The sequence below is a fragment of the Streptomyces sp. NPDC053069 genome (genome assembly GCF_044546895.1).
Taxonomy (GTDB): domain Bacteria; phylum Actinomycetota; class Actinomycetes; order Streptomycetales; family Streptomycetaceae; genus Streptomyces.
This window is the reverse complement of record NZ_JBITZN010000014.1, coordinates 1-55,991: the sequence shown is the minus strand read 5'-3', so window position 1 is coordinate 55,991 and position 55,991 is coordinate 1. Positions and strand designations below refer to the sequence as shown.

Sequence of the window (55,991 nt, the reverse complement as noted above, 5' to 3'; positions counted from 1 at the left end):
CCACACCTCGCCGCCCGTCTCCGAACAGCCCATGACGGCAGGGGTCCAGGAGTGCGCCTTGGCCTCGTCCATGAAGCGCTCGATGGCGCCGGGCCAGGCCTCGACGTCGCCGATGGGGTCGCCGCTGGCGAGCATCACACCGGAGACGACGCGGTAGGTGACGGCGGCCTTGCCGCTGGGGGAGAAGACGACCGCCTTGTCGCGGCGCAGCGCGAAGTGGCCGAGGGAGTCGCGGCCGCCGTGCTTCGCCAGCAGGTCCCGCAGGCGGGACTCGTCCTCCTCGGTGAGCCGCGCGGCCGGGTGCTCCGGGCGGAACGCCAGGTAGACGGTGGTGACGGCGGTGATCCAGCCGAGGGCGCCGAGGGAGAAGGCGACCGTCCAGGACGTGTTGCCCTGGTAGTCGACCGGGCCCTCGAAGCCGAACAGGCCGTAGATGACGTGCGTGAGCCGGTCGGCGAGGCTCGGGTCGCCGATCGTCCGGTGCGGGTGGGCGCTGACGATGACGAGCCCCAGCATGAGCGAACCGGTGCTCATCAGGACGAAGTTGGCGAGCGCGCGCCACCTGCTGCGCGGGTCGGGCAGCGCCGCGAACTCGTTCCGGTGCAGCAGCAGCGGTACGAGCAGCGCGACCGCGATCAGTACGCCGACGACCGAGTGGCGGTAGGCGAACTGGGCCGCCGCGCCCGCCGGCAGCAGCGCGACCGCGGCGCGCCATGCACGGCGTTTGCGCCGCTTGAGCCCGTGCGCGAGCAGCAGCAACAGCACACCGCTGCTCAGCGAGAGCGCCGCGGCGAAGGGGCCGAACGACCCCGGCAGCACCTCGGCGATGGCGTGCATACGGCTGTGCCGGAAGCGTGGGAACACGCCCGCGGCGATGTCCAGGACGCCCACGAGAGCAGCCGCCCTGCCGACCAGGGCAGGGACGGCCTCGGGGCGCGGGCCGCGCAGTATGCGCCGCGCCCGGCTTGATCGGCTCGGAACCCCGCCCGACATTTCCCCATCTATCCTGACAGACATCGCATCCCGTAGTTCTGCGAGAGACCTTGGACCCGGGCCCGATCGGGCATCCGGCGACATTGCGCCCTCTAGGACGGTGTCTTGGGGAGAGAGGTTCACTCCCCGCCGGAAAGTCGGGTCAAAGGCCAGGTAAGCCCCGGGCAAGCCCTCGCGATGAAGCATGGGCGGGTGCCGGGCGGAGAGCGCAGGCAGGAAACACCCCATGGGTCTCACGAGCAACAAAGTGCTGGGACTGGCGATCGTCCTCGCCGTCGTACTGTTCGTCGGCACGCTGTGGCTGTGGCCGCGGCTGGCCCGGCAGAGCTGGCGGGCCGTCAGCGGACGGGTCGGACTGCTGCTCGGCACACAGCTGGCGCTCTTCGCCTCCGTGGGCCTCTACGCCAACCAGGCCTTCGGTTTCTACGCCAGCTGGGCCGACCTGTTCGGCCAGGAGACGGATCAGGGTGTCGTCGTCGACCACGCGGCGGGCGGCAACGGCGGCCCGGTCCAGGTGCTCTCGTCGTACGGCGTCCCGGGCGTGCGCGGCAACGGTCCGCAGACGACCGGGCAGGTCCAGAAGGTCGACATCACCGGACGGCGGAGCCACATCGCCACGCCGGCGTTCGTCTATCTGCCGCCGGAGTACTTCCAGCCGCAGTACCGCACGCGTACGTTCCCGGCGGCGGTCGTCCTGACCGGCTACCCGGGTACGGCGCAGGCACTGGTGGACAAGCTGCGCTACCCGCGTACGGCGCTGCAGCTGGCGAAGGACGGCAAGATGCAGCCGATGATCCTGATCATGCTGCGGCCGACCGTGGCGCCGCCGCGGGACACCGAGTGCGTGGACGTGCCGGGCGGACCGCAGACAGAAACGTTTTTCGCGAAGGATCTGCCGGAGGCCGTCCTCACGCACTACCGGGTCGGCAAGCGGCCCGGCAGCTGGGGTGTCATCGGCGATTCCACGGGCGGCTACTGCGCGCTCAAGTTCGCCATGCACCACCCCGACGCGTACGCGGCCGCCGCAGGCCTGTCGCCCTACTACAAGGCGCCGGTCGACCCCACCACCGGCGACCTCTTCCACAACGACAAGAACCTGCAGAACCGCGCGGACCTGTCGTGGCTGATCAAGCACGAGCGGGCGCCGGACACCTCGCTGCTCGTCACCAGCAGCAAGGTCGGCGAGCACAACTACAAGGCCACGATGAAGTTCATAGCGGCCGTGCAGGCCACGAACGTGCCCCGGATATCGTCGATCATCCTCGACAGCGGCGGGCACAACTTCAACACCTGGCGGCGCGAGATCCCACCGACGCTGCAGTGGATGAGCGGGCGGCTCACCGACCGCTGAGCGGGAGCCCGTCTGACGCCCCGTGAAGCCGGTGTCGTGTCCGTGTTTTTACGGGGCGGGGGTCCGCGATTCGCCTACGCGCGGTAAGTTTCTGGCCATGCCACGTGGACGCCACCGCCATTCACCACCTCTGCACCGGCTGTTGCCTCCGTCGGCGATCGCCGGTGTCTCCGTCGTCTGCGCGCTGGGTCCCTGGGTGTTCTCCGAGGCCATGGTGTTGCGCGCACTCGCCGCGGCCGCCGCCGTGACGGCGGTCGTCGGGGCGGTCGTGATGCGCCGCTGGGACGCGCAGGCGGGCAAGCGGGTCGCCGAGCTGACACGCGCGCGTGCCGGCGACGAATGGCGGTACGAGGAGCGGGTCGCCGAACTGGAGACCGACCTGGAGGAGTCGCGCGAGCTGCGCACGAAGCTGGAGCAGCGGCTGCGCGCCAAGCGCGCCGAGCTGGCCGGCCTGCGCAACGAACACGCGGCCCTGCTGCGCCGGTACGCCACCGCCGAGACCGAACGCGCGAGCGCCCTGGAAGGACGCCGCCTGCTGGAGATCGAGGCCGCGGTGCCGTCGTCCGTGCCCGCGCTGCCGCCCGCGCGCCGCGCCGAGCCGGAGCCGGCCGCGCTGGAGGAGCCGGACGAGGCCGCCGAGGCGGCTGCGCTCGCCTCCGACGCCGAGGAGGACTCCGGGGACGAACCGGCGGCCCCCGCGGTGTTCTCCCCCGAGGGCGCCGCGTTGTACCGGCAGGCCCTGACGGCCCTGGCCCGGTTCGACGGCGACGCCTCGGCCGACGCCGCGACGGAAGCCGCGGAAGCGTCGACGCCCGCCGTCTCCGAGGCTGCGGCTGCCGGAGACACGGCTGAGCAGCCGGCCGCTCCCGAGGCCCGCGAAGCCGACGCCGACGAGGCCGACGCCGTTGCGGATGCCGTGGCCGACGCCGCCCCGGCGGGCCAGGCCGACGGGCGCAGGCTCGCCCCGGGCGCGGCCGGCTCCGTCGCCCCGGCAGAAGCCGCCGCCGCGGACGCCCGGGAAGGCGCCGTCGAAGGTACGGCGGAAGACGCGGTGGAAGCTGTGACGAAAGGTGCGGCGGAAGGCGGAGTGACCGACCGGGCCGGTGCCTCCCGGAGCGAGGCCGGTGCGCCGGCCGCCCAGGAGGACGAGGCGCAGGGGCAGCCTGTGGCGGCCGACGGGCACGCGCGCGCGGCCGCCGCACCCACGGCACCGGCCGAGCCCGCGGGGCCCGGGGCGCAGGCGCCCGCCGGGCACTTCACGGTGCCGACCGCGGTGGCCGTCGTACCGGCCACGCCCGCGCGGCGCCCGGCGGTCGAGGGCGGTTTCGACTTCTTCGGCACCCAGAAGGGCGCGCCGAAGGCCGGGCTGGACTCCGTGCACAACGAGGATCTCGCCGACGTCGTCGGCGAGGAGGCCCTCGCCGTGCACAAGGCCGAGTCCGAGGCCGTGTTCAAGCAGGCCGACGCACAGTCGCAGGGCGTCGGCCAGGTCATCGACCTGACCGCGCACGACGAGACCGAGCAGATCGACGTGCAGAGGCTGCGCAGCGCGGCTTCCTGAGCCCTCACCGGCGACGAACGGCAAGGCCCGGCTTCCCGCGCAGGGAGCCGGGCCTCATGTCATCCAGCGGTCCGGGCGGGCGTCCCGGCGGCCCGTACGGGACCTCTCCGCCTGGGCGTGCAGGAGCCGCGCGGCCTCCTGGGCATCCCGCAGACGGGTTGTCACGCTCTTGTCGGCACCGGTGTCCACGTGGACGTCGGCGAGCCGCCAGAGCCGCCCCCAGGGCCCCTGACTCAGCCGCACGCTCTGCACCTTGGCGTGCGGGACCAGCGAGAGCCGGCGGCCCAGCAGGCCGTGCCGGGCGGCGAACACGGTGTCGGTGACCGCGAGTCGGTGGCCGCGCCACCACACCGGCACGCACCAGCGGGCCCGGCGCGGGGGACCGGTGAGCGACTGAGGCACCGTCGCGCCGTGCAGCACGCGCGCGATGACCGCCTCGGCGGCCGGGCGAGGGGCCACCGGCACCAGCACCGAGTTGTCGGACCCGGCCACGTCCAGCTCCACCCGCACCCAGCCGAGCCGCCGCCACAGCAGCGGTTCCACGATCCGCACGGTCTGCACCCGGCCGGGCGGGACCGTCTCATGCGTACGGTCGAGCAGCCCGTGGTCGATGCGCAGCCCGTCCGGTGACTCGCTCACCTTCCAGTCGAACTCACCGGCGAACCGCCCCGCGCTGCTCGCGCCGGCCGCGCCGAGCAGCGGCAGGGCGGTCGCAAGGACCGTCCACAGGTTGTCGGTGGTGAGCCACAGCACGGTCGGTACGACGACCGCGGCGCACAACGAGCCCCAGGTCGCGCCCGTCAGTGCCAGGGAGAGCGCCAGCGCGCCCGGGGGCACGCGCAGCAACTCGTGCGCCGGTGCCTCGCCGACTCCGCGCGCCGTCTCGGGCGCGAAGCCCGCCGCGCGCGCGAGCAGCTCCGCGCGCAGGGCGCGTGCCTCCTGCTCCCCCAGGAAGGCCAGTTCGTCCTTGTCGTCGGCGCCCACGACGTCGATCCGCAGCTTGGCGACGCCCGCCACGCGCGCGAGGAGGGGACGGGAGACGTCCACGGCCTGGATGCGCTCCAGCCGGATGTGCGCGGTGCGCCGGAACAACAGGCCGGTGCGGATGCGCAGTTCGGTGTCGGTGACCGCGAAGTGCGTGAACCACCAGGACAGGAAGCCGTAGAGGCCGGCCACCGGCACCAGCACGGCGAGCCCCAGCAGCAGCACGGTGGTGGTCAGCCGTTCCAGCTGCTGCTGCGTCGTGTCCGGGTCGTGCACCGCCCATCCGGCGAGTACGGCGATCGGCGCCCACGCCCGCCGGAAGGGCGTGACGGGGTGCAGCCGGCGTTCGATCACGGTCGCGCGCTCTTCAGCGCCCTGGGCGCCCCCGGTGCTCCCCCCGCTCCCGGCGCCGGCTGGGCCGTCTGCGCCGCCTTCGTGGTCTGTGGCGGCCATGCCGTGGTCTGTGGCGGCTATACCGTCCGCGGTGTCGCCGCCCGGGCTCGTCACAGGCCCGCCGATCGTGCTTCGCCCAGCTCGGTGAGCCGGTCGCGCAGCCGTTCCGCCTCGGCCGGGGACAGGCCGGGGATGGTGGCGTCCGTCGCGGCGGCCGCCGTGTGCAGCTGCACGGTGGCCAGCCCGAAGCGCCGCTCGACGGGCCCGGAGGTGACCTCCACCAGCTGCATCCGCCCGTACGGCACCACCGTTTCCTCGCGCCACAGGACACCGCGGCTGATCAGCAGGTCGTCCCCGCGCTCGGCGTAACGCCACGAGCGCCAGTTGCGCTCCACCAGCCGCCAGCCCCACACGGCGAGGGCCGGCGGCAGCGCCGCGAAGGCGGCCCACGCGGGCCCCACGAGCAGGCCCAGCAGCAACCCGACGGCGACGGTGAGCACCGCCGTCCACACGACGATGAGCAGCCGCCGTACCCGCACCAGAGCGGGATGCAGTCCCCGCCACGCCGGCTCGGCCACCGGTATCCCGGTCTCCTCCGGGCTCCCCGTTTCCATGGGCTCAGCGTACGTAGGGGAAACTGGGGCCATGACTCCTACGACGGAGACCACGGTCGGGATCGGCGGCGCCGCGGAAAGCACCGACATGGTGCTCAACATCGGGCCTCAGCATCCGTCCACGCACGGCGTGCTGCGGCTCAGGCTCGTGCTGGACGGGGAGCGCATCGTGCGCGCGGAACCGGTGATCGGCTATATGCACCGGGGCGCCGAGAAACTCTTCGAGGCCCGCGACTACCGCCAGATCATCATGCTCGCCAACCGCCACGACTGGCTGTCGGCGTTCTCGAACGAGCTGGGCGTGGTCCTCGCCGTGGAGCGGATGCTCGGCATGGAGGTGCCCGAGCGGGCGGTGTGGACGCGCACGCTGCTCGCCGAGCTGAACCGGGTGCTGAACCACCTGATGTTCCTCGGGTCCTACCCGCTGGAGCTGGGCGGCATCACCCCGGTGTTCTATGCGTTCCGGGAGCGCGAGGTGCTGCAGAACGTCATGGAGGAGGTCTCCGGCGGGCGCATGCACTACATGTTCAACCGCGTCGGCGGCCTCAAGGAGGATCTGCCGGCCGGCTGGACGGCACGCGCGCGTGCCGCCGTGGCCGACGTGCGCTCGCGCATGGACGTCTTCGACGACCTGGTGCTCGGCAACGAGATCTTCCGGGGGCGCACGCGCGGAGTCGGCGCCATGACACCGGAGACCGTGCACGCCTACGGCGTGAGCGGGCCCATCGCGCGCGCCTCGGGCGTCGACTTCGACCTGCGCCGCGACGAGCCGTACCTGGCGTACGGCGACCTTCAGGACACGCTGAAGGTCGTCACCCGCAGCGAGGGCGACTGCCTGGCCCGTTTCGAGGTCCTGCTGGAGCAGACACACAACGCGCTGGACCTGGCCGACGCCTGCCTGGACCGGCTCGCCGCGCTGCCGCCCGGGCCGATCAACCAGCGGCTGCCGAAGGTGCTGAAGGCGCCCGAGGGGCATACGTACGCGTGGACCGAGAACCCCCTCGGCATCAACGGCTACTACCTGGTCAGCAAGGGCGAGAAGACGCCGTACCGGCTGAAGCTGCGCTCGGCCTCGTACAACAACATCCAGGCGCTGACCGAGCTGCTGCCGGGGACGCTGGTGGCCGACATGGTGGCGATCCTGGGCTCGATGTTCTTCGTGGTCGGCGACATCGACAAGTAGGCCGGCTGCGGCAGCGGGCCGGCTCAGACGAGCGGGTCCGGAATTCCAACCGGCTGGACCAGCCAGCCGAAGTCGCCGAGGCCGCCCGGCGCGGTGAGTTCGGCGGCCTCCCCGGCGCCCGCGAGGGCACGCACGTAGGCGGTGGGGTCCGTGGAGGCCAGCGCGAGCGGGGGGCGTGCGCCGGTGATGCCCAGGGCGTGCAGGGCGGCGCGCTGCGTGAGCAGGCGCGCGGACGGCAGCGCGCGCGCCGTGGTCTTGGGTGTGCGAGCCGTGCCCAGTGGCGCGTCGGGCGCGTCTGGCGCGTCCGAGGGGGCGTGGGTCGTGTCTTCCGTCGTGCGCGCCGCTCCCGCGGTCGTGCGCGCTGTGTCGCACGCCGTGCGCGCTGTCTGCCCGGGTGTCTCCGAGGGCGCGTGCGCCGTGGGAGCCGCCGCGCACGCGTCCAGGGCGACGTGCGCTGTGATGTCGCACGATCCGTCCGGCACGGGCGCCGTCTCGCGCCCTTCCCGGAAGCCGGTGAGCGTCCCGAACGGGGGACGCGTGTCGACGGTGTGCGCGTAGTCCACGGCCACCGCGAGCCCGCGCACCACCCGGTCCACCACCGACCGCCACGCCAGGTCCCGGGGCAGCCCGATCTCCGCGCGCAGCCCCTCCTCCGCGGGCAGGGCCCACCAGCGCGCGAGCCAGTCCGCGTCCGCGCCGGACACGGGCTCCCCGAGCCGCTCGCTGCCGTCGTCGGTGACGAGCACCAGCCGGGGGACTCCCGCGGGGTCGACCTCGGCGACGTCCACGGGCACGTTGTCCAGCCACTCGTTGGCGAACAGCAGCCCCGTGACGGCGGCCGGGGGTGTGTCCAGCCAGGTGATCCGTTCGTCCAGTCCGGCCGGGCGGCCGGCGAGCTCGACGGCGTACGCACGCACGCGTGCGGCCACGCCGGCCGGGAGAGCGGCGAGCACGCCGGTGACCAGTTCGCCGCGCCCCGCCCCCATGTCGACGAAGTCCAGCGCCGGGGGCCGTCCCAGCGCCTCGTCGACCCGGCACAGCAGCCGGGCCACGGCCTGCGCGAACAGCGGGGACGCGTGCACGGACGTACGGAAGTGGCCGGCCGGGCCCTCCGGGCGGCGATAGAAACCGCCGGGGCCGTACAGCGCCGCCTCGGTCGCCGTACGCCACCCGCGCGGGCCGCTGTCGTCCCGCCGGCCGCGGGCGCCGGGCCCGTCGCCGGGGGACCGTTCCGCTTCCCGTGCCGTCTCATCCGTCACCGCACCAGACTAGGCGCACAGATGATCACTTCCTCCACCTTGCGGAGTACACGTGCCGGGCACGGATCGGCCCTCCGGTTGACCCATGCACGCATCCGGTTTCCCTACTCTGGGTTACGTGCAGCGCCTCTACGACTTCCTCCGCCGCCACCCGACGTGGGTCGACACTTTCTGGGCCGTCGTCCTGTTCGGGCTGTCCGGTGTGAGCGTGGTCAATCTCCACGGGACGCCCGGGTACCACGGGACCCTCGCCGCCGGGATGGCCGTGTCCGCCGTCCTGTGCGTCGTCGTCGCGCTGCGCCGCCGTTTCCCGGAGCCGATGCTGCTGGTCGCGCTGGCGACGGGGCTGGCCCAGCTGGTGCTGGACGTCGAGACGACCGTCGCCGATTTCGCGATGCTGGTGATCACCTACACGGTCGCGGCGGTCGGTGCGCGCTGGGCCTCCCGGCTCGCCCTCGCGGTCAGCTTCTGCGCGGCGGCTCTCGCGCAGATCCGGTGGCCGGCCGAGCACTCGAGTTTCGCCGGGCAGATCGCCATCGCGGTCTTCCAGACGGTGCCCTTCGCGCTTGCCTGGGTGCTCGGTGACTCCATGCGCACCCGGCGCGCCTACTTCGCCCAGCTGGAGGAGCGCGCGGCCCGTCTGGAGAAGGAGCGCGAGGCGCAGTCGAAGGTCGCGGTGGCCGCCGAGCGCGCCCGTATCGCCCGCGAGCTGCACGATGTCGTCGCGCACAACGTGTCGGTGATGGTGGTGCAGGCGGACGGCGCCGCCTATGTCCTCGACGCCGCGCCCGACCAGGCCAAGAAGGCCTTGGAGACGATCTCCTCCACCGGCCGTCAGGCCCTCGCCGAGATGCGCCGCCTGCTGGGCGTACTGCGCACCGGGGAGCACCAGGAGAGCGGGGAGTACGTCCCCCAGCCGGACGTCGAGCAGATCGACGACCTCATCGAGCAGTGCCGCAGCTCGGGCCTCCCGGTCGACTTCAAGGTCGAGGGCACCCCGCGCCCCCTGCCCAGCGGTGTGGAGCTGACCGCGTACCGGATCGTGCAGGAGGCGCTCACCAACACGCGCAAGCACGGCGGGCCCAACGCGGGCGCGAGCGTGCGGCTGGTCTACTTCGACGACGGGCTCGGCCTCCTCGTCGAGGACGACGGCAAGGGCGCCCCGCACGAGCTGTACGAGGAGGGCGGCGCCGACGGCCGGGGGCACGGCCTGATCGGCATGCGCGAGCGGGTCGGCATGGTCGGCGGCACCCTGGACGCAGGCCCGCGTCCGGGCGGAGGATTCCGCATCAGCGCCCTGCTGCCGCTCAAACCGGCGCACTGACGCAGCCGCACGCCCCCGTTGACACCTGTGACACTCTCGCCTGAAGCGGCATCCACCGCCCCGAACGAAAGAGGCCCGATGACGATCCGCGTGATGCTCGTGGACGACCAGGTGCTGCTGCGCACCGGATTCCGGATGGTGCTCGCCGCCCAGCCGGACATGGAGGTCGTCGCGGAGGCGGGCGACGGCGTCGAGGCCCTCCAGGTGATCCGCTCCACCGCCGTCGATGTCGTCCTGATGGACGTGCGCATGCCGAAGCTGGACGGCGTGGAGGCCACCCGGCGGATCTGCGCCGAACCCAATCCGCCCAAGGTGCTGATCCTGACCACGTTCGACCTCGACGAGTACGCCTTCTCCGGGCTGAAGGCGGGCGCCTCCGGCTTCATGCTCAAGGACGTGCCGCCCGGTGATCTGCTGGCCGCGATCCGTGCCGTGCACAGCGGCGACGCGGTCGTGGCGCCCTCCACCACCCGGCGCCTGCTGGACCGCTTCGCGCCCATGCTGCCCTCCGCCGGCAAGGAGCCGCAGCACAAGGAGCTGGAGCGGCTCACCGACCGGGAGCGCGAGGTGATGGTGCTGGTCGCGCAGGGCCTGTCCAACGGTGAGATCGCGGCCCGGCTGGTGCTGAGCGAGGCGACCGTGAAGACCCATGTGGGCCGCATCCTGACCAAGCTCGGCCTGCGCGACCGGGTGCAGGTCGTGGTGCTGGCCTACGAGACGGGCCTGGTGCGCGCGGGCGGGCACGGCTGAGACCTTCCCTGCCCGTGCCTGGACGGTCCACGGCTGGGGCGGCGGGTGTCGGTGTCCGGTGGTCCGAGACGCGGGACGGCCCGGTGCCTGCTCGTTTGCCGCCGGGGCGGCGTGTGCCGCTGCGTTTCGGGTGATCAGAGACACGGGACCGTCCGGTGCCTGAGAGGTCGCGGCTGGGCGCCGGGTGCCGGAGCGTCCCCGGCGGTCGGGACCGGGCCCTGCCGGCTGTATCCAGGGCCACGCCGAGGCGGGAGCCGTACGGGCGCGGCCTCAGCGCAGGACGCCCTCGAGGAAGTCGCTGCCCAGCCGGGCCACCGCCGACAGGTCCAGCTGGTGCTGGACGTACCGGCCCCGGCGGCAGTCGGTGATCAGGCCCGCCTTCTTCAGCACCGAGAGGTGCCGGGATATCTCGGGGGCCGACATGCCGTGGGCGTCGGCCAGTTCGCCGGTGGTGTGCGGGGACCGCGCGAGATGCCGGCACAGCCGCAGCCGCACCGGGTGGGCCAGCGCCTCCAGCCGGCGGGTGAGCTGCTCGACGGACGGGGCCTGCGGTCGCGTGCCGCTCGCGGGATAGGTGATCGCGGGCTGCCAGCCGTACCGGTGCAGGACCATCACATGCGGCCAGCCCAGGCTCGTCGGGACGAGGACCAGGCCGCCGTCACCGGTGGCGGTGTGGCCCTCCAGGAGCTTGTCGACGGTGATGAGCGCGGCCTCCTGGTCCAGCGAGACGGCTCCCGAGAGGGACGCCAGGGCCTCGCCGAGGCCCTTGCGGCGCAGCAGTTCGCTCTTGTGCCGGGCGTCCGCGGCGAGCTGGGGCTGGACGCGGGCCCAGACGTCGGCGAAGAAGGCCTCGTCGCAGTCGAGCATCAGCTCCCGGAACCAGGCGCGGACGGCCGGCGGATCCTCCAGCAGCCGACGCGTGAACCGCTCCTGTACGGCACCGCGCGCGGCGGCCAGTTCCAGGGAGCGCCGGCGCAGCTCCGGGTCTTCGAGGGGGCCGGAAACCTGGGAGTCGTAGCGCAGCTGGCAGGTGAACTCGAGTGCCGCGGTGACGAACTGGTGGTCCGTCAGCTTGTCCAGCTGGTCCAGCTCCTCGGCGAGCGTGGCACCGGGGAGCGCGTGGCCGCCGGGGATGCCCGCGAACGGGGCGAAGACGTCCGAGAACGTCGTACGCCACAGGAACTCCGCCTCGCACAGCCGGTCGGCCAGGCAGGGGTCCAGCCGGGACGAGACGGCCGTCGCCCAGCCCTGGAGGCCGGGGTGGTGGCCGGGCTCGCTGAGGGCGTGCAGGGCCATTCCCAGTTCCGCCAGCGGAGAGGGCACGACGGAGACCCGCTCCGGTGGCAGTCCGGTGATGTCGATGGTCACGCTCATGCCCTCCATCGTGCACCCGGCCACTGACAGCGCCGCCGTGGATTGACGGCAGGCGTCAATCCACGGGACAGCCGCCCCGGCCGGGAGCAGGCTGGAGGCACCGGGGCAGCCGCGGAGCCCGATCGGACACCCGTCCGTCACCGATCAGTCCACGTCCCGAGAAGGCCATCCCATGAGCATCACCCAGCAGTACCTCCTGGACAGTTACCGTGCCCGCGTGCTCGGCGAACCGGAGCCGCCCGCGCCGGGCCGGCACGACGCCGCCCTGGTGCGCGAACTGCGCGACTACCGGCGCTTCCACGCGGTCGTCGCCGGGCGTCCGGCGCGGGGGCGGGTGCGGTGCGCCCTGCGCCGGTGGCTGCGCCTGCGCGCCGTGTGATCACCCCGTGGGCAGGCGCTCCACGAAGTCGGCGACGGCCGCCCGCACGTCGTCCGCCGTCCACTGGAGGCCCTGCGAGCGCACGGCGACCTCGGTGAAGGACAGCCCCGGCGCGCCGCGGTCCCAGGGGTTGGCGAAGAGGAACGTTCCCGTCTCCTCGGCCTGGCGCACCGCCGCCTCCATGAGGACGTCCGGTTCGTACGGCAGCCAGACCTGGAAGTCGTGCGTGTGCGGTTCCCCGGGGTGCACGCGCACCGACGGTACGCCTGCCGCGGCGAAGCCCTCCCGCAGCGCGGCGGCGACCACGCGCGCGTGCCGCACGTAGTCCGGCAGCCGGGGCAGCTCGCGCTCCAGGCCGGCGAGCGCCGACAGCGCGGTGGGGAACTGCTGGAAGACCATGCCGCCGTACCGGTGCCGCCAGGTCTTCGCCTCATCGACCAGCGTCTGCGGGCCGGCCAGCGCGGCGCCGCCGAAGCCGTCGAGGGACTTGTAGAACGACACGTAGACGCTGTCCGCGAGGCCCGCGATCTCTTCGAGGGGCCGGCCGAAGTGGACGGTGCACTCCCACAGGCGCGCGCCGTCGAAGTGCACCACCGCGTCGCACTCCCGCGCGGCCTCGACGACCTCGGTCAGCTCCTCCCAGGTGGGCAGCACGAAACCGGCGTCCCGGAGCGGCAGTTCCAGCATCAGCGCGCCGAAGGGCTCGTCGAAGTCGCGTATCTCGGCGGCGGTGGGCAGCCGGGGCTCACTGGTCACGCGCACCGGACGCAACCCGCTGACCTGGCTGAACGCGTGCCGTTCGTGCACCTCCGGGTGGGCCAGGGCGTGCAGGGCGACCGCGCGGTTGCCGGTGCGGCCCGCCCAGCAGCGCAGCGCCACCTGCTGGGCCATCGTGCCGGTCGGGAAGAACGCGGCGGCCTCGGTGCCGAGCAGGGCCGCGACCCGTTCCTCCAGGTCCGCCACGATCCCGTCGCCGTAGATGTCCGCGTGCCGGTCCAGGTCGTACACCTCGGGTGCCGCTTCCTGGAGAGCTGCCAGCCGCTCCCGGATCGTGCGCTGGAAGCCCGGGCGGGACAGCACACGTTCCGCCTTCGCGAAGGCTGCCCGGCGCCGTTCCCTCATCCGTTCCCGTGGGGACTGCTCCGCCTGCTGCCCGTCGTTCGTGTCCGCCGTGTCGGTCATGTGCGGATCATGCCGCGCCGGTGGACAGGTGGCTGCGTGGCGTACACGTGGCGTAACCCACAGCCTGTGGACGGCCGATCGGCACCGGACCGAGATAGCGTTAACATGACGAGAAATCGTCCGGTACCCAGAGCGGACTGGAACGGAAGGCCGCCGTCGCGTGAGTACAGTCCACCAGCCAGACCTCAAGGACCGCCCCGCGCGGCTCACCGTCGGTGTCGTCGGCGCCGGCCGCGTGGGCCCCGCGCTCGCCGCGTCCCTCCAGCTCGCCGGGCACCGCCCGGTGGCCGTCTCCGGCGTCTCCGACGCCTCCCGGCGGCGTGCCGAGACCATGCTGCCGGACGTGCCGCTGGTGCCGCCCGCCGAGGTTCTGCAGCGGGCCGACCTGGTGCTGCTCACCGTCCCCGACGACGTCCTGCCCGGCCTGGTCACCGGCCTCGCCGAGACCGGTGCGGTACGGCCCGGGCAGCTGCTCGTGCACACCTCGGGCCGGTACGGCGCGGGAGTCCTCGACCCGGCCCTGCGCGCGGGTGCGCTGCCGCTGGCGCTGCACCCGGCGATGACCTTCACCGGGACCCCCGTGGACGTCCAGCGCCTCGCCGGCTGCTCCTTCGGCGTCACCGCGCCCGAGGAGCTGCGGCTCGCCGCCGAGGCCCTCGTCATCGAGATGGGCGGCGAGCCCGAGTGGATCAGCGAGCAGAACCGCCCGCTCTACCACGCGGCCCTCGCGCTCGGCGCCAACCACCTGGTGACCCTGGTCGCCCAGTCGATGGAGCTGCTGCGTACCGCGGGCGTCGGGGCGCCCGACCGGATGCTCGGCCCGCTGCTCGGCGCCGCCCTGGACAACGCGCTGCGCTCCGGCGATCTGGCGCTCACCGGGCCCGTCGCGCGCGGGGACGCCGGCACGGTCGCCGCGCACATCACCGAGCTGCGCAAGCACGCCCCGCAGACCGTCGCGGGCTACGTCGCGATGGCCCGCGCGACCGCCGACCGGGCGCTCGCACACGGCCTGCTGAAGCCCGAACTCGCCGAGGACCTGCTCGGCGTGCTGGCCGACGGAGCCGGCGGCACGAACGGCACTCACGGCACCGAGGGGAACGACCGATGACCACCGCCCTGCTGAGCACCGCCGGCGAGCTGCACGCGCGTGTGCGCCGTGGCCGCCGCGCCGTCGTGATGACCATGGGCGCCCTGCACGAGGGCCACGCCACGCTGATCCGCACGGCGCGTGGGATCGCCGGCCCGGACGGCGAGGTCGTCGTCACCGTCTTCGTCAACCCGTTGCAGTTCGGCGCCGGTGAGGACCTGGACCGCTACCCGCGCACCCTGGACGCCGACCTGAAGCTCGCCGAGCAGGCCGGTGCGGACGTGGTGTTCGCGCCGTCCGTGGACGAGGTCTACCCCGGAGGCGCTCCGCAGGTCCGGATCACCGCGGGCCCCATGGGCGAACGCCTGGAGGGCGCCTCGCGGCCCGGCCACTTCGACGGCATGCTCACCGTCGTCGCCAAGCTGCTGCACCTCACCCGCCCCGACGTGGCCCTGTACGGCCAGAAGGACGCCCAGCAGCTGGCCCTGATCCGGCGCATGGTGCGGGACCTGAACTTCGGCGTGGAGATCGTCGGCGTGCCGACCGTGCGCGAGGAGGACGGGCTGGCCCTGTCCAGCCGCAACCGCTACCTCTCGCCGGAGGAGCGCCGTACCGCGCTCGCGCTGTCCCGGGCACTGTTCGCGGGCAGCGACCGGCACGCCGCGCAGGAGGCACTGCGCGCGCGTGCCCGCGAAGTGCCCTCCACGCGCGCGCGTGCCGAGGCGCTGAGCGCCCTCGGGGAGTCCCGTGCGGCCGCCGACGCGCATGCGGTCGCCACGGCGTCCCCCGGCGGCCCGGCGGCCGTCCGCGCGGCCGCACGGCAGGTGCTGGAGGAGGCCGCGCGCCTTTCTCCGCCGCTCGAACTGGACTACCTGGCCCTCGTCGACCCGTCCGACTTCACCGAGATCGGTGACGACTTCACCGGCGAGGCCGTCCTCGCCGTCGCCGCCCGGGTCGGCACGACCCGGCTGATCGACAACCTCCCTCTCACCTTCGGAGCCGCCTCGTGACCAGCACAGGCACCAGCACAGGCATACGACTGCACGCGCCCGCCCCCGGGTGGTCCATCCCGGCGGACGTGGTCGTCGTCGGCTCCGGAGTGGCCGGTCTGACCGCCGCCCTGCGCTGCGAGGCCGCGGGCCTGACGACCGTCGTCGTGACCAAGGCCCGCCTGGACGACGGCTCCACCCGCTGGGCGCAGGGCGGCATCGCCGCGGCGCTCGGTGAGGGCGACACGCCCGAACAGCACCTGGGGGACACCCTGGTGGCCGGCGCGGGCCTGTGCGACGAGGAGGCCGTACGGATCCTCGTCACCGAGGGCCCCGACGCGGTACGGCGGCTGATCTCCACCGGCGCCCACTTCGACACCGACGACGAGGGCGACATCCACCTCACCCGCGAGGGCGGCCACCACCGGCGCCGGATCGCCCACGCGGGCGGCGACGCGACCGGCGCGGAGGTCTCCCGGGCGCTCGTGGAGGCGGTACGCGCGCGTGGGCTGCGCACCATCGAGAACGCGCTCGTGCTGGACCTGCTCACCGACGCCGAGGGCCGTACGGCCGGTGTCACGCTGCACGTGATGGGCGAGGGCCAGCACGACGGCGTGGGCGCCGTGCACGCCCCCGCGGTGGTCCTCGCGACCGGCGGCATGGGCCAGGTGTTCTCCGCGACCACCAACCCGTCCGTGTCGACCGGTGACGGCGTGGCGCTGGCGCTGCGCGCGGGCGCCGAGGTCAGCGACCTGGAGTTCGTGCAGTTCCACCCGACCGTGCTGTTCCTCGGCCCGGACGCCGAGGGCCAGCAGCCGCTGGTGTCCGAGGCGGTGCGCGGCGAGGGCGCCCACCTGGTCGACGCCGACGGTGTGCGCTTCATGGTCGGGCAGCACGAGCTGGCCGAGCTGGCGCCCCGGGACATCGTCGCCAAGGGCATCCTGCGGCGGATGCTGGAGCAGGGCGCCGAGCACATGTACCTCGACGCCCGGCACTTCGGCGCCGAGATGTGGGAGCACCGCTTCCCGACCATCACGGCCGCCTGCCGTGCCAACGGCATCGACCCGGTCACCGACTTCATCCCGATCGCCCCGGCCGCCCACTACGCCTCCGGAGGCGTCCGCACCGACGCGCAGGGACGCACGACCGTGCCCGGCCTGTACGCGTGCGGCGAGGTCGCCTGCACCGGTGTGCACGGCGCGAACCGGCTCGCCTCCAACTCCCTCCTCGAAGGCCTCGTCTACGCGGAGCGGATCGCCGCCGACATCGCCGCGGTGCGGGCGGAGAACGGCCTCCACGCGCGCGTGCCCCAGCCCGTCCCGGACCCCGAGAGGCCGGAGCACCCGCTGCTCGCCCCCGAGGCCCGGTTCGCCATCCAGCGGATCATGACCGAGGGCGCGGGCGTGCTGCGCTCGGAGGAGTCCCTCGCGAAGGCCGCCGGGCAGCTCCAGCAGCTGCACAGCGAGGCCCGTGACGCCCTCGACGAGAACGGAAAGACCGCCGAGCCCGGCGTCGACACCTGGGAGGCCACCAACCTCCTGTGCGTCGCCCGCGTCCTGGTCGCCGCCGCGCGGATGCGTGAGGAGACCCGCGGCTGCCACTGGCGCGAGGACAGCCCCGAGCGCGACGACACCCACTGGCGGCGGCACATCGTCGTACGGCTGAACCCCGACCGGTCGCTGGCCGTGCACACCACCGACACCGCAGACTTCCCCCCTACCCGGTAACACCAGCGCCTCAGGAGCAGTGACAGACGTGAGCACCGACGACCTTCCCCTCGCCCCCACCGGCGGCTGCGGCGACGGCTGCGCCTGCGGCGCCGAGGGCGACGAGGAGTACCTGGAGAGCGGGCTCGACCCCGCGCTCGCCGAGCTGCTGGCCGCCGCCGGGCTCGACCCCGTAGAGGTCGAGGACATCGCCAACGTGGCCATCCAGGAGGACCTGGACGGCGGCGTGGACGTGACGACCGTCGCGACCATCCCCGAGGAGGCCGTCGCCACCGGCGACTTCACCGCGCGTGAGGCGGGCGTCGTGGCGGGCCTCAGGGTCGCCGAGGCGGTGCTCTCCGTGGTCTGCACGGACGAGTTCGAGGTCGAGCGGCACGCCGAGGACGGCGACCGGATCGAGGCCGGGCAGAAGCTGCTGTCGGTCACGACACGCACGCGTGACCTGCTGACCGCCGAGCGCAGCGCGCTGAACATCCTGTGCCGCCTGTCCGGCATCGCGACGGCCACGCGCGCGTGGGCGGACGCACTGGAGGGCACCGGCACGCGGGTGCGGGACACCCGCAAGACGACCCCCGGGCTGCGCTCGCTGGAGAAGTTCGCCGTCCGCTGCGGCGGCGGCGTCAACCACCGCATGTCGCTGTCCGACGCGGCCCTGGTCAAGGACAACCACGTGGTGGCCGCCGGTGGCGTCGCGCAGGCCTTCAAGGCCGTACGGGAGCAGTTCCCGGACGTTCCGATCGAGGTCGAGGTCGACACCCTGCACCAGCTGCGCGAGGTCGTCGAGGCGGGCGCGGACCTGATCCTGCTGGACAACTTCACGCCCGACGAGTGCGCGGAGGCCGTCGGGATCGTCCGCGGGCGGGCGCTGCTGGAGGCCTCCGGCCGGCTGACGCTCGACATCGCGCGCATGTACGCCGACACGGGCGTGGACTTCCTGGCCGTCGGCGCGCTCACCCACTCCTCGCCGATCCTGGACATCGGCCTGGACCTGCGCGAGGCGGAGTAACGGCCATGCTGCTCACGATCGACGTCGGCAACACGCACACCGTCCTCGGGCTGTTCGACGGCGAGGACATCGTCGAGCACTGGCGCATCTCCACGGATGCGCGCCGCACGGCGGACGAGCTGGCGGTGCTGCTGCAGGGCCTGATGGGCATGCACCCGCTGCTCGGCGAGGAGCTGGGCGACGGCATCGACGGCATCGCGATCTGCGCGACGGTCCCGTCGGTGCTGCACGAGCTGCGCGAGGTCACCCGGCGCTACTACGGCGACGTCCCCGCGGTCCTGGTCGAGCCGGGCGTGAAGACCGGCGTGCCGATCCTCACGGACAACCCCAAGGAGGTCGGCGCCGACCGGATCATCAACGCGGTCGCGGCCGTCGAGCTGTACGGCGGCCCGGCGATCGTCGTCGACTTCGGTACGGCGACCACGTTCGACGCGGTCTCCGCGCGCGGGGAGTACGTCGGCGGCGTCATCGCGCCCGGCATCGAGATCTCCGTGGAGGCGCTCGGCGTCAAGGGCGCGCAGCTGCGGAAGATCGAGGTGGCCCGGCCGCGCAGCGTGATCGGCAAGAACACCGTCGAGGCCATGCAGTCCGGCATCGTGTACGGCTTCGCCGGGCAGGTCGACGGGGTCGTCAGCCGGATGGCGCGGGAGCTGGCCGACGACCCGGACGACGTCACGGTGATCGCCACGGGCGGGCTCGCGCCGATGGTGCTGGGGGAGTCCTCGGTGATCGACGAGCACCAGCCGTGGCTGACGCTGATCGGGCTGCGCCTGGTGTACGAGCGGAACGTGTCGCGGCTGTGAGCCGACCGGCGCCCTCCTGGAGCGCCGGTGTGCTTCGCTGCACGCGCGCGTGGGGCGTGTCCGTGGCCCCGGTCGGGGGAAACCGGGAGCGACACGCCTCGAAAAGACATCCCGATCCGTCACTTTTGTCCGATTAGCGGTAGCGTCGCCGCATGCCCACGCCATACGGATCCCGCGGCGGCATGGCGTTCGGCGTGGAGGAGCTGCGTGTGCTCCGCCGCGCCCTCGCCCTCGCCCTTCACCCCGGCCAAGCGTCCGCCGAGGACGTCAAGGACTGTTTCCGGCTCGCAGAGTCGCTCGACGAGGCGATGCGCGAGGGGGCGAGACTGCGCGCTTTCCTGGTGGCCGACCTCGGCCGGTACCGGGCCGCGCTCCCGGGTACCGCCGCCGGCTACCTCACCCTTCTGGAGGAGGCGCTGGGGGCCGGGCACCGGCCGGCGCCGGAGGATCTCGCCGCGCTGCGGGCGCTGCGCGGCAACCCGGGGGCGGCCGCACTGCTGGACCGCTGCCGGGCGCTGGCCGAGCAGGACGTACGGGCCCGGTTCGCGCAGGGCGCGCGCAAGGTGCCCGCGCCCGCCGTGCCGCCTTCACGCGCCCGTCTGACGGCCCTTCCGGGCGGCGGCGCGGACTCCGGGGCCCGGCAGGCGGAGGAGTCGCAGAAACCGGCGCAGAAGCCCGCGCAGAGTCCCGCGACGAAGCCGGCGCCCAAGCCCGGCCCGGCGCCTGCGGAGCGGCCCGCCACGGAGCCGGCCGCGCCGAAGCGGCCCATCCCGACCCCGGGGGAGGTCTTCCCGCGCCGCAAGCCGACGCCTCCGGCGGATCCGGCGAATCCCGCCGAGAGCCGCCAGCTGGCCGCCGGCTGAGCGCCGCGCCGACTCGGGGGCGGTTCGCGCACCCCGTACCTTTCGCCCGTTGCCCCGTGGCTACTCTGGAGGCATGGACTACGTCTCCGCGCTCGTGCCTCCGGTCGTGATGGCCGTGTTCTTCATCGGTGTGGTCAGGGTGATCGTGAAGACCCAGGGCGGGGCCGCCAAGGCCAAGGAGGACGCCGCCGTCGACGCCGCCCTCGCGCGCGCGGAGGGTGCGCGTCAGGCCTCCGCCGGCGGCGACGCCTGAGCCGGCCTGGTCGGCCTGGCGATGCCTGAGGCGGCCTGCCGGGCGGGCGCCGCCCTGATGCGACTTCGAGCCGTACGCCCTTTTTGTTCCTATTCGCGGGCTTAGTGCACGTCCGGCACGCCATTGCAGGGATCTCCCACTATTGTTCTGAGTTGTGCCTCGCCCATTGGGAGAACTCGAAGACGCGGTCATGACGCGGGTGTGGAAGTGGAACCGCCCGGTGACCGTTCGAGAAGTCCTGGAAGACCTCCAGCAGGAACGCTCCATCGCGTACACCACCGTGATGACCGTTTTGGACAATCTCCATCAGAAGGGCTGGGTCCGCCGCGAGGCGGAAGGGCGCGCCTATCGCTATGAGGCCGTCTCGACGCGGGCCGCGTACGCCGCCGCCCTCATGAACGACGCCTGGTCGCAGAGCGACAACCCGGCCGCCGCTCTCGTCGCGTTCTTCGGGATGATGAGCGAGGAACAGCGCCAGGCCCTCAGGGACGCCGTACGCATCGTCCAGGGCCCGGAAACCGTTCAAGCCCCCGCACCGCGGCAACAGGAAGCCGCGCAAGAGGAAGCCGCGCAACAGGAAGCGCCCGGAGCCCGGCAAGAGGAGAACCCCGGCTCGGCCGGGGCCGCGGACGAGCGATAGCGTCCGCTCATGTCAGCAGAGCGTCCTGAAGTCTCCGCAAAAGCCATCACCGTCCGGCGCGCCCGGACCAGCGATGTCCCGGCCGTGCGCCGCCTCCTCGACGCCTACGCCCGTGACCGGATCCTGCTCGACAAAGCCACGGTCACGCTTTACGAGGACATCCAGGAGTTCTGGGTCGCGGAACGCGACGACAACGCCGAGGTGGTCGGCTGCGGCGCGCTGCACGTCATGTGGGAGGACCTCGCGGAAGTCCGCACTCTGGCGGTGAAGCCCGGTCTCAAGGGCGCCGGCGTCGGCCACCAGTTGCTGGAGAAGTTGCTGCAGACCGCGCGCTGGCTCGGCGTTCGCCGGGTTTTCTGCCTGACCTTCGAAGTGGACTTCTTCGGGAAGCACGGCTTCGTGGAGATCGGGGAGACACCGGTCGACACCGATGTGTACGCGGAGCTCTTGCGTTCCTATGACGAGGGCGTCGCGGAGTTCCTGGGTCTCGAACGAGTGAAACCGAACACCTTGGGCAACAGCCGGATGCTTCTGCATCTGTGATCGTCATTGCCCGGGTGCCCTATGTCCGAAACGCGCATGTTTCCGGACGGAGGCCGCCCGTCGGTCCTCTCCCAGGGGTTTGTGTTTTTCCGGCAAAAGCGGTTTGCTTTCCGACGTACTGCAGTACTGCATATAACAGGGGCGGCGAAACGGCGGACGCCGCAGACCCCTGACCCCTCAACGTTATCGATGAAAGGAAATCCGGTGGCACAGAAGGTTCAGGTCCTTCTTGTCGACGACCTCGACGGCGGCGAGGCGGACGAGACCGTGACGTTCGCGCTGGACGGCAAGACGTACGAGATCGATCTCACGACCGCCAATGCGGACAAGCTGCGCGGCCTTCTCGACCCCTATGTGAAGGGCGGCCGGCGTACCGGTGGCCGTGCGTCGGGCGGACGTGGAAAGGCGCGTGCTGCTTCCGGTGGCAACCAGGACACCGCGGCGATCCGCGCCTGGGCGAAGGAGAACGGTTACGAGGTCAACGACCGCGGCCGTGTTCCCGCGACCATTCGCGAGGCCTACGAGAAGGCCAACGGCTGATCCCGCCGGCAGGCGGTCGGCAGTCCGGCGCGCAGTCGCCGCAGCCGCACCCGGTGACAGTGCGCTGCCACCGTGTCCACCAGCCGTACGAGATCGGGGGCGCTCGCCTCGCGCCCCAGAGCCGGCATCGCCGGCAGCGAGGCCTCGACCTCGCCCCCAGGCCCAGGGGGCCGCAGCCATACGGCGGCCCCCTGCACGGATCCGACCCCCGTCGGAGCCGGTGCCTCCATCGCGTCCCCGGCGCCCAGGACCCGTAGGTCCAGGGTGACGGCGCCCCATTCCAGCCATTCCAGCAGCCCCGGCAGCTCCTCGGCGCTGCCCGCGGCCAGCAGCAGCTCCATCCGGTCGCCCCGAAGGGCCACCGGAGAGCCCGGCGCGAGATGCCGGAGCGCGCCCGCGCCCGCCTCGGCCGGTACGTCCAGGACGTCGAACCGCACCCCCGTGAGCAGTCGCAGCGGCCGTCCGGGCACTGTCGCCCACCCCAGATCGTTCTCGTACCAGTGACGGGCCCGGGCATCCGGGCAGGCCGGAAGATCGCCGGGGTCCGGGACGCCCGGATCCGAGGGGCGACGGGGAAGGGGGACCGTTGAGAGCACGGAGACCGAGCCGACCATGCCCCCCGCAACCGCCGAAGCGACCGGCAAGTTACGCTAGGTGCCCTGTCGATCGCGCAAAGTGCCGAAAAGGGGGGCGCGCGGAGGTGCGGGGAGGCGCAAGGTTGTTCGCCCATAGCGGAGTGAACCGGTGCGCGCGGCATGGAGTCTCAGTCCCAGCGGGTAAGACATGCCTAGTGGGAGGGGGCGACACGCAGGACGGGCCGTCTCACGTTCGCCATCGGCGTACTGGCGACTGGGATATCTGCCTGGCCTGCGGGAACATCGTCTCGCACCATCGGGTTGGAGCAGATGTCGGCGTTCGGGGTCAGGAGGCCATCGACGGTGTCGGCAGTTGGAATGAGCGGTCCCCGCTTGCGGGACTAAGCTGCGGAAGGACAGGGAGGGGAAGTTCCCCCCACTGCCTGACCGCTCTGAGGAGCGATTAACGATGTTCGAGAGGTTCACCGACCGCGCGCGGCGGGTTGTCGTCCTGGCTCAGGAAGAAGCCCGGATGCTCAACCACAACTACATCGGCACCGAGCACATCCTCCTGGGTCTCATCCACGAGGGCGAAGGTGTCGCCGCTAAGGCCCTGGAGAGCCTCGGCATTTCGCTTGAGGCGGTCCGCCAGCAGGTGGAGGAGATCATCGGCCAGGGCCAGCAGGCCCCGTCCGGTCACATCCCCTTCACCCCCCGTGCCAAGAAGGTCCTGGAGCTGTCGCTCCGCGAGGCCCTTCAGCTGGGCCACAACTACATCGGCACGGAGCACATCCTGCTCGGCCTGATCCGTGAGGGCGAGGGCGTCGCCGCCCAGGTCCTGGTCAAGCTGGGCGCAGACCTCAACCGGGTGCGGCAGCAGGTCATCCAGCTGCTCTCCGGCTACCAGGGCAAGGAGACCGCCGCCGCCGGTGGCCCCGCCGAGGGCACGCCCTCGACCTCCCTCGTCCTGGACCAGTTCGGCCGGAACCTCACCCAGGCCGCTCGTGAGTCCAAGCTCGACCCGGTCATCGGGCGCGAGAAGGAGATCGAGCGGGTCATGCAGGTGCTGTCCCGCCGTACGAAGAACAACCCGGTGCTGATCGGTGAGCCCGGCGTCGGCAAGACCGCCGTCGTCGAGGGCCTCGCCCAGGCGATCGTCAAGGGCGAGGTGCCCGAGACGCTCAAGGACAAGCACCTGTACACGCTGGACCTCGGCGCCCTGGTCGCCGGCTCCCGCTACCGCGGTGACTTCGAGGAGCGCCTGAAGAAGGTGCTCAAGGAGATCCGCACCCGCGGCGACATCATCCTGTTCATCGACGAGCTGCACACGCTGGTCGGTGCGGGTGCCGCCGAGGGCGCCATCGACGCGGCGAGCATCCTCAAGCCGATGCTGGCCCGCGGTGAGCTGCAGACCATCGGTGCGACCACCCTGGACGAGTACCGCAAGCACCTGGAGAAGGACGCGGCCCTGGAGCGCCGCTTCCAGCCCATCCAGGTCGCCGAGCCGTCCCTGCCGCACACGATCGAGATCCTCAAGGGCCTGCGCGACCGGTACGAGGCGCACCACCGCGTCTCCATCACGGACGAGGCCCTGGTGCAGGCGGCCACCCTGGCCGACCGCTACATCTCGGACCGCTTCCTCCCCGACAAGGCGATCGACCTGATCGACGAGGCGGGCTCCCGGATGCGCATCCGCCGGATGACCGCTCCGCCGGACCTGCGCGAGTTCGACGAGAAGATCGCCGCCGTCCGCCGGGACAAGGAGTCCGCGATCGACTCGCAGGACTTCGAGAAGGCCGCCTCCCTCCGCGACAAGGAGAAGCAGCTCCTGGCCGCCAAGGCCAAGCGGGAGAAGGAGTGGAAGGCCGGCGACATGGACGTCGTCGCCGAGGTCGACGGCGAGCTGATCGCCGAGGTCCTCGCCACGGCCACCGGTATCCCGGTCTTCAAGCTGACCGAGGAGGAGTCCAGCCGCCTGCTCCGCATGGAGGAGGAGCTGCACAAGCGGGTCATCGGCCAGAACGACGCCGTCAAGGCGCTCTCGAAGGCGATCCGTCGTACGCGTGCGGGCCTCAAGGACCCGAAGCGTCCGGGTGGTTCGTTCATCTTCGCCGGCCCGTCCGGTGTCGGTAAGACCGAACTCTCCAAGGCGCTCGCCGAGTTCCTCTTCGGTGACGAGGACGCGCTGATCTCCCTCGACATGTCGGAGTTCAGCGAGAAGCACACGGTGTCGCGTCTCTTCGGTTCCCCGCCCGGATACGTGGGTTACGAAGAGGGCGGCCAGCTGACCGAGAAGGTCCGCCGCAAGCCGTTCTCCGTCGTCCTCTTCGACGAGGTCGAGAAGGCCCACCCGGACATCTTCAACTCGCTGCTGCAGATCCTGGAGGACGGTCGCCTGACCGACTCCCAGGGCCGGGTCGTGGACTTCAAGAACACGGTCATCATCATGACGACCAACCTCGGCACCCGGGACATCTCCAAGGGCTTCAACCTCGGCTTCGCCGCCGCGGGTGACACGAAGACCAACTACGAGCGCATGAAGAACAAGGTGTCGGACGAGCTGAAGCAGCACTTCCGTCCCGAGTTCCTCAACCGCGTCGACGACGTGGTCGTCTTCCCGCAGCTGACGCAGGAGGACATCCTGCGGATCGTCGACCTGATGATCAGCAAGGTGGACGAGCGCCTGAAGGACCGGGACATGGGCATCGAGCTCTCCCAGTCCGCCAAGGAGCTGCTCTCCAAGAAGGGTTACGACCCGGTGCTGGGCGCGCGTCCGCTGCGCCGCACGATCCAGCGCGAGGTCGAGGACACGCTTTCGGAGAAGATCCTCTTCGGCGAGCTGCGCCCCGGTCACATCGTGGTCGTGGACACCGAGGGCGAGGGCGACACCCAGGCCTTCACCTTCCGGGGTGAGGAGAAGTCGGCACTGCCCGACGTCCCGCCGATCGAGCAGGCGGCCGGCGGTGCCGGGCCGAACCTGAGCAAGGACGCGTAAGCCTCCGGCGGATCGGCCGAGCCAAAAGGGGCCGGTGCTTTCGGGCACCGGCCCCTTGTCCATGCCCGGCAAATGCCGGTTACGACAACTGGCCGTTGTAGTCGGGCAGTTTGAAGGTTTTCTCGGCGTGGCCGCCGGAGAGGTCGGTGGCGCTGTTGCCGATGTTCGCGATGATCGAGTAGCCCTTGTTCTCGATGTCGACGCGCTGGGCTGTCTTGTAGGCGGCGACGTCCTTGAAGAGGTCGAACAGCCCCCGGACGTAGAGGCCGGAGACGTCGTAGCCGTCGTGTTCGAGGTTGTACTCCGTGGGCAGGTAGATGATGCCCGGGCGGGCCGTGACGAAGAACAGCGAGACGCCGTGCTCCTGGGCGTACTTGGCGACGTTCAGCACGGGCTTGTTGGCCGGCTGCGGGTAGCTGAAACCGAAGTCGGTCTCCAGCGTGGTGTTGTCGATGTCGAAGACGATCGCCTGCTTCTCGCCCGGCTCCGCGGCGGCGATGCGCTCCTTCAGATACGGCAGGGCCTGGTCCATCACCGTCTGGCAGTCCTTCTGCCAGGTGGCGTAGTCGACCTTCGCGGCGGTGGCGGAGGAGCCGGCCGTGGTCGCGGCCTGGGCCGGGGCGGCCATCGCGGCCAGGGCGGCCACGGATACGGCGGTGGCGGAGATGCGGCGCGCCATGGGGCGTCTGGTCATCGGTGGGGGTCCTCTCACGTCCGTACGTCCGTACGCGTGCCTGAAATGTCAGGGGCATGATCTTCGGCGAGGGTGGCGCGAAGGGAACCGTAGGGTTACCGGACGGTAGGTGCCTAGGGGTGTGCATCACATTTCTGTGATCGTCGGTTCGGGTGGCCGGTGATAAGCGGCACAGGCGAAATGTCCCTTACTAGCCTGCATAGTGGGATCCGTCGCCTGAAGGAGAAGGGCTTTCACCCTGGAACGACGCGGTGGTCTCAGGGTCGCCTACTACCAGCTGCCGTAGACGGGGCGTTTGGGGCTGGCCGGGGTGCTCGGTTACCAAGAGATGGCCGCCCCGCCGGACGCCTGTTCGCGGGGTGGCGTTCTGTCACCGAGTCGACGAGGTTTCGATGTTCCAGCGCGTCACGTCCCGTTCTTCCCGTACGTCCTCGCTCCGCACCCGCGTGGCCGTCCTGGCCGCCGGTATCGGCGCCACGGCCGTGCTGGGGACCGGGGTCGCGAGCGCCGCCGCCCCGTCGGCCGCCTCCTGGGTCGACCCGGTGAAGTCGTACACGCTCTCCGCCGGCTTCATGCAGGCCGGCAGCCACTGGGTCGCCAAGCACAGCGGGCAGGACTTCGCCGTGCCGACCGGCACCGACGTCGTCGCCGCGCACGGCGGCACCGTCGTCAAGGCCGGCCCGAACGGCGCCGGTGACGGCCCCGCGTACGGCAACGCCGTCGTGATCAAGCACGGCAACGGCAGCTACTCGCAGTACGCGCACCTGTCCCGGATCGACGTCAAGGCCGGCCAGATCGTCAAGACCGGCCAGCACATCGCCCTGTCCGGCTCCACCGGCAACTCCACCGGCCCGCACCTGCACTTCGAGATCCGTACGACCCCGAACTACGGCTCCGCCGTCGACCCGGTCGCGTTCCTGCGCGGCATGGGCGTCACCGTCTGAGTCAGTCCTTCTTGCGGGCGTGTTCGTGCGCCTGCGTGATCAGGTCCAGGGCGACCTCGAGAACGGCCTCGCGCTTCTTCTCGGGGTCGCCTTCCAGGTCCTGCATCACGAACATCCCCGCGTGCAGCGTGAACATCGCGCTGACGGAGCGCACCTGGTCCACGAGGTCGGCCCCGGGGTCCATCAGGATGTCCCGCAGGCCTCGCATGCGGTCCTTGAAGGTGTCACCGATGCGCAGTTCCCGCACGGTCGCCTGGTTCTCCTGCATGAAGCGGAACAGCGGCTCGGCGCCGGACAGGGCCTCGCTGTAGCGCCGCACGAGGTCCTGCTTGGTCTCCAGGGTGTTCGGGCGGCTGCGGCCCCACTCGATCAGGTCCTCGATCGGCTTCGTCAGATCCTCGAAGAGGCTGACGATGATCTCTTCCTTGGTCTTGAAGTGGTAATAGAGGGCCGCCTTCGTGACGTCGAGGCGCTCGGCGATCTCGCGCAGAGAGGTCTTCTCATAGCCCTGCTCCGCGAAGAGTTCGAGTGCCACGTCCTGGATGCGCTGGCGGGTGTTTCCGCGGCGCTGCTGCTTGGGGGTGCCGTCCATGGTGACGCCCATCCTCGTACTCCTCGCGCTTCCGCGGAAACTTACTTGACGCCCGGCTAGTTACGGGTCTACCTTCCCAGTGTAGTGAGCTAGCCGGGCGGCAAGTAAGTAGCCGCCGTACGGGGAGTGGGAAGAGATGGCGGACACAGTCGAAAGCGGCACGGAGGGCAAACGGCCCAGGAGCGTGCGGGTGGTCCTGCTCGCGCTCATGATCGCGATGATGCTCGCGATGCTCGACAACATGATCGTGGGTACGGCGATGCCGACGATCGTCGGCGATCTGGGCGGCCTGGAGCACCTGTCCTGGGTGGTCACCGGCTACACCCTGGCCACCGCGGCCTCCACCCCGATCTGGGGCAAGGTCGGGGACATGTACGGGCGCAAGGGCGCCTTCCTCGGCTCGATCGTGCTCTTCCTGATCGGCTCGGCGCTCAGCGGCATGGCCCAGAACATGGGCGAGCTGATCGGTTTCCGCGCCGTGCAGGGCCTCGGCGCCGGCGGTCTGATGGTCGGCGTCATGGCGATCATCGGCGACCTGATCCCGCCGCGCGAGCGCGGCAAGTACACCGGCATGATGGCCGGCGTCATGGCGCTGGCGATGATCGGCGGCCCGCTGGTCGGCGGCACCATCACCGACAACTGGGGCTGGCGCTGGTCCTTCTACATCAACCTGCCGCTGGGCGCTGTGGCCCTGGCGCTGGTCAGCGCCGTGCTGCACCTGCCCAAGAAGCGGACGCAGGCGCGCATCGACTACCTCGGCGTCGCGCTGCTGACCGTCGGCATCACCTCGATCGTGCTGGTCACCACCTGGGGCGGCTCCGAGTACGCCTGGACGTCCGCGCGGATCATGGAACTGATCGGTATCGGCGTCGCCGCGCTGATCGGGTTCGTGTTCTGGCAGACCAAGGCCGCCGAGCCGGTCGTACCGCTGCACATGTTCAAGAGCCGCAACTTCAGCCTGATGTCCCTCATCGGCTTCATCACCGGCTTCGTGATGTTCGGCGCCACGCTCTATCTGCCGCTGTACCAGCAGGCCGTGCAGGGCGCCTCCGCGACCAACTCCGGTCTGCTGCTCCTGCCGATGCTCGGCGCGATGCTGGTGACCTCGATGGTCGCGGGCCGGGTGACCACCAACAGCGGCCGCTACAAGGTCTTCCCGGTCGTCGGCGGCGCGCTGATGATCGTCGGGCTGTACCTGCTGTCCCTGATGGACACCGGTACGACCCGGCTGACTTCCGGCGTCTACATGGCCGTGCTGGGGCTGGGCATGGGCTGCCTGATGCAGGTCACCATGCTGGTCGCGCAGAACAGCGTGGAGATGAAGGACATGGGCGTGGCCTCGTCGTCCTCGACGCTGTTCCGTACGCTCGGCTCCTCCTTCGGTGTGGCCATCATGGGCGCGTTGTTCAACGACCGGGTCCAGCACGTCATGGCGGAGCGGGCCGGCACGGCGGGCAAGCACATGACCGAGAAGAGCGCCGCGCTGGACGCGAAGCACATCAACATGCTGCCGGCGCCGATCCGGGACGCGTACCAGCACGCGGTGTCCGCCGGCACGCACTCGGCGTTCCTGCTGGGCGCGGCGATCGCGGTGATCGTGCTGATCGCGGCGCTGTTCGTGAAGGAGGTCCCGCTGAGGAGCGGGAAGCCTTCGGGGCAGAGCGGCGACGAGGCGGCTCCGCTGCAGGTCGTCGAAGCGGTCTGAGGCGCGCCTGAGCTGAAGACCCCGGGGTGGTGTCCGCCCCCGGGGTCTTCTGCGTTGGTGCCGGTGTGTTCGTGCCGGCCGTTGCCGTTGCCGTTGCCGGAGCCGTTGTCAGTGCCCCGTGTCACCATCGGCTGCATGGACAAGCTGCGCCGTATGCGTCTGGCCAAGGACGTCATGGACCGGGACTGGGCCGACCCCGGTCTCGATCTCGACGCGGTCGCCGCGCACGCCGGGTACTCGCGGTTCCACTTCCTGCGCGCCTTCAAGGACGCCTACGGCGAGACGCCGGGCCAGTATCTGACCCACCGGCGCATCGAGCGGGCCGAGGAGATGCTGCGCTGCGCCGACCTCACCGTGACCGAGATCTGCACGCTCGTCGGCTTCAGCAGCCTCGGCACGTTCTCCGCCCGCTTCAAGGCCCGCACCGGACGCACACCGAGCGAGTACCGCGCCCGGCACGTGGGCCGCGGTGCCTCCCTGATACCCGGCTGCTACGCCATGCTCTGGGCTGGCGGATTCCGTTCCGCAAGATCGGAGAAGCACCCCGGACCGGGCTCTGCCTACGGTGGCGAAGGGGAATCCGTCCCACCGCACCACGCCGCCGACAGGAGAGCAGAGCCATGATCAAGGGGCTTGCCACCACCACCGTCTGGGTCCTCGACCAGGACCGGGCCAAGGACTTCTACACCCAGAAGCTGGGCCTTGAGGTTCGTACGGACATGACCATGGGAGAGGGCGGCATGCGCTGGCTCACCGTCGGCGCCCCCGACCAGCCCGACGTGGAGCTGACGCTCATGGTGCCGGGGCCGCCCGCGATGGACCCCGAGTCCGCGGAGATGATGAGGAAGCTCATCGCGAAGGGGGCGCTCGGCGCGGGGGTGCTGGCGACCGATGACATCCACGGCGACTACAAGAAGCTCAAGGACCGCGGGGTCGAGTTTCTTCAGGAGCCTCAGGAGCGGCCGTACGGCACGGAGGCGCTGTTCAGGGACGACTCCGGGAACTGGTTCTCGTTCACGCAGCGGCGGGAGGGCGGACTGGATCTGGAGCAGGACTGGAGCTGCTGAGCGCCCATGGTTCGGGGCGCTGGTCAGCGCCCCGTCGCCAGCGTCGCCCCGCCCGTCGCCTCCAGGACCACACCGGTCATGAAGCCGTTGGCCGCGAGCATGTGGATCGCGCGGGCGATGTCCTCCGGCCGGCCGATGCGGCCGACGGGTGTGATGGCGGCGAAGCCGTCGAAGAGGGCTCGGCGCTGCTCGGCCGGCACGCCGTTCCACCAGGGAGTGTCGACGACGCCCCGGGAGACCGCGTTGACGCGCAGCGGTGCCAGTTCCACGGCGAGGGGCGGGACCATCGCCTCCAGGGCGCCGTTGATCGCGGCCAGGCCGGCGGTGCCGGGCAGGGCGGCGCGGGCGGAGGCAGCGGTCACCAGGGTCACCGAGCTGTCGCGGCGCAGGGCGGGCAGGGCAGCCTGGAGCACATGGACGTGCGGCCAGAACTTGCCGGCGAAGCCGTCCGCCAGCTCGGCCAGGTCCAGCTCGGCGAAGGGGCCGCCGCCCTTGCTGCCGCTGAGCGCGACGACCAGGTGGTCGACGGGCCCCGAGCCCGCGAAGAAGGCGTCCACCGCGGCGCGGTCCGAGCCGTCCAGCCGGTACGTCGTGACCTTGCCGCCGATCCGGTCCGCCGCGGCGTCGAGGCGGTCCTGCGCGCGGCCGGTGATGACCACCTCCGCACCGTCCGCCGCGAAGAACGCGGCCGCCGCCTCGCCGATGCCGGAGCTGCCGCCCATGACGACGACGCGCTGTCCGGCCAAGGGGTGCACAGGGCTGTTCGGAGTGCTCATGAGGGGCTCTCTCCCAAGGATCACCGGGTTCCGGCCCTTTGCCGAGAACGTCGGTCTCGTTAAATAGTTACCGAGACCCATAGTCTCGTCAAGCGGTTTCGGGAGAGGATGGGCCCGTGCACGACAGCAAGGAACCCCGCCCGCACACCGGCCGGCGCCGTAACGAGGCGGCACGCCGGGCGATCCTCGACGCCGCGCTGGAGCTGCTGGCCGATGCCGACGGCGCACCGGTGAGCGTGGAGACCATCGCGCGCGCGGCCGGCGTCGGAAAACAGACCCTCTATCGCTGGTGGCCCTCGAAGGGCGCCGTCCTGCTGGAGGCGCTCACCGACCGCGCCGCCCAGGAGGTGCCCGCGCCGGACACGGGAAGCCTCCGGGCGGATCTGCGCGAGCTGGCGGTCGCCACGTTCGAGGCGTCGCAGCGGCCGCCGTCGGCGCCGGCCCTGCGCACACTGGTCCGGGAGGCGGCGCGGGACGTGCATCTGGCCGAGCTGATGCGGGTGTTCACCCAGTCGCGGCGGGCCGCGGTGCGGGCGGTGCTCGAACGGGGGCGGGAGCGGGGCGAGTTGCCTGCCGACAGGGACCTCGACCTGCTGGTCGACCAGTTCTACGGGTTCTTCTGGTACCGGTTCCTGCTGGGGCACGCCCCGCTCGACCGGGCCGCGGCGGAACTCCTCACCGACTCACTGCTTCGCTGAGTGCGCCGACGGATCCGCTCTCCGCTCTCCGCTGTCGCGCGGCTGCGGCACCGTCGTGGTCGCGCGCGCAGTTCGCGCCTTGCGGGGCGCTGCCCCGGCCCGGTCCGAGCAGGCTCAGCCCGCTCCCCCCGACAACGGCAGCATCGGATAGCTGCCCGTGCTCGTCGGGGCGTGTTCCGGCAGCCACAGCACCGCCACCGCGCCCTCCGCCGGGATGTCGGCGGCGGCCCCGACGGGGCGTACGTTGCGGAACGTCAGGCGGGCGCCGAGCACCCGGGCCTGGCCCGCCGCGATCGTCAGGCCCAGCCCGTGGCCCGTACCGGCACGGTCCTTGCTGCCGGTGCGGAAGCGGCTCGGGCCCTCGGCGAGCAGCTCCTCGGGGAAGCCGGGACCGTGGTCGCGGACCCGGATGACCCGGCCCTCGACGGTCACCTCGATCGGCGGCCTGCCGTGCCGGGCAGCGTTGGCGAGCAGGTTGAACAGCACCCGCTCCAGCCGCCGCGGATCGGTGGTGACCTGTGACTCGTGCACCACCCGTACGGCGATGTCCGGGTCCTTGGCCGCCACCCGCCGGGCGACGAACTCGCCGAGCATGATGTCCTGCAGCTCGGCCCGCTCCGAGGCGCCGTCGAGCCGGGCCACCTCCAGCACGTCCTCGACGAGCGTGCGCATCGCCTTCGCCCGGTCCAGGACCAGCTCCGTCGGCCGGCCCGGCGGCAGCAGTTCGGCGGCCGTCAGCAGGCCGGTCACCGGGGTGCGCAGTTCGTGCGCGATGTCGGCGGTGACCCGCCGCTCGGCCTCCAGCCGCTGTCGCAGCGCGTCCGCCATGGCGTCCACCGCCCGCGCGAGATCGTCGGTCTCGTCCCGTACGACCCCGCCGATGGCCTCCCGTACCCGGACGTCGGTCTCGCCCTTGGCGACCTGGTTCGCGGCGGCCGCCGCCTTGCGCAGCCGCCCGGACAGCTGCCCGCCGATCAGCACGCCGAGCGCGCTGCCCCCGAACACGACCGCGACGGACCCGATGACCAGCGCCTGGTCCAGGTCCTTCATCACGTCGGTGGAACGGTCGGGCATATGGCTGTGCAGGGACAGCACATGCCCGTCCTTGGCGGGCACGGCCGCCCAGATGTCCGGCACCCCGCCCCGGTCGATGACGTCGCTGGCCTTGCGGCCCTCCGTGACCTTCTCGCGCAGCGCGGCCGGCAGCTCGCGGTCGTCGATCTTGACGTTCGGGAAGTTCGTCCGCCGGTTCTGGTCGTAGTTGATCTGCGCGAACTGGAGGCGCTGGTTGGCCAGGTCACGTGCGTTGTCGAGCATCGAGACCCGGGCCGCGTTGTGCACGACCAGGCTCAGCGCGATCGCCACCAGCCCGGCCACCAGCGCGATCGCCGCGCTGAGCTTCCATCTGAGTCCGGTGTGCAGGCCCGCGCGCTCCACGCGCCGGACCGGGTGCCGAAGGATCCCCCGCATCGCCGCCCCGCTCAGGCCTTCAGCTTGTAGCCGAAGCCGCGGACGGTCTCGATCCGGTCCTGGCCGATCTTCTGGCGCAGCCGCTGCACATGCACGTCGACGACCCGGGTGTCGCCGCCCCAGCCGTAGTCCCAGACCCGCTCCAGCAGCTTGTCGCGGGAGAGCACGGTGCCCGGTGCGGAGGAGAACTCCAGCAGCAGCCGCATCTCGGTCGGGGTGAGCGCGACCGGCTGCCCGGCCCGCAGTACCTCCATGCCCTCGGTGTCGATCTCCAGGTCCCCGAAGGTGAGCACCCCGCCGGTCACCGCGTCGGCGCCGGACTCGGCCTGGCCGCTGCCGCTCGCGTGCCCGAAGCGGCGCAGCACGGCCCGGATCCGCGCGACCAGCACCGCGCCGTCGAACGGCTTGGTCACATAGTCGTCGGCGCCCGCCTCCAGGCCGAGGACGACATCGATGGAGTCGGCGCGGGCCGACAGCATGATCACCGGCACGGTCGACTCGTCCCGGATACGACGGCACAGGCTGACGCCGTCCAGACCGGGGACCATGACGTCCAGCAGGGCGATGTCGGGACGGTTCGCCCGGAACGCCTCCAGGCCCGACAGTCCGTCGGGCATGGCGGTGACCGCGAAGCCGTCCCGCTCCAGAGCGAGCTGGGTGGCCTCGCGGATGACGTCGTCGTCCTCGACGAACAGGACGTGGGTCTGGTCTGCCATCCCGGTGCTCTCAGTCCTCGTGGTGTGGGGGTCAGTTGTCCTGCGCGGGCGCCGCGTCCCCGCCGGTTCTGCTGTAGCGGTTCTCGTGCCGGGCCCGCTCGGCGAACCGGCCCGCTTTCCAGTGGTACGTGATCACGGTTTCCCTGGACGGGTTGGCCGCCGGGTCGTCCGTGTCGTACACCTGCTTGGTCACGGTCAGCTCGTGGCCGTCGATCTCCGAGAAGACCGGCGAGTCCTCCGCCTTGAACACATTCTCGTACGTCCCCCTGACGTCCCGGTACACGTACGTGCCGATGCCCACCTCGTCACCGCAGACCCACACGTTGACCAGGACGTCGTTGACGGACCCGCCGGTCAGATCGCCGTAGGTGGCCTCGACAGGGTAGTCGTCGCCGCTGCACGGCTTCAGCTCCCGCTTCACCGCCGTGGAGACCGCCGGGTCCTTCTTGAGCAGGGAGACCGCGTCCACTCGCCGGTAGCGGCTGGTCGGGCTCGGGCTGGACTTGGGGGCGTCGACGGCTCCCACGGCCGCCGACGCGTGTGCCGGGCCCTCGTCCCGGGTACCGGTGCCCCCCGTGCCGCTCGCGGCGACGAAAAGGGCGATGGCGGCGAGCGCGGCTCCCGCCGCGATCACCGCCTGCGTGATTCCTCGGGTCCCGACGGACCCGGCCCCGGTCAGGCCGCGCAACGCTCCCGCTCCTCACGCTCCAGCGCGCGTGCGTCCAGATCGCGGGCCTCCAGCTCCTCGCGGAGCCGGGCGAGCGCCCGGTGCAGCGTGCTCTTGACCGTACCGGCCGACATGCCGAGGGCCGCGGCGGTCTCCTCCGTGGACATCTGCTCCCAGTGTCGCAGCACCACGACACTGCGCTGCTTCGGTGCGAGCACTTTCATGATGTCCATCAGCAGGGCACGGTCGGCGTGCTGCTCGGTGGAGTCGTCCACGGACGCGTCCGGCAGCTGCTCGGTCGGGACCTCCTCCAGCTTGCGCGCCCGCCACCACTCCGTACGGGTGTTGATCATGACGCGGCGCAGATAGGCATCGGCGAGCCGCTTGTCCGCGATGCCCTCCCAGCGGCCGTACGTCCGCACCAGCGCCGTCTGCAGCAGGTCCTGGGCGTCGACGGGGTCCGGCACCAGTCGGCGAGCGCTGCGCAGCAGCGCGTCCTGCCGGGTGCGGACGTACTCCTCGAACTCGAGCACCTCGCCCTGCGCCATGATCAACCGCCTCCGTTCCCCGTTCACTCCGGCTTGTCGCCCGAAGTCCTGCGTCCTTGTGCCCGGTGGTCTCCCGGGCACGGAAAAGAAGCTACGGAGTGGTTGTCACGGCGATGTCCGAACCAGCCTGCGGCTAGCAATCGGCTATCCGTCGGTTGTGTAACGGCCGTGAGAATGGGGTAGGGAGGCTGGATGTTATGTCCGTTTATGCTGGCCTTTGTCGGGCTGATGGGCCCGTAACAGAGCTGCGGAGTCTGTGACTTGGCTGTCCGTCAGCTCAGCGGCAGCCGATACAGACCGCCCGGCAGCGGCTCCACCAGACCGTCCGCGACGAGCCCGTCGAGCGCGCGGGCGCGCTGCACCGGCTCGTGCCACACCCGGTCCAGCACCGCCTGCGGCACCGGCGCGTGCGCCTCCCGCAGTACCGCCAGCAGCTTGCCGCGCACCTGCCGGTCCGTACCGGCGTACGTCTGCCCGCGGCGCGGCGGGCCCGCGTGCTCCGGCTTGCCGGCCAGCCGCCAGGCGCACTGCGCGGCGATCGGGCACCGCCCGCATCCCTCGTTCTTCGCCGTGCACACCAGCGCGCCCAGCTCCATCGAGGCCGCCGCCCAGCGCGCGGCGGTCTTCTCGTCCTGCGGCAGCAGCTCACGGGCGAGCCTGCGCTCGGCGGCCGTCGTCGCGTTCGGGGGGTACTGCACTCCCGTCACCGCGCGCGCGAGGACCCGGCGCACATTCGTGTCCAGCACCGGATGCCGCTGTCCGTACGCGAAGGAGGCCACCGCGGCGGCCGTGTACTCGCCGATGCCGGGCAGCGCCAGCAGCTGCGCATGGTCCGTCGGTACGTCCCCGCCGTGCCGTTCCGTTATGGCGACCGCCGCGCCGTGCAGCCGCAGGGCCCGGCGCGGATAGCCGAGCCGGCCCCAGGCGCGCACCGCCTCGCCCGGCGCCTCCTTCGCCAGGTCGGCGGGGCGCGGCCAGCGGGCCAGCCACTCCTCGTAGACGGGCAGTACGCGGCTTACCGGGGTCTGCTGGAGCATGAACTCGCTGACCATCACACCCCACGGGCCCGCCTCCGGGCGGCGCCAGGGGAGGTCGCGGGCATGGGCGTCGAACCAGGCGATCACAGGGGTGTGGAGCTTCTCAGTCATGGCTTTCCGATCCTCCCACGGTTCGGCCCGCCTGACGGGTGACGGCGCGGTCACACAGCGTTGTGATGCGTGAAGGGGTGCGCGGCCGAGGGCAGTTGCCGGGATGATGATCGGGAAAAGTTGGCGCCCGTGCGGCGGGTGGCGCAAGCAAGCACGGGGATCTCTCGTACAGTTTGCGCCGTGGGATCTCTGCGCAATCCGGTCGGGCCGCTTCCCTCCTCCATCTACTGGCGAAGGAGGGTCGTACTGCTGTCGGTGTTCGCGGTGTTGGCGCTGCTGATCGCATGGATCGTCACCGCCGGCGGCGGGAGCGGCAAGAAGAGCGCCGGCGGATCCAACGACAAGAATCCCGCACCCACGATCACCCCGGGACCGTCCTCGTCCGGGCCTGCGATCAGCCAACGCCCGGGCGGGCGCGACGAATCGGGCGGCGGCTCCAGCGGGAGCGGTTCAGGTTCCGGCGGCAGCGGCTCGGACGGCGGTTCCACCGGCTCCTCCGGGTCCGGCGACGGCTCGGCCGGTGGCTCCGGCTCGGCGTCCGGCGGCGGCAACGTCGTTGCGGGCGACGCGCTCCCGGCGTCCTCCTCGCTGCCCAACTGCACGTCCGGTGCGGTGGCGTTGAGCCTGCGGAGCCTGCACAACTCCTACTCGCCCGACCAGACACCGACCTTCGAACTCACCGCGAAGAACGGCTCGTCCGCCGACTGCAAGATCGATCTCGGGCCGAAGAGCACGGTGTTGACGATCACACCGGCGGCTGGGAACGACGCGTTCTGGTCGTCGGCCGACTGCCCCAAGGACGCGGGGAGCCTGGTGTTCCGGGTACCGGCGGGGCGGAGCATCACGTACACCGTGAAGTGGGACCGCAAGCCGAGTGCTCCGCAGTGCGGGAAGGTCTCCGGGGGATCGGCCGGTGCGGGGACGTACTTGCTGGAGGCGAAGGCACCGGGGTTCGGGAAGGTGCGGGCGTCCTTCGTGCTGTCGGCCGACTGAGGGGCAGGGCGGCGCGGTTGGCCGCCAGACGGACACACGCCCCCGAGTCATGGGGCGCCCGGCCCAAACTCAGACGTACCGCTCCAAGATGGACGACTCCGCCAAACGCGACAAACCTTCCCGCACGCTCCGCGCCCGGGCCTCGCCCACCCCGTCCACCGTCTGCAGATCATCCACGCTGGCGGCGAGAAGCTTCTGCAGGCCTCCGAAGTGCTCCACCAGCCGGTCGATGATCGCGCCCGGCAGGCGCGGAACCTTGGCCAGCAGTCGGAAGCCCCGCGGGGACACCGCCGAGTCGAGTGTCTCGGGAGACCCGGTGTAGCCCAGCGCACGTGCCACCGTGCCCAGTTCGAGCAGCTCCGCGTGGGTCAGCGCGTCCAGCTCGGACAGCGCCTCCTCGACCGTACGGGACCGCTTCGCCGTCGGCTCGGGGACGTAGTCCCGGACGACCAGCTCACGGTCGGGCTCGACGCCGGCGATCAGCTCCTCCAGCTGGAGCGCGAGCAGACGGCCGTCCGTGCCCAGTTCGACCACGTACTCGGCGATTTCGGTGGCGATGCGCCGCACCATCTCCAGGCGTTGCGCGACGGCGGACACGTCCCGCACCGTCACCAGGTCCTCGATCTCCAGCGCCGACAGCGTGCCCGCCACCTCGTCCAGCCGCAGCTTGTACCGCTCCAGCGTGGCCAGCGCCTGGTTCGCGCGGGACAGGATCGCCGCCGAGTCCTCCAGGACGCGCCGCTGACCGTCGACGTAGAGGGCGATCAGGCGCATCGACTGGGAGACGGAGACCACGGGGAAGCCGACCTGCTTGCTCACCCGGTCCGCCGTGCGATGCCGGGTGCCCGTCTCCTCCGTGGGGATGGTCGGGTCCGGCACCAGCTGCACACCGGCCCGAAGGATCTTCGACAGGTCCGAGGACAGCACGATGCCGCCGTCCAGCTTGCACAGCTCCCGCAGCCGGGTCGCGGTGAACTCCACGTCCAGGACGAAGCCGCCCGTGCACATCGCCTCGACCGTCTTGTCGGAGCCGAGGACGATCAGCCCGCCGGTGTTGCCGCGCAGCACGCGCTCAAGGCCGTCGCGCAGGGCCGTACCGGGAGCCACGGCGCTCAGCGAGGCGCGCATCAGGCCATCGGAACCGGCACTCCCACCGGACTTTCCGGGAGCTGCTGCCCGGTCGTTGGCTGCCACTGCACTCCTCCGGTCGCAGTTCTGACGCGCTCCCTTACCCGCACGCGGTTCGTACGGACGGGCGAGACCTGGGCAAAGTCTACCGGCGCTCCTCCGCCTCCCGGGGGGCCTCTCGGCGACGGGAGCGCGGCAGCACCCGCAGTGCGTCCCCCATGTCGGCGACTTCCATGACCTTCATGCCGGGCGGGACCTTGCCCGGATCGGTCGGTACGAGCGCGTGTGTGAAGCCCAGCCGGTGCGCCTCGGCGAGCCTGCGCTGCACGCCCGTGACCCGTCTCACCTCGCCCGCGAGGCCGACCTCCCCGATGGCCACCAGGTTCTTCGGCAGCGGGGTGTCGCTGGCGGCGGAGGCGAGCGCGAGCGCGATCGCGAGGTCGGCGGCCGGTTCCGACAGCTTCACACCGCCCACCGTCGCGGAGTAGATGTCCCGCTTGCCGAGCGCGCTGATCCGGCCGCGCTGCTCCAGGACGGCCAGCATCATCGACACACGCGAGGTCTCCAGGCCGGAGGTCGTCCGGCGCGGGGAGGGGATCTGGGAGTCGACCGTCAGGGCCTGCACCTCGGCCACCAGCGGGCGGCGGCCCTCCAGGGTGACGGTCAGGCACGTGCCGGGGACCGGCTCGTCCCGGCGGGTCAGGAACAGGCCGCTGGGGTCGGCGAGGCCCGTGATGCCCTCGTCGTGCAGCTCGAAGCAGCCGACCTCGTCGGTGGCGCCGTAGCGGTTCTTCACGCCGCGGACCAGGCGCAGACGCGCGTGCCGGTCCCCCTCGAAGTGCAGGACGACATCCACCAGGTGCTCCAGGAGACGGGGACCGGCGATCGCGCCGTCCTTCGTGACGTGGCCCACAAGGAGGGTGGACATGCCCCGTTCCTTCGACGCGCGGATGAGCGCACCCGCCACCTCCCTCACCTGAGCCATGCCGCCGGGCGCGCCCTCGATCTGCGGGGAGGCGACCGTCTGCACCGAGTCGAGGATCAGCAGGGACGGCTTCACCGCGTCCAAGTGGCCGAGCACGGCGGACAGATCGGTCTCGGCGGCCAGATACAGCTCGTCGTGGAGGGCGCCGATGCGGTCGGCGCGCAGCCGCACCTGGCTCGCCGACTCCTCACCGGTGACATACAGGGTGCGGTGCTCCGCGCTCGCGGACTTGGCGGCCACGTCCAGCAGCAGTGTGGACTTGCCGACGCCGGGTTCGCCCGCGAGCAGCACGACCGCGCCGGGCACCAGGCCGCCGCCGAGCACCCGGTCCAGCTCGGGCACGCCGGTCGGGCGGGCCGTGGCCTGCCGGCCGTCGACCTGGCCGATGGGCAGCGCGGAGGTGGTGACCCGGCCCGGTGCCGTCGTACGCACCGCGGGCGCGCCGTACTCCTCGACCGTGCCCCAGGCCTGGCATTCGGGGCAGCGGCCGAGCCACTTGGCCGTCTGCCAGCCGCACTCGGTGCAGCGGTAGGACGGGCGGTCCTTGGTGGTCTTGGTACGGGCAGCCATGCGGAAACCGTAGCCCGCGGCACTGACAACGGCGCCCCTGGCTGCATGTGGGTGAACCGGTACCGGCCATCACCCGTCGGGATCGCGCCACGGAACAAAGGGTTCCTGTCCCCTTATGAGGGATCGTTTCACCCGTGCGGGTTAAAAGTGCTCAAGCTTCGAGAAGGGGCACTCCACCGCCGCCTACGGTCGCACGGGTGACGAGCAGCAGTCCGGAGACCATCACCCGCAGCACCGGAGCGCACCGCGTGCAGCGCGAGGCGCGTGATCACACCGCCGCGCGCACCCTCGCCCAGCGACCGGCGGCGCGCTACGAACCGTACCTGGACGGACTGTTCACCTACTGTCTGTCGGTGCTGTGCGACCACGACGCGGCCACCGCCGCCCTGGGCGACGCCCTCGCCCTGGCCGAGCGGCGCGGCCACCGCGTCCCGCAGGCCGCCGCCGACCGCAGGGCCTGGCTGTACGCGCTGGCCCGCTGGGCGTGCCTGCGCAAGCTGGCCGAGGCCAAGCAGAAACGTCAGGCCACCCACGCGGCCGGCCGCTCCGGGGCAGGGAAGCCGGCCGGGCCCCAGGTGCCAGACCCGCCGGTCGCACCGGAGGTCCAGGAGCAGCGGCGCCGCGAACTGGCCCTGCTGGCCTGGCCGGAGGCGGCCGGTACGACCCCCGAGCAGCGCGAGGCCCTGGAACTGGCCGTCCGCCACCACCTGGCCGCGCACGAGGTCGCCGCCGTCCTCGGCAGGGAAGTGGCCGCCGCGCGCGAACTGCTCGCCACGGCCGCCTGCGAGGTCGAGCGCACCCGCGCGGCCCTCGCCGTCGTCGAGACCGGCGGCTGTCCGAGCGTGGCCCACCTCACCGGGGACAGCGGCCTGGTCCTGAGCACGGCGCTGCGCCGCGAGCTGGTCCGCCACGTCGACGACTGCCCGCGCTGCCGCCGCACCGCCGAGCGCGCCGTCCCCGGCCGCTGGCCCGGCGCCACGGTCACCCCGGCCGAGCTGCCCGTGCTGGAGGCCCCGCGCGCGGTCCTCCACATGGCTCTCGCCCACAGCCCACGCGCGCGGGGCGCGGCCGTACCCCGCTTCGACCGGCGCGGCTTCCCGATGGACCCCAAGGACCGTGCGGCCCGTCGCGACCGGCTACGCGCGCGTGCGGTGACGACGACGGTCGTCGCCACGGTGGTGGCCGCTCCCGTCCTGGCCCTGTGGGCCGCCTACCGGGGCGCCCCGACGGCGGAGGGGGAGGGCCCCTCGGCCACCGCGCGCGAGGCGCAGGGCCCCGACGCCCTCGGCAGTGACACGGCCGGCGGCTACGAGAACGCCGGGAACGCCAGCGTGAAGCCCGGCTCCCGGCTCGGCGAGGACGGCGCGGCGGACGTCTCCGTGGAGGTCGTCAGCGTCAACGGCACGGGCGGCGCGAGCTCCGGACAGCTCGACGTCAGCGCCGACGGCGACGGAGACACCACGCTGATCACCCTCAGCGCGTCGGGTTCCGGGCCGGTCGCCTGGTCGGCGTCCACCTCGGCGGACTGGCTCTACCTCAGCCGGTCCTCGGGAACCCTCCAGCCCGGCGAGACGTTGACGATCAAGGTGTACGTCGACCATCTGCGCGAGCCCTCCGGCCACTGGCACGCACAGCTGGCGATCTCCCCGGCCGGCGCCGTGGTCTCCATCGACGGCTACGGCACGGCACCGACCCGCCGCCCCACACCCCGGCCGCCGTCCTCCGTCCCCACCACCCCCACCCCGACCCCGCCCAGCACACCCCCCGCCAGTCCCCCGCCCACCCAGTCCCCACCCGCACCGAACCCGACCCCCACTCCCACAGACCCACCGCCACCCTCCGACTCCCCGCCCCCGACCCCGTCCCAGCAGGGTGGCGAGCCGTCGAGTCCGTCCGGGGGGTAGAGGTGGGATGGGCCCGCGGGCGAGCGGGCCGGCGATCAGGGCCGGGCGCCGAGGGTCGGCGACTCAGTCGCGGAGGGTCCGGGCCCGGGGTGAACGCCGCAGGTCAGCGTTGGTGTCCGTCAGTGAGGGGGACGGGTTCGTCCTGTGCGCGGCGGTTGGCTCCTTGATGTTCTTCCGGTCGGTCGGGACGGGGGGAGGGAAGGAGGCGGGGCTACGGGGTCGGGTCGGCCGGGTGCGGGGCGACCAGGGGGAGTTGCGACGCCAGTCGCTGCTCGCAGAGCTCGACCAGGCGGTCGTAGCCGGCCTTGCCCATCAGTTCCGTCAGTTCGGCCCGGTAGGAGACGTACACCGGCTCGCCCGCGCCGTGCGCCGAGGTCGCCGAGGTGCACCACCAGTGCAGATCGTGGCCGCCCGGACCCCAGCCCCGGCGGTCGTACTCGCCGATGGAGACCTGGAGGACCCGGGTGTCGTCGGGGCGGTCGATCCAGTCGTACGTCCGCCGGATCGGCAGCTGCCAGCACACGTCCGGCTTGGTCTCCAGCGGCTCCCGGCCCTCCCGCAGCGCCAGGATGTGCAGGGAGCAGCCCGCGCCGCCCGCGAACCCCGGGCGGTTCTGGAAGATGCACGAGCCCTGGAACGGGCGGGTCTGGCGGGAACCCTCGTCGTCCTCGGAGACCCAGCCGTTCCGGGTCCCCTCGGCGTGGTGCTGCCAGATCTCCGGCGTGAGCCGTGCCACATGCTCGGCGACCCGCTTCTCGTCGTCCTCGTCCGAGAAGTGCGCGCCCAGCGAGCAGCACCCGTCGTCCGCGCGGCCCGCCTGGATGCCCTGGCAGCCGCTGCCGAAGATGCAGTTCCAGCGAGAGGTCAGCCATGTCAGATCACAGCGGAAGACCTGCTCGTCGTCCGCAGGATCAGGAAACTCCACCCAGGCGCGCGCGAAGTCGAGCCCCTTCTCGTCGCTCACCTTGGGGGCCTTCGGAGGCGGGGACTTCTGGGACACGGACGCCTTCGCCTGCGAAGGTTCCTTCACTCCCTTGGAGGATTTGTGGTTCTTCGCCTTTTTCGTCTTTGGCACGCGTCCAGAGTAAGTGGCCGAGGCCCGCACCGGGGACCGTGGACGGACAATCTGGCAGTAGCGTTCCGTACATGAGACTCGGTGTCCTGGACGTGGGTTCGAACACGGTGCATCTGCTGGTGGTGGACGCCCACCCCGGCGCGCGCCCGCTGCCCGCGCATTCGCACAAGGCCGAACTTCGGCTCGCCCAGCTCCTCGACGACAGCGGTGCCATCGGCGACGACGGCATCCACAAGCTGATAGACGTCGTGCAGGACGCGCTGCAGGCCGCCGAGGACAAGGGTGTCGAGGACCTTGTGCCGTTCGCGACCTCCGCCGTCCGGGAGGCGAGCAACGCCGACGACGTCCTCGCGCGTGTGGCCGACGAGACCGGCGTACGACTCCAGGTCCTCAGCGGCGAGGAGGAGGCGCGCCTGACCTTCCTCGCGGTCCGCCGCTGGTTCGGCTGGTCCGCCGGAAAACTCCTGGTCCTGGACATCGGCGGCGGCTCCCTGGAGATCGCCTACGGCATGGACGAGGAGCCGGACACCGCCGTCTCCCTGCCGCTCGGCGCCGGCCGGCTCACCGCGGGCTGGCTGCCCGGCGACCCGCCCGCCCCCGACGCCGTACGCGCCCTGCGCCGCCACGTCCGTACGGAGATCGCCCGCACGGTCGGCGAATTCAGCCGCTTCGGTGCCCCCGACCACGTCGTCGCCACGTCGAAGACCTTCAAGCAGCTCGCCCGCATCGCCGGCGCCGCCCGCAGCGCCGAGGGCCTCTACGTCCAGCGCGAACTCAAGCGCGAGTCCCTGGAGGCCTGGGTCCCGCGGCTGGCGGGCATGACGGAGGAGCAGCGCGGGGAGCTCCCGGGCGTCTCGGAGGGCAGGGCAGGCCAGCTGCTGGCGGGCGCCCTGGTCGCCGAGGGCGCGATGGACCTGTTCGGTGTGGAGAGCCTGGAGATCTGTCCGTGGGCCCTGCGCGAGGGCGTGATCCTGCGGCGCCTCGATCACATGGGGTCCGATTAGTGCCCCGAGGGCACATGCGTGAGCAACGACGCTGCCGCATCCGCCCGAATGGCAAAGCTCACAACGGCGAACAGGCACCCCGCACCCGCACGGCCGAACCCCGTAAGGTGACGGACGTGGCTGAACCAAGGGACGTCTCCGTCGCCCTGTCGACGGCCTCCGTATACCCGGAGTCCACGGCGACCGCCTTCGAGATCGCCGCGCGCCTCGGGTACGACGGCGTCGAGGTCATGGTGTGGACCGACCCCGTCAGCCAGGACATCGAGGCGCTGCGCCGCCTGTCGGACTACCACGGCATCCCGATCCTGGCCGTCCACGCCCCCTGCCTGCTGATCACCCAGCGGGTCTGGTCGACGGACCCCTGGGTCAAGCTGCAGCGGGCCCGGGCGGCCGCCGAGAAGCTGGGTGCCTCGACCGTCGTCGTCCACCCGCCCTTCCGCTGGCAGCGCCAGTACGCGCGCGACTTCGTCGACGGGATCTGGCGGATGGCGAACGAGACGGACGTGCGCTTCGCCGTCGAGAACATGTACCCGTGGCGCTACCGCGACCGCGAGATGCTCGCCTACGCCCCCGACTGGGACGTCACCAACCACGACTACCGGCACTTCACGATCGACCTCAGCCACACGGCGACGGCCCGCACGAACGCCCTGGACATGATCGACCGCATGGGCGACCGCCTGGGGCACGTGCACCTCGCCGACGGCCGGGGCTCGGCCAAGGACGAGCACCTGGTGCCCGGCCGCGGTACCCAGCCCTGCGCCGAACTGCTGGAGCGACTGACGCTGTCCGGTTTCGACGGCCATGTCGTCATCGAGGTCAACACCCGGCGGGCGATGTCCAGCGCCGAGCGCGAGGTCGACCTCGCCGAGGCCCTGGCCTTCACCCGCAAGCACCTGGCGTCGGCGGCAAGGATGCCCCGCCGATGAACGGGACTCCGGCCATGAGCGGGACGCCTGCCACCGGTGAGCCGGTGGTCCGCAGAAGGGGCCGCCCTCCGCGCGCCGAGTCCGCCGACACCCGTGACCGCATCCTCGCCGCGGCCCGCGAGGAGTTCTCCGAGCGCGGTTACGAGAAGACGTCCGTACGCGGGATCGCCAAGGCCGCCGGGGTCGACTCGGCGCTCGTCCACCACTACTTCGGCACCAAGGAGCAGGTGTTCGAGGCGGCCATCGAGGTCGCCTTCGCACCCGCGCTGAACGCGCCGGACGCGGTGGCCGACGGTCCCCTGGAGGGGGTGGGGGAGCGGCTGACCCGTTTCGTCTTCGGCGTCTGGGACAACCCGACGACCCGTACGCCGCTCCTCGCGATCCTCCGGTCCGCCGTGAACAACGAGACCGCCGCCGCCGTCTTCCGCCGCCTCGTCGCCGCCCAGCTGCTGCGCCGTATCTCCGCCCAGGTGGACCTGCCGGACCCGGAGCTGCGGGCCGAGCTGGCGGCCGCGCAGCTGGTGGGCACGGCGATGATGCGCTACGTGATCAAGCTGGAGCCGCTGGCGTCCGCGGACCTGGAGCAGATCATCGCCCGGGTCGCCCCCGTCGTTCAGGGGCATCTGACGCAACCCTGAGCGTGCATCCCGAGGGTCCGGCACCGCTGCCCGTACCCGGCGATCCGTGGGACACGTGTCCCGCATTCCGGACAACCGTGTCCAGCGTTTGGAGCACCGGCGTACGCTCGGAGACAGTCAGAACTCTCTGGCAGTAGGTCTTCGAAGGAGCGAGCGACGATGCCCGAGCTGAGGTCCCGCACAGTCACCCACGGCCGCAACATGGCGGGCGCCCGCGCCCTGATGCGCGCCTCCGGTGTACCCGGTGCGGACATCGGCCGGAAGCCGATCATCGCGGTCGCGAACTCCTTCACCGAATTCGTGCCGGGCCACACCCATCTGCAGCCGGTCGGCCGGATCGTCAGCGAGGCGATCAAGGAGGCGGGCGGCATCCCGCGCGAGTTCAACACGATCGCCGTGGACGACGGCATCGCGATGGGCCACGGCGGCATGCTGTACTCCCTGCCCTCCCGCGACCTGATCGCGGACTCGGTGGAGTACATGGTCGAGGCGCACTGCGCCGACGCCCTGGTCTGCATCTCCAACTGCGACAAGATCACCCCCGGCATGCTGCTGGCGGCCCTGCGCCTCAACATCCCCACGGTGTTCGTCTCCGGCGGCCCCATGGAGGCCGGCCGCGCCACCCTGGTCGACGGTACGGTCCGCACGCTCGACCTGGTCGACGCGATCTCCGACGCCGTCAACGACAAGATCTCCGACGAGGACATCCTCCGTATCGAGGAGAACGCCTGTCCGACCTGCGGCAGCTGTTCCGGCATGTTCACGGCCAACTCCATGAACTGCCTGACCGAGGCGATCGGCCTGTCCCTGCCCGGCAACGGCTCCGTCCTCGCCACTCACACCGCGCGCAAGCAGCTCTACGTCGACGCGGCCCGCACGGTCATGGACCTCACCCGCCGCTACTACGAGCAGGACGACGAGTCGGTCCTCCCGCTCAACATCGCCACCTTCCAGGCCTTCGAGAACGCCATGGCCCTGGACATCGCGATGGGCGGCTCCACCAACACGATCCTGCACCTGCTGGCCGCCGCCCAGGAGGCGGGCGTCCCCTTCGGACTGGAGCAGATCGACGCCGTCTCGCGCCGCGTCCCGTGCCTGGCGAAGGTCGCCCCGAACGTGGCGAAGAACCGCACGTACTACATGGAGGACGTGCACCGCGCCGGCGGCATCCCCGCCCTCCTCGGCGAACTGCACCGCGCGGGCCTGCTCAACGAGGACGTCCACGCCGTCCACAGCCCGTCCCTGGACGACTGGCTGAAGACCTGGGACGTCCGCGGCGGCTCCCCGTCCCCCGAGGCGGTCGAGCTGTGGCACGCCGCCCCCGGCTGCGTCCGCTCCGCCGAGGCCTTCTCGCAGTCCGAGCGCTGGGAGGCGCTGGACGAGGACGCGGAGGGCGGCTGCATCCGCAGCGTCGAGCACGCCTACTCCAAGGACGGCGGCCTGGCCGTCCTGAAGGGCAACCTGGCGGTCGACGGCTGTGTGGTCAAGACGGCCGGCGTCGACGAGTCGATCTGGACCTTCGAGGGCCCCGCGGTCGTCTGCGAGTCGCAGGAGGAGGCCGTCCAGCGGATCCTCACCCAGGAGGTCAAGGACGGCGACGTCGTCGTCATCCGCTACGAGGGCCCCAAGGGCGGCCCCGGCATGCAGGAGATGCTCTACCCGACCTCGTACCTGAAGGGCCGCGGCCTCGGCAAGAGCTGCGCGCTGATCACCGACGGCCGCTTCTCCGGCGGCACCTCCGGCCTCTCCATCGGCCACGCCTCCCCGGAGGCGGCCTCAGGCGGTACCATCGCCCTGGTCCGGGACGGCGACCGCATCCGCATCGACATCCCGAACCGCACGATCGAGCTGCTGGTGGACGAGGCGGAACTGGCCCGCCGCGAGCAGGCCCTGAACGGCGTCTACGCCCCCAAGAACCGCGAACGCAAGGTCTCCGCCGCCCTCCGTGCCTACGCTGCGATGGCGACGAGCGCGGACAAGGGCGCCGTGCGCGACGTGACCAAGCTGGGCTGATCCGGCACAGCAGCGAAGGGGCCGCCTCCGCCGGGGGCGGCCCCTTCGCACGTCACCAGCCGGACGGATCGCGCGCGGCCACGGCGAAGACGGTTCCGTCGGGGGCGGCGGCGTAGACGTGGCCGCCGGCGATCAGAGGTGCCGGCAGATCGGCGTTGACCTTGTCCGCGTGGGCGCCGAGTCGCGGCGGGGTCTGTCCCCTGAGACGTCCGTCGCGTGCGTCGACGGCCAGCAGGCGTCCGTCGGCCGCGGTGAAGTAGACGTGCTCACCGTCGCCGACCGGGGCCGAGCCGCGGCTGACGGACGTCTCGACCTGCCACAGCCGTTTGCCGGCGGCCAGGTCCACCGCTTCCAGTGAGCCGCCCGCCGACAGCAGGTAGACCGTGTCACCGTGCGTGGTGGCCTGAGGGGACAGGCGCGGGACCGGCAGCGCCACCCAGCGGGACGTCTTCGAGGCCGGCGTGTAGCGGACCACGGCGCTCGCCCCGGAAGCCTTGTCGAAGGAGAGGAAGATCAGGGACCGGCCCTGGCTGCCGACGGGTTTCAGCACCCCTTGCAGCGAGGCCGTCCAGCGCACGGCGCCGGTGCCGGGATTCACCGCGGTGACGCGGGTGTGCGTCCCTTCCTCGGAGGTGGCGGTCGCGTATGCCAGCGGGTCCCCGGCGAACGAGTCGACGGCCGGCGTGCCGTAGCCGGCGAGCCGCCGGTTCCACTTCGTGCGGCCCGAACGGCCGTCCACACCCGTGAGCGTTCCGTCGGCACGGGTGAGCAGCGTCGTGCCACCGGCATACCGGACCGTTGTGCCCTGGGGGAGAGGCCGCTTCCACACTTCGTTGCCGGAGCGCAGGTCGAACGCCGTCAGCAGTGAGCCGCCGTTCGTGCACAGCTGCACAAGAGAACCGGAGACGACCGGCGGTTCGCCGATGCGCTTGGCGGCGATCGCGTGGCGCCACAACGGCCGTCCGTCAGCAGGGGAGAGGGCGAAGACCGCGCCGGGCTGTGCACACCACAACGTCCTGTCCTGGTACGAACACTGAGGCATTCCCGCCTTCCCGGGCGCCGGCTTGGCCTTCCAGGATCTGAGCACGGCGGCCGTGGCGGACGGTTCCGGGCCGGCCGGAGCGGGGTCGTCGCTTCCCGTCAGGCGCACGGAGGCAAGCGCGGCGATCACGACGAGCCCGAGCGCCCCGGCGCCCACGGCCACCCTCCTTCCGATCCGCCTCCCGCCCGATGGCGCGGGCTGCTCGGCTGGTGGCTTCGGAGCCGGTCCGTCGCCCGACCGCTGTGCCGGTATGAAGGCCTGCGTGTCGTAGGAGGCCGCCACCGACCGCAGTTCCCGCATGAGCTCATCGGGAGTCGGCCGGTCCTCCGGCTCCTTGGCGAGGCACCGCCGCACCAGCGGAGCGAGGCTTTCCGGTACGCCGGTGAGGTCCGGCTCGTCATGCACGACCTGGTAGGCCACGACGTATGGGCTGTCGGAGTCGAAGGGCCCCCGCCCGGTCGCCGCGTGCACCATCACGGACCCGAGCGCGAAGATGTCGGCGGCGGGCCCCACTTCACGCGGCCGCCGGAACTGCTCGGGGGCCATGAAAGGCGGCGTGCCGATCAGCTTGCCGGTCTCTGTGCGCAGTTCGCTGTCCTTCGGCCGGGAGATGCCGAAGTCGATGACCTTCGGCCCGTCCTCGGCGAGCAGCACGTTGCTCGGTTTCAGGTCCCGGTGCACGACCCCGACCCGGTGGATGTCGCGCAGCGCCTCGGCGAGCCCCGCCATCAGCCGGCGCAACTGATCCGGCTGCATCGACCCGTTCCGCTTGACCTCGTCGGAAAGGGTCGGACCCGGTATGAACAGCGTGGCCATCCAAGGCCGTCCGGCATCCGGATCGGCATCGACGACGGGCGCGGTGAAGGCCCCGCTCACCTTGCGGGCGGCGGCCACCTCCTGCCGGAAACGGCCCCTGAACTCGGGATCCTTGGCGAACTCGGCATGTACGACCTTCACCGCGAGCTTCATCCCCGAGGTGCTGCGGGCCAGGTGGACGACACCCATGCCACCTGATCCCAGGCGGGACTCCAGGCGGTAGTGACCGGCGTACTCGGGAAGTTCCGCTTCCGCGCCCGCTCCGGCGTTCCTGCGTGGCGTCATGCGACCACCCCCGTGCTGTTCGACCGCGCGCGCGACGCACGGAGCCTAGTCGATGACTCGTGCGGGACAGAGGCGGCTTGCTAGCCTGCGCGCGCGAGTTGCGCACACGTGTTTCGCGGCTCGTCTCCGGGGAACGAGCGGCGCTCCATGGCTGGCATGGGGCCCAAGGGGGAAAGGTTTCACATGTCTGTTGACCGTGCCGAAGAGGCCGCGACCGGTACTGAGCGCGAGGCCATGACGGCCGAGGCAGCCATTCGCACGTACGCGGTCGCTCCCGGCGTCCGCCTGAACGTCCGCAACGGCCCCGGCACCAGCTACGGCATCGTGCGTGTCCTGCCCGAGGGGACCCGGGTCCCGGTCTTCTGCCAGACGCCGGGGACGAACGTGAGCGGTCCGTACGGGACGTCGAACATCTGGGACAACATCGACAACGGCGAGTACGTGTCCGACGCCTACGTCCAGACCGGCAGCGACGGCTACATCGCGTCGCGCTGCGCCTGACCCCACCGGGGGCCCGCCCCCCGCCCGGCGCCATAATCGTTCCGTGAGCGACGAAACCGGCACCCCGGGCACCCCGGCGGGCTCCCCAGAGGGCACGGCCCCGAGCGGCGGCCCGCGCCCCGAGCCTCTCCGCTTCTTCGGGACCACCTGGGTGAACCACGACAACGGCTACGCGGCCCGCCGCGCCGGCGTCGCCGTCGGCTCGCTCGCCACGGCCGTCGTCTCCTGCCTGGTCCTCCGCTTCGCCTACGAGGGCATCCGGCTCGCCGACACCGGCTCCTTCGTGACCGTGCTGATCACCGTCATGTTCGCGATCTGCAGCGCGCTCGCCTTCCGCAACACCTGGGAGGGCTTCGGCACGCGGCACGACCCGCAGCGCCAGGCGTCCCTGCGCGGCCTGCTCGCCATCGGCTTCGTCGGCTCCCTCCTCGCCTACTTCTTCCGCTCCCTCATCGAGGCGCCCGGCGAGAAGCTGCACCGCGACGAGTACGCGAAGGCCCGCGAGGAGTACCAGCGCCGCACCTTGCGGCGTACCGGCAGCCCGTCGAAGAAGAAGCGCCGCCGCTGACGCCTGCGCCGGCCGGTCCGGGGCCCGGCCGAGTTCCTGCGTCATGGAGGCCAAGTGCCCGAAGCGGTGGTGTTCTTGTCGGTATGATCACCACACCACCGCCCGCATCCACACCCTCGTCCACGGACCGCGCCCACTCCTTCAACTCCGCTGCCGCGCAGTACGCCGCGAACCGCCCCTCCTACCCGCCCGCCCTCTTCGACGCCGTCGAGGAGCTGGCCGGCCGGTCTCTGTCGGGTGCCAGGGTCGTGGACGTCGGCGCCGGTACCGGGATCGCGACCGCCCTTCTGCATGACCGCGGTGCCGACGTGCTCGCCGTCGAACCCGGCGAGGGCATGGCCGCCGAGTTCCGCCGCGGGCTGCCGCATCTCCCGATCGTCCGGGGCAACGGCAACGCCCTCCCCCTCGCCGACGCACACGCCGACTTCGTCACCTACGCCCAGGCCTGGCACTGGACCGACACCGCCCGTTCGGTGCCGGAGGCGCTGCGCGTACTGCGGCCGGGCGGCGCGCTGGCGCTGTGGTGGAACGGTGACGCGCTGGACGTCGAGTGGGTCGCCGAGGCCGCCGCCCGCATCGGCGGCTTCTTCGGCGTGGACATGATCGCCAAGCAGCGGGACGGCAGCCGCCCGGAACTGGCCGACCCGAGCGGCCGCCTCCGCTTCAGCCGCCGGGTGGTCCGCTGGAGCCGCCGCGTCACGATCGACACCCACCTCGCCAACATCGGCAGCCACTCGGCGTTCCTCCTCACGCCCGCCGACCGCAGGACCGCCTTCCTCGAACAGGAGCGCGCCCACCTGCTGAAGGTCTTCCCGGACGGCATCGTCGAGGAGACCTACGACGTGCTCCTCCTCGTGGCCACCAAGCCCTGACCCAGGGCTGCCGCACGGACAGGACAGCGGCGGTCGGGCGCAGACGGCATCCAGCCGCCACCCCGGCCGCCGCTTTTCCTTGCACTGCCCGCGCTTTCCCTGCCGCCGCCCTTGACGCCAGGACCTTCCGGCCCAATTATTCATCGCATGATGAATTATGCCGTCCAGGCCGACGACCTCACTGTCGTCCGCGGCTCCCGCACCGTCCTGCACCATCTCCGCTTCACCGTGCCCCGCGGCCAGATCACCGGCCTGCTCGGCCCCTCCGGCTGCGGCAAATCCACCCTCATGCGCTCCGTCGTCGGCACCCAGGCCAAGGCCACCGGCACCCTGAACGTCCTCGGTCACCCGGCCGGCCACCCCACCCTGCGCAGCCGCATCGGCTATGTCACCCAGGCCCCCTCCGTGTACGACGACCTGACCGTCCGCCAGAACCTCGAGTACTTCGCCGCGGTCCTCGACCCCGGCCGCGCAGCCGCCGACCGCCGCCACGAACACGTCACCCGCGCCATCGCCGACGTCGACCTCACCAGCCATGCCGACGCCCTCGCCGGAAACCTCTCCGGCGGCCAGCGAGGGCGGGTCTCCCTGGCCGTGGCCCTGCTCGGCACGCCCGAACTGCTCGTCCTGGACGAACCCACCGTCGGCCTCGACCCCGTCCTGCGCCGCGACCTGTGGACCCTCTTCCACGACATCGCCGCCACCCGCGGCGCCACCCTCCTCATCTCCTCCCACGTCATGGACGAGGCCGAGCGCTGCCACCGCCTCCTCCTCATGCGCGAGGGCGAGATCCTCGCCGACGACACCCCCGACGCCCTGCGCACCCGCACCGGCACCGACACCGTCGAGGCCGCATTCCTCCACCTCGTCGACGAAGCCGCAGCCGCACACCGCACCCAGCACACGCCCCACGCCCAGGAGACGACCCGATGAGTACGACCGCCCCCACCGCCCCCACCGGCGCGCTCAGCACCTCACGCACCGCCGCCACCGCCGCCCGGGTCCTGCGCCAGCTCCGGCACGACCCGCGCACCATCGCCCTGATGCTCCTCATCCCGTGCCTGATGCTGATCCTGCTGCGCTACGTCTTCGACGCCAGCCCCCGCACCTTCGACAACATCGGCGCCTCCCTGCTCGGCGTCTTCCCGCTGATCACGATGTTCCTGGTCACCTCCATCGCCACCCTGCGCGAACGCACCTCCGGCACCCTCGAACGCCTCCTCGCCATGCCCCTCGGCAAGGCCGACCTCATCGCCGGCTACGCCCTCGCCTTCGGCGCCCTCGCCGTCGTCCAGTCCGCCCTCGCCACCGGACTCGCCGTGTGGCTGCTCGGCCTCGACGTCACCGGCTCACCCTGGCTGCTCCTCCTCGTAGCCCTCCTCGACGCCCTGCTCGGCACGGCCCTCGGCCTCTTCGTCTCGGCCTTCGCGGCCTCGGAATTCCAGGCGGTCCAGTTCATGCCCGCGGTGATCTTTCCCCAGCTCCTCCTGTGCGGCCTGTTCACTCCCCGGTCCGACATGCACCCCGCGCTCACCGCCATCTCCGACGTCCTGCCGATGTCGTACGCCGTCGACGGCATGAACCAGGTCCTGCACCACACCGACATGACGACCACCTTCGTGCGGGACGTCCTGATCGTGGCGGGTTGCGCGGTCCTGGTGCTGGGGCTGGGAGCGGCGACCCTGCGACGCCGGACGGCGTGAGCCCGAAGCGGCCGCTCCCCGGCCCGCGTCCGCCCACCGGACAACCGAACCGCACCCCTCCTCGCCGGTGCCAGACTGAACACCATGAGCCAGAAAGTCGCAGTCCTCGGCACCGGCAAGATCGGCGAAGCCCTGCTCAGCGGAATGATCAGGGCCGGCTGGGCCCCCGCCGACCTCCTGGTCACCGCCCGCCGCCCCGAACGCGCCGAAGAACTCCGCACCCGCTACGGAGTCACCCCGGTCAGCAACACCGAGGCCGCCAAGACCGCCGACACCCTCATCCTCACGGTCAAGCCGCAGGACATGGGCACCCTCCTGGACGAGCTGGCCCCGCACGTCCCCGCCGACCGCCTGGTCATCAGCGGCGCCGCCGGTATCCCCACCTCCTTCTTCGAGGAGCGCCTGGCCGCAGGCACCCCGGTCGTCCGCGTCATGACGAACACCCCGGCTCTCGTCGACGAGGCCATGTCGGTCATCTCCGCCGGCAGCCACGCCACCGAGCAGCACCTCGCCCACGCCGAGGAGATCTTCGGCGGCGTCGGCAAGACCCTCCGCGTCCCCGAGAGTCAGCAGGACGCCTGCACCGCCCTGTCCGGCTCCGGACCCGCGTACTTCTTCTATCTGGTCGAGGCCATGACCGACGCCGGCATCCTGCTGGGCCTGCCCCGCGACAAGGCCCACGACCTCATCGTCCAGTCCGCCATCGGCGCCGCCGTGATGCTCCGCGACAGCGGTGAACACCCCGTCAAGCTCCGCGAGAACGTCACCTCCCCGGCCGGCACCACCATCAACGCCATCCGTGAACTGGAGAACCACGGCGTACGAGCCGCCCTCATCGCCGCCCTCGAAGCCGCCCGCGACCGCAGCCGCGAACTCGCCTCCGGCAAGAAGGACTGACCCGGCGCCGGGGCGAGCGCTCGACGCAACCCGCCCGCCCCGCTCGTCCCGGCCCTGACCGCCCTGTCGACCGCCCTATCGACCGGTCGTGCTCAACGCCGTCTCGAACGCCGGCGGCAACAACCCGATCGCCCGGTACGCCGCATCGACGGTCGGCCGAGCCATCGCCCTCGCCTTCTGCGCACCATCCCGCAGCACCCCCTCCACAAAGGCAGGATCCGCGCACAGCTCCCTGTGCCTGGCCTGCACGGGCCTGAGAACCTCCACCACGGCCTCCGCGGTGTCCTTCTTCAAGGCACCGTACGAGTCGTAAACGCCTGCCAGTGACTCAGGGTTCCCGTCCGTGCACGCAGCGAGAATCTCCAGCAGGTTCGCGATCCCCGGCCGCCCCTCCCGGTCGTACTCCACATCCCGCCCGCTGTCGGTGACCGCCCGCATGACCTTCTTCCGCACCACGTCCGGCTCGTCGAGCAGATAGACGACCCCCAGACCCGAGTCGTCCGACTTCCCCATCTTCGACGCCGGCTTCTGCAGATTCATCACCCGCGCCGCGACCCCCGGGCGCGCCGCCTCCGGCACCACGAAGGTGCGCCCGTACCGCTGGTTGAACCGCACCGCCACATCCCGCGCCAGCTCGACATGCTGCACCTGGTCGTCCCCGACCGGCACCTCGTCCGCCCCGTACGCCAGGATGTCCGCCGCCATCAGCACCGGGTACGTCAGCAGAGACAGCCGCACGCTCCCGCCGCGCTCCCGCTCCCGTGCGGCCTTCTCCTTGTACTGGATCATCCGCCGCATCTCACCGTCGGTCGCCACGCACTCCAGCAGGTACGACAGCCGCGTGTGCTCGTCGACATGGCTCTGCAGGAACACGGTGCACACCTCGGGATCGAGCCCGGCCGCCAGCATCAACGTCGCCGTCTGCCGACTGAGCCTGCGCACCCGCGCCGGATCGTGCTCCACGGTCAGCGCGTGCAGATCCACGACGCAGAACACCGCGTCGGCCCGGTGCTGGTCCGTCTCCACCCAGCGCCGCATGGCTCCCAGGTAGTTGCCCAGCGTCAGGTGCCCGGTCGGCTGGATTCCGCTGAAGACCCGCGTCATCTCCACTCCACCTCCTGCTCGAAGCCGCCGCTCCTGCGGCCGGCCCCCGGAGTCCTGGAGGGGAAACAAGAACGGCCGCCGAGGCGGCGGCCGTTGGATGCATACGTGCGTACGGCCGCCGTCAGGCGGCCCACCAAAGCTGGGTACACGTACGCGTGGTCATGTCGACCAGGCTACGCCCTGCGAGTGGTCCCCGGGCAGGAGTTGACACGCCCCACGCCGGTACGTAGTGTTCTCCGGGTTGTCCGACGTGAGCGCCGACTCCGGTCGGTCCCCGGACAGCCATTCCGCAAGTACCAGCCACTCTTCGACGCTTCGGCGCCGACTGCTTTGGCGTGCGTATTTGCGAAATGAGGAATCCGCGTTCGAAAGAACGCAGCCCCCGATTAGCTCGGGAGCGCGGAATCCGCTAAAGTCTCACTCGTCGGAACGGCCCAACGGCCGGGAAGACAAACCCGCTGACTGGGAGTCAGACACCGAAAGGATCTGATAGAGTCGGAACCGCCGGAAAGGGAAACGCGAGAGCGGGAACCTGGAAAGCACCGAGGAAATCGGATCGAGAAAAGATCTG

General features: G+C 71.6%; 54 protein-coding genes (1 of these 54 running past the window's edge). 34 read left to right on the top strand and 20 right to left on the bottom strand.

The annotated features are described in order from the left end of the window. On the bottom strand, positions 1–993 hold the 5' portion of the coding sequence (locus ACIGXP_RS28940) for a phosphatidylglycerol lysyltransferase domain-containing protein (RefSeq protein WP_399773180.1). 822 nt of this gene lie to the left of the window's left edge; 993 of the gene's 1,815 nt are visible here — the first part of the coding sequence; the start codon lies at positions 991–993; its stop codon lies off the left edge, out of view. 226 nt (positions 994–1,219) lie between these two features. On the opposite strand from ACIGXP_RS28940, the gene ACIGXP_RS28935 reads away from it, so the two are divergent. Then, the gene (locus tag ACIGXP_RS28935) at positions 1,220–2,344 is read left to right on the top strand and encodes an alpha/beta hydrolase (RefSeq protein ID WP_399773177.1); all 1,125 of its coding nucleotides are present in this window, start codon (positions 1,220–1,222) and stop codon (positions 2,342–2,344) included. 97 nt (positions 2,345–2,441) lie between these two features. After that, positions 2,442–3,905 carry a hypothetical protein gene (locus ACIGXP_RS28930; protein ID WP_399773174.1) on the top strand — a complete coding sequence of 488 codons (1,464 nt, stop codon included), beginning with the start codon at positions 2,442–2,444 and terminating at the stop codon, positions 3,903–3,905. Between the two features lie 54 nt (positions 3,906–3,959). Here the strand turns inward: ACIGXP_RS28930 and ACIGXP_RS28925 are convergent, their stop codons facing one another. Next, positions 3,960–5,342: a PH domain-containing protein gene (locus ACIGXP_RS28925; protein WP_399773171.1), complete on the bottom strand. Its 1,383-nt coding sequence runs from the start codon at positions 5,340–5,342 to the stop codon at positions 3,960–3,962. Between the two features lie 50 nt (positions 5,343–5,392). Beyond that, positions 5,393–5,896, bottom strand: a complete 504-nt coding sequence (locus ACIGXP_RS28920; RefSeq protein ID WP_399773167.1) for a PH domain-containing protein — start codon at positions 5,894–5,896, stop codon at positions 5,393–5,395. A 31-nt stretch (positions 5,897–5,927) separates the two neighbouring features. Between ACIGXP_RS28920 and ACIGXP_RS28915 the strand changes: the two genes are divergently transcribed. Next, the gene (locus tag ACIGXP_RS28915) at positions 5,928–7,079 is read left to right on the top strand and encodes an NADH-quinone oxidoreductase subunit D (RefSeq protein WP_363216611.1); all 1,152 of its coding nucleotides are present in this window, start codon (positions 5,928–5,930) and stop codon (positions 7,077–7,079) included. Between the two features lie 23 nt (positions 7,080–7,102). On the opposite strand, the gene ACIGXP_RS28910 is transcribed toward ACIGXP_RS28915, so the two are convergent. Further along, complete coding sequence (locus ACIGXP_RS28910; protein WP_399773164.1) at positions 7,103–8,338, bottom strand: SAM-dependent methyltransferase; 1,236 nt, start codon at positions 8,336–8,338, stop codon at positions 7,103–7,105. Between the two features lie 118 nt (positions 8,339–8,456). Between ACIGXP_RS28910 and ACIGXP_RS28905 the strand changes: the two genes are divergently transcribed. Beyond that, entirely contained in the window at positions 8,457–9,662 is a 1,206-nt protein-coding gene (locus ACIGXP_RS28905) for a sensor histidine kinase (protein WP_399773161.1), read from the top strand. A gap of 78 nt (positions 9,663–9,740) precedes the next feature. Then, a complete protein-coding gene (locus ACIGXP_RS28900; RefSeq protein ID WP_363216614.1) occupies positions 9,741–10,412 on the top strand; it encodes a response regulator transcription factor in 672 nt (223 codons plus the stop codon). 270 nt (positions 10,413–10,682) lie between these two features. On the opposite strand, the gene ACIGXP_RS28895 is transcribed toward ACIGXP_RS28900, so the two are convergent. Continuing rightward, positions 10,683–11,786 (bottom strand): DUF5937 family protein, encoded by a 1,104-nt coding sequence (locus tag ACIGXP_RS28895; protein WP_399773157.1) that lies wholly within the window; start codon positions 11,784–11,786, stop codon positions 10,683–10,685. A 172-nt stretch (positions 11,787–11,958) separates the two neighbouring features. Between ACIGXP_RS28895 and ACIGXP_RS28890 the strand changes: the two genes are divergently transcribed. Next, complete coding sequence (locus tag ACIGXP_RS28890) at positions 11,959–12,165, top strand: hypothetical protein (protein WP_399773154.1); 207 nt, start codon at positions 11,959–11,961, stop codon at positions 12,163–12,165. On the opposite strand, the gene ACIGXP_RS28885 is transcribed toward ACIGXP_RS28890, so the two are convergent. Next, positions 12,166–13,347, bottom strand: coding sequence for a threonine aldolase family protein (locus ACIGXP_RS28885; protein ID WP_399773152.1), 1,182 nt, complete (start codon positions 13,345–13,347; stop codon positions 12,166–12,168). Between the two features lie 160 nt (positions 13,348–13,507). On the opposite strand from ACIGXP_RS28885, the gene ACIGXP_RS28880 reads away from it, so the two are divergent. The 10 genes from ACIGXP_RS28880 to ACIGXP_RS28835 all read left to right on the top strand — a co-directional run bounded on the left by ACIGXP_RS28880 (position 13,508) and on the right by ACIGXP_RS28835 (position 21,798). Next, positions 13,508–14,455 carry a Rossmann-like and DUF2520 domain-containing protein gene (locus ACIGXP_RS28880; protein WP_399773149.1) on the top strand — a complete coding sequence of 316 codons (948 nt, stop codon included), beginning with the start codon at positions 13,508–13,510 and terminating at the stop codon, positions 14,453–14,455. Next, a complete protein-coding gene (gene panC, locus ACIGXP_RS28875) occupies positions 14,452–15,444 on the top strand; it encodes a pantoate--beta-alanine ligase (RefSeq protein WP_399773146.1) in 993 nt (330 codons plus the stop codon). The genes ACIGXP_RS28880 and panC overlap by 4 nt, the downstream gene beginning before the upstream one ends. Continuing rightward, positions 15,441–17,150 carry an L-aspartate oxidase gene (locus tag ACIGXP_RS28870; RefSeq protein WP_363216620.1) on the top strand — a complete coding sequence of 570 codons (1,710 nt, stop codon included), beginning with the start codon at positions 15,441–15,443 and terminating at the stop codon, positions 17,148–17,150. Before panC ends, ACIGXP_RS28870 begins: the two co-directional genes overlap by 4 nt. Positions 17,151–17,178: 28 nt before the next feature. Further along, positions 17,179–18,156 carry a carboxylating nicotinate-nucleotide diphosphorylase gene (nadC, locus tag ACIGXP_RS28865; RefSeq protein ID WP_363216621.1) on the top strand — a complete coding sequence of 326 codons (978 nt, stop codon included), beginning with the start codon at positions 17,179–17,181 and terminating at the stop codon, positions 18,154–18,156. 5 nt (positions 18,157–18,161) lie between these two features. Then, positions 18,162–18,959, top strand: a complete 798-nt coding sequence (locus tag ACIGXP_RS28860) for a type III pantothenate kinase (protein ID WP_363216622.1) — start codon at positions 18,162–18,164, stop codon at positions 18,957–18,959. Positions 18,960–19,141: 182 nt separating this feature from the next. Continuing rightward, positions 19,142–19,822, top strand: a complete 681-nt coding sequence (locus ACIGXP_RS28855) for a hypothetical protein (protein ID WP_399773531.1) — start codon at positions 19,142–19,144, stop codon at positions 19,820–19,822. 73 nt (positions 19,823–19,895) lie between these two features. Then, entirely contained in the window at positions 19,896–20,075 is a 180-nt protein-coding gene (locus ACIGXP_RS28850) for a hypothetical protein (protein ID WP_270082353.1), read from the top strand. 190 nt (positions 20,076–20,265) lie between these two features. Beyond that, on the top strand, positions 20,266–20,715 hold the full coding sequence (locus tag ACIGXP_RS28845) for a BlaI/MecI/CopY family transcriptional regulator (RefSeq protein ID WP_399773142.1): 450 nt from the start codon (positions 20,266–20,268) through the stop codon (positions 20,713–20,715). A gap of 9 nt (positions 20,716–20,724) precedes the next feature. After that, positions 20,725–21,258 (top strand): amino-acid N-acetyltransferase, encoded by a 534-nt coding sequence (locus tag ACIGXP_RS28840; protein ID WP_208899534.1) that lies wholly within the window; start codon positions 20,725–20,727, stop codon positions 21,256–21,258. Between the two features lie 204 nt (positions 21,259–21,462). After that, on the top strand, positions 21,463–21,798 hold the full coding sequence (locus ACIGXP_RS28835; RefSeq protein WP_360089949.1) for an Lsr2 family protein: 336 nt from the start codon (positions 21,463–21,465) through the stop codon (positions 21,796–21,798). Here the strand turns inward: ACIGXP_RS28835 and ACIGXP_RS28830 are convergent. After that, the gene (locus ACIGXP_RS28830) at positions 21,777–22,412 is read right to left on the bottom strand and encodes an SCO3374 family protein (protein WP_399773139.1); all 636 of its coding nucleotides are present in this window, start codon (positions 22,410–22,412) and stop codon (positions 21,777–21,779) included. The two genes, ACIGXP_RS28835 and ACIGXP_RS28830, sit on opposite strands and share 22 nt — an antisense overlap. A gap of 430 nt (positions 22,413–22,842) precedes the next feature. On the opposite strand from ACIGXP_RS28830, the gene ACIGXP_RS28825 reads away from it, so the two are divergent. Beyond that, entirely contained in the window at positions 22,843–25,368 is a 2,526-nt protein-coding gene (locus ACIGXP_RS28825) for an ATP-dependent Clp protease ATP-binding subunit (protein ID WP_363216625.1), read from the top strand. Between the two features lie 79 nt (positions 25,369–25,447). On the opposite strand, the gene ACIGXP_RS28820 is transcribed toward ACIGXP_RS28825, so the two are convergent. After that, the gene (locus ACIGXP_RS28820; RefSeq protein ID WP_363216626.1) at positions 25,448–26,062 is read right to left on the bottom strand and encodes an HAD family acid phosphatase; all 615 of its coding nucleotides are present in this window, start codon (positions 26,060–26,062) and stop codon (positions 25,448–25,450) included. Between the two features lie 392 nt (positions 26,063–26,454). On the opposite strand from ACIGXP_RS28820, the gene ACIGXP_RS28815 reads away from it, so the two are divergent. Next, positions 26,455–27,006 carry a M23 family metallopeptidase gene (locus ACIGXP_RS28815; protein WP_363216627.1) on the top strand — a complete coding sequence of 184 codons (552 nt, stop codon included), beginning with the start codon at positions 26,455–26,457 and terminating at the stop codon, positions 27,004–27,006. Position 27,007: 1 nt separating this feature from the next. On the opposite strand, the gene ACIGXP_RS28810 is transcribed toward ACIGXP_RS28815, so the two are convergent. Further along, a complete protein-coding gene (locus ACIGXP_RS28810) occupies positions 27,008–27,610 on the bottom strand; it encodes a TetR/AcrR family transcriptional regulator (RefSeq protein WP_363216628.1) in 603 nt (200 codons plus the stop codon). A 124-nt stretch (positions 27,611–27,734) separates the two neighbouring features. On the opposite strand from ACIGXP_RS28810, the gene ACIGXP_RS28805 reads away from it, so the two are divergent. From ACIGXP_RS28805 to ACIGXP_RS28795, 3 genes are all read left to right on the top strand, one after another. Beyond that, positions 27,735–29,303 (top strand): MDR family MFS transporter, encoded by a 1,569-nt coding sequence (locus ACIGXP_RS28805; protein WP_363216629.1) that lies wholly within the window; start codon positions 27,735–27,737, stop codon positions 29,301–29,303. Positions 29,304–29,438: 135 nt separating this feature from the next. Further along, positions 29,439–29,927 (top strand): helix-turn-helix transcriptional regulator, encoded by a 489-nt coding sequence (locus tag ACIGXP_RS28800; RefSeq protein ID WP_399773133.1) that lies wholly within the window; start codon positions 29,439–29,441, stop codon positions 29,925–29,927. Continuing rightward, entirely contained in the window at positions 29,924–30,370 is a 447-nt protein-coding gene (locus ACIGXP_RS28795) for a VOC family protein (RefSeq protein WP_399773130.1), read from the top strand. Before ACIGXP_RS28800 ends, ACIGXP_RS28795 begins: the two co-directional genes overlap by 4 nt. Positions 30,371–30,393: 23 nt before the next feature. On the opposite strand, the gene ACIGXP_RS28790 is transcribed toward ACIGXP_RS28795, so the two are convergent. Beyond that, the gene (locus tag ACIGXP_RS28790; RefSeq protein WP_399773128.1) at positions 30,394–31,146 is read right to left on the bottom strand and encodes an SDR family oxidoreductase; all 753 of its coding nucleotides are present in this window, start codon (positions 31,144–31,146) and stop codon (positions 30,394–30,396) included. Positions 31,147–31,262: 116 nt separating this feature from the next. Between ACIGXP_RS28790 and ACIGXP_RS28785 the strand changes: the two genes are divergently transcribed. After that, the gene (locus ACIGXP_RS28785) at positions 31,263–31,844 is read left to right on the top strand and encodes a TetR/AcrR family transcriptional regulator (RefSeq protein ID WP_363216633.1); all 582 of its coding nucleotides are present in this window, start codon (positions 31,263–31,265) and stop codon (positions 31,842–31,844) included. A gap of 114 nt (positions 31,845–31,958) precedes the next feature. Here the strand turns inward: ACIGXP_RS28785 and cseC are convergent, their stop codons facing one another. The 5 genes from cseC to ACIGXP_RS28760 all read right to left on the bottom strand — a co-directional run bounded on the left by cseC (position 31,959) and on the right by ACIGXP_RS28760 (position 36,393). Next, positions 31,959–33,437, bottom strand: a complete 1,479-nt coding sequence (gene cseC, locus ACIGXP_RS28780; protein ID WP_399773529.1) for a two-component system sensor histidine kinase CseC — start codon at positions 33,435–33,437, stop codon at positions 31,959–31,961. Beyond that, entirely contained in the window at positions 33,326–34,030 is a 705-nt protein-coding gene (gene cseB, locus ACIGXP_RS28775) for a two-component system response regulator CseB (protein ID WP_399773126.1), read from the bottom strand. The genes cseC and cseB overlap by 112 nt, the downstream gene beginning before the upstream one ends. A gap of 31 nt (positions 34,031–34,061) precedes the next feature. Beyond that, a complete protein-coding gene (locus ACIGXP_RS28770) occupies positions 34,062–34,718 on the bottom strand; it encodes a hypothetical protein (RefSeq protein WP_399773123.1) in 657 nt (218 codons plus the stop codon). Further along, positions 34,706–35,245, bottom strand: coding sequence for a SigE family RNA polymerase sigma factor (locus ACIGXP_RS28765; RefSeq protein ID WP_067006350.1), 540 nt, complete (start codon positions 35,243–35,245; stop codon positions 34,706–34,708). Before ACIGXP_RS28765 ends, ACIGXP_RS28770 begins: the two co-directional genes overlap by 13 nt. A 272-nt stretch (positions 35,246–35,517) precedes the next feature. Further along, positions 35,518–36,393, bottom strand: coding sequence for an A/G-specific adenine glycosylase (locus tag ACIGXP_RS28760; protein WP_363216637.1), 876 nt, complete (start codon positions 36,391–36,393; stop codon positions 35,518–35,520). Positions 36,394–36,573: 180 nt separating this feature from the next. Here ACIGXP_RS28760 and ACIGXP_RS28755 point away from each other — a divergent pair, with 180 nt between their 5' ends. Continuing rightward, positions 36,574–37,386 carry a hypothetical protein gene (locus tag ACIGXP_RS28755; RefSeq protein WP_399773121.1) on the top strand — a complete coding sequence of 271 codons (813 nt, stop codon included), beginning with the start codon at positions 36,574–36,576 and terminating at the stop codon, positions 37,384–37,386. A 69-nt stretch (positions 37,387–37,455) separates the two neighbouring features. Here the strand turns inward: ACIGXP_RS28755 and disA are convergent, their stop codons facing one another. Together disA and radA are read right to left on the bottom strand one after the other, a co-directional pair. Then, on the bottom strand, positions 37,456–38,580 hold the full coding sequence (gene disA, locus ACIGXP_RS28750) for a DNA integrity scanning diadenylate cyclase DisA (RefSeq protein WP_067052714.1): 1,125 nt from the start codon (positions 38,578–38,580) through the stop codon (positions 37,456–37,458). A gap of 79 nt (positions 38,581–38,659) precedes the next feature. Further along, entirely contained in the window at positions 38,660–40,069 is a 1,410-nt protein-coding gene (gene radA / locus ACIGXP_RS28745) for a DNA repair protein RadA (protein ID WP_399773119.1), read from the bottom strand. 197 nt (positions 40,070–40,266) lie between these two features. Between radA and ACIGXP_RS28740 the strand changes: the two genes are divergently transcribed. Then, a complete protein-coding gene (locus ACIGXP_RS28740; protein WP_399773116.1) occupies positions 40,267–41,973 on the top strand; it encodes a hypothetical protein in 1,707 nt (568 codons plus the stop codon). A gap of 211 nt (positions 41,974–42,184) precedes the next feature. Here ACIGXP_RS28740 and ACIGXP_RS28735 read toward each other — a convergent pair whose 3' ends face one another. After that, the gene (locus ACIGXP_RS28735) at positions 42,185–42,973 is read right to left on the bottom strand and encodes a hypothetical protein (RefSeq protein ID WP_399773526.1); all 789 of its coding nucleotides are present in this window, start codon (positions 42,971–42,973) and stop codon (positions 42,185–42,187) included. Positions 42,974–43,119: 146 nt separating this feature from the next. Between ACIGXP_RS28735 and ACIGXP_RS28730 the strand changes: the two genes are divergently transcribed. The 4 genes from ACIGXP_RS28730 to ilvD all read left to right on the top strand — a co-directional run bounded on the left by ACIGXP_RS28730 (position 43,120) and on the right by ilvD (position 47,632). Continuing rightward, the gene (locus ACIGXP_RS28730) at positions 43,120–44,052 is read left to right on the top strand and encodes a Ppx/GppA family phosphatase (RefSeq protein ID WP_399773114.1); all 933 of its coding nucleotides are present in this window, start codon (positions 43,120–43,122) and stop codon (positions 44,050–44,052) included. A gap of 116 nt (positions 44,053–44,168) precedes the next feature. After that, positions 44,169–44,981, top strand: a complete 813-nt coding sequence (locus tag ACIGXP_RS28725; RefSeq protein ID WP_363216643.1) for a sugar phosphate isomerase/epimerase — start codon at positions 44,169–44,171, stop codon at positions 44,979–44,981. A 14-nt stretch (positions 44,982–44,995) separates the two neighbouring features. Beyond that, on the top strand, positions 44,996–45,619 hold the full coding sequence (locus tag ACIGXP_RS28720) for a TetR family transcriptional regulator (protein WP_363216644.1): 624 nt from the start codon (positions 44,996–44,998) through the stop codon (positions 45,617–45,619). A 159-nt stretch (positions 45,620–45,778) separates the two neighbouring features. Beyond that, complete coding sequence (gene ilvD, locus ACIGXP_RS28715; RefSeq protein ID WP_399773110.1) at positions 45,779–47,632, top strand: dihydroxy-acid dehydratase; 1,854 nt, start codon at positions 45,779–45,781, stop codon at positions 47,630–47,632. Positions 47,633–47,684: 52 nt separating this feature from the next. Here ilvD and ACIGXP_RS28710 read toward each other — a convergent pair whose 3' ends face one another. Next, positions 47,685–49,775 (bottom strand): serine/threonine-protein kinase, encoded by a 2,091-nt coding sequence (locus ACIGXP_RS28710; protein ID WP_399773108.1) that lies wholly within the window; start codon positions 49,773–49,775, stop codon positions 47,685–47,687. Between the two features lie 183 nt (positions 49,776–49,958). On the opposite strand from ACIGXP_RS28710, the gene ACIGXP_RS28705 reads away from it, so the two are divergent. The 6 genes from ACIGXP_RS28705 to proC all read left to right on the top strand — a co-directional run bounded on the left by ACIGXP_RS28705 (position 49,959) and on the right by proC (position 54,316). After that, complete coding sequence (locus ACIGXP_RS28705) at positions 49,959–50,276, top strand: SH3 domain-containing protein (protein WP_363216647.1); 318 nt, start codon at positions 49,959–49,961, stop codon at positions 50,274–50,276. A gap of 43 nt (positions 50,277–50,319) precedes the next feature. After that, positions 50,320–50,844 carry an EamA/RhaT family transporter gene (locus ACIGXP_RS28700; protein ID WP_399773105.1) on the top strand — a complete coding sequence of 175 codons (525 nt, stop codon included), beginning with the start codon at positions 50,320–50,322 and terminating at the stop codon, positions 50,842–50,844. 83 nt (positions 50,845–50,927) lie between these two features. Continuing rightward, entirely contained in the window at positions 50,928–51,716 is a 789-nt protein-coding gene (locus ACIGXP_RS28695; protein ID WP_399773102.1) for a class I SAM-dependent methyltransferase, read from the top strand. A gap of 147 nt (positions 51,717–51,863) precedes the next feature. Further along, a complete protein-coding gene (locus ACIGXP_RS28690) occupies positions 51,864–52,649 on the top strand; it encodes an ABC transporter ATP-binding protein (protein WP_399773099.1) in 786 nt (261 codons plus the stop codon). Next, positions 52,646–53,419, top strand: a complete 774-nt coding sequence (locus ACIGXP_RS28685; protein WP_363216651.1) for an ABC transporter permease — start codon at positions 52,646–52,648, stop codon at positions 53,417–53,419. Before ACIGXP_RS28690 ends, ACIGXP_RS28685 begins: the two co-directional genes overlap by 4 nt. A gap of 84 nt (positions 53,420–53,503) precedes the next feature. After that, a complete protein-coding gene (gene proC / locus ACIGXP_RS28680) occupies positions 53,504–54,316 on the top strand; it encodes a pyrroline-5-carboxylate reductase (RefSeq protein WP_363216652.1) in 813 nt (270 codons plus the stop codon). A 75-nt stretch (positions 54,317–54,391) separates the two neighbouring features. On the opposite strand, the gene trpS is transcribed toward proC, so the two are convergent. After that, on the bottom strand, positions 54,392–55,420 hold the full coding sequence (gene trpS / locus ACIGXP_RS28675; RefSeq protein WP_399773095.1) for a tryptophan--tRNA ligase: 1,029 nt from the start codon (positions 55,418–55,420) through the stop codon (positions 54,392–54,394). Positions 55,421–55,991 lie beyond the last annotated feature (571 nt).

Coding starts and splice junctions, on each gene's coding strand:
- ACIGXP_RS28855 (WP_399773531.1), top strand. CDS start 19,142: ATGGCGTTCGGCGTGGAGGAGCTGCGTGTGCTCCGCCGCGCCCTCGCC.
- ACIGXP_RS28760 (WP_363216637.1), bottom strand. CDS start 36,393: ATGACTGAGAAGCTCCACACCCCTGTGATCGCCTGGTTCGACGCCCAT.
- ACIGXP_RS28730 (WP_399773114.1), top strand. CDS start 43,120: ATGAGACTCGGTGTCCTGGACGTGGGTTCGAACACGGTGCATCTGCTG.
- ACIGXP_RS28920 (WP_399773167.1), bottom strand. CDS start 5,896: ATGGAAACGGGGAGCCCGGAGGAGACCGGGATACCGGTGGCCGAGCCG.
- ACIGXP_RS28830 (WP_399773139.1), bottom strand. CDS start 22,412: ATGGTCGGCTCGGTCTCCGTGCTCTCAACGGTCCCCCTTCCCCGTCGC.
- radA (WP_399773119.1), bottom strand. CDS start 40,069: ATGGCTGCCCGTACCAAGACCACCAAGGACCGCCCGTCCTACCGCTGC.
- ACIGXP_RS28885 (WP_399773152.1), bottom strand. CDS start 13,347: ATGACCGACACGGCGGACACGAACGACGGGCAGCAGGCGGAGCAGTCC.
- ilvD (WP_399773110.1), top strand. CDS start 45,779: ATGCCCGAGCTGAGGTCCCGCACAGTCACCCACGGCCGCAACATGGCG.
- ACIGXP_RS28935 (WP_399773177.1), top strand. CDS start 1,220: ATGGGTCTCACGAGCAACAAAGTGCTGGGACTGGCGATCGTCCTCGCC.
- ACIGXP_RS28800 (WP_399773133.1), top strand. CDS start 29,439: ATGGACAAGCTGCGCCGTATGCGTCTGGCCAAGGACGTCATGGACCGG.
- ACIGXP_RS28695 (WP_399773102.1), top strand. CDS start 50,928: ATGATCACCACACCACCGCCCGCATCCACACCCTCGTCCACGGACCGC.
- ACIGXP_RS28795 (WP_399773130.1), top strand. CDS start 29,924: ATGATCAAGGGGCTTGCCACCACCACCGTCTGGGTCCTCGACCAGGAC.
- ACIGXP_RS28840 (WP_208899534.1), top strand. CDS start 20,725: ATGTCAGCAGAGCGTCCTGAAGTCTCCGCAAAAGCCATCACCGTCCGG.
- trpS (WP_399773095.1), bottom strand. CDS start 55,420: ATGACGCGGGTCTTCAGCGGAATCCAGCCGACCGGGCACCTGACGCTG.
- ACIGXP_RS28705 (WP_363216647.1), top strand. CDS start 49,959: ATGTCTGTTGACCGTGCCGAAGAGGCCGCGACCGGTACTGAGCGCGAG.
- ACIGXP_RS28825 (WP_363216625.1), top strand. CDS start 22,843: ATGTTCGAGAGGTTCACCGACCGCGCGCGGCGGGTTGTCGTCCTGGCT.
- ACIGXP_RS28850 (WP_270082353.1), top strand. CDS start 19,896: ATGGACTACGTCTCCGCGCTCGTGCCTCCGGTCGTGATGGCCGTGTTC.
- cseB (WP_399773126.1), bottom strand. CDS start 34,030: ATGGCAGACCAGACCCACGTCCTGTTCGTCGAGGACGACGACGTCATC.
- ACIGXP_RS28805 (WP_363216629.1), top strand. CDS start 27,735: ATGGCGGACACAGTCGAAAGCGGCACGGAGGGCAAACGGCCCAGGAGC.
- ACIGXP_RS28765 (WP_067006350.1), bottom strand. CDS start 35,245: ATGGCGCAGGGCGAGGTGCTCGAGTTCGAGGAGTACGTCCGCACCCGG.
- panC (WP_399773146.1), top strand. CDS start 14,452: ATGACCACCGCCCTGCTGAGCACCGCCGGCGAGCTGCACGCGCGTGTG.
- ACIGXP_RS28810 (WP_363216628.1), bottom strand. CDS start 27,610: ATGGGCGTCACCATGGACGGCACCCCCAAGCAGCAGCGCCGCGGAAAC.
- ACIGXP_RS28685 (WP_363216651.1), top strand. CDS start 52,646: ATGAGTACGACCGCCCCCACCGCCCCCACCGGCGCGCTCAGCACCTCA.
- ACIGXP_RS28925 (WP_399773171.1), bottom strand. CDS start 5,342: ATGGCCGCCACAGACCACGAAGGCGGCGCAGACGGCCCAGCCGGCGCC.
- ACIGXP_RS28710 (WP_399773108.1), bottom strand. CDS start 49,775: ATGACGCCACGCAGGAACGCCGGAGCGGGCGCGGAAGCGGAACTTCCC.
- ACIGXP_RS28845 (WP_399773142.1), top strand. CDS start 20,266: ATGACGCGGGTGTGGAAGTGGAACCGCCCGGTGACCGTTCGAGAAGTC.
- ACIGXP_RS28895 (WP_399773157.1), bottom strand. CDS start 11,786: ATGAGCGTGACCATCGACATCACCGGACTGCCACCGGAGCGGGTCTCC.
- ACIGXP_RS28890 (WP_399773154.1), top strand. CDS start 11,959: ATGAGCATCACCCAGCAGTACCTCCTGGACAGTTACCGTGCCCGCGTG.
- ACIGXP_RS28690 (WP_399773099.1), top strand. CDS start 51,864: ATGATGAATTATGCCGTCCAGGCCGACGACCTCACTGTCGTCCGCGGC.
- ACIGXP_RS28860 (WP_363216622.1), top strand. CDS start 18,162: ATGCTGCTCACGATCGACGTCGGCAACACGCACACCGTCCTCGGGCTG.
- ACIGXP_RS28790 (WP_399773128.1), bottom strand. CDS start 31,146: ATGAGCACTCCGAACAGCCCTGTGCACCCCTTGGCCGGACAGCGCGTC.
- ACIGXP_RS28815 (WP_363216627.1), top strand. CDS start 26,455: ATGTTCCAGCGCGTCACGTCCCGTTCTTCCCGTACGTCCTCGCTCCGC.
- proC (WP_363216652.1), top strand. CDS start 53,504: ATGAGCCAGAAAGTCGCAGTCCTCGGCACCGGCAAGATCGGCGAAGCC.
- ACIGXP_RS28915 (WP_363216611.1), top strand. CDS start 5,928: ATGACTCCTACGACGGAGACCACGGTCGGGATCGGCGGCGCCGCGGAA.
- ACIGXP_RS28820 (WP_363216626.1), bottom strand. CDS start 26,062: ATGACCAGACGCCCCATGGCGCGCCGCATCTCCGCCACCGCCGTATCC.
- ACIGXP_RS28720 (WP_363216644.1), top strand. CDS start 44,996: ATGAGCGGGACGCCTGCCACCGGTGAGCCGGTGGTCCGCAGAAGGGGC.
- ACIGXP_RS28900 (WP_363216614.1), top strand. CDS start 9,741: ATGACGATCCGCGTGATGCTCGTGGACGACCAGGTGCTGCTGCGCACC.
- ACIGXP_RS28930 (WP_399773174.1), top strand. CDS start 2,442: ATGCCACGTGGACGCCACCGCCATTCACCACCTCTGCACCGGCTGTTG.